The following is a 55,654-nucleotide window of genomic DNA, read 5'->3' as shown; positions in this document are numbered from 1 at the left end:
CGGTCGGCAGCTTGTCCCCGGACAGGATCTCGCCGGAGACAATCTGTGACCGCAGGGACGCGGCCACGTGCTCGGAGAGCTTCGGCTTGCGTTCAATCCTGGTGGTGACGGTAAGATCAGCGGGCATGTCTCGTCCTACTTGAAGACGCCGGGCAACCACAGGGAGATCGCCGGCACATAGGTGACGAGGCCCAGGACTGCAATTCCAGCGAAGTAGAAGGGCCAGATGGAGCGCATTGCCTCCCACACGGTGATCTTCCCGACAGCGCACGCCACGAACTGAACGGCTCCCACCGGCGGTGTGTTGAGACCGAGGCCGAAGTTGAGGATCATGATGACGCCGAAATGCACCGGATCGACCCCATAGGCCTGCGCGACCGGCAGGAAGATCGGGGTGCATATGATGATTGTCGGTCCCATGTCCATGAATGTGCCGAGGAACAGCATCATCACGTTGAGGAGCAGCAGGATGATCAGCGGGTTATCGGAGATAGTGTTCATCCAGGCGATCAATGTCGCCGGCACCCGGAGGAAGGCCATCAGCCAGGAGAAGGCGGCGGCCATGCCGATGATGAGCAAGACCATGGCCGTGGTCCGCACGGCCCCCTTCGTGGCGTGGACGAACCCTTCCCAGGTCATCTGCCGATAGACAAAGACCGTGATCAGCAGGGCATAGATGACGGCGATGCAGGAGCTCTCCGTGGCCGTGAAGATGCCCGAGCGAACGCCGCCGAAGATGATCGCAATCAGCAGCAGCCCCGGAATGGCGACGACCGCCAGGTGCAGCACCATCTGGAAACCGGGGAAGGTTTCGACGGGGTAGCCGCGGCTGCGGGCGACGAAATATGCGGTGATCATCAAGGCCAGTGCGAGAAGCATGCCCGGAATGACACCGGCGGTGAAGAGGTCCGCGATGGAGATCTGGCCACCGGCGGAGATGGAATAGATGATCATGTTGTGCGACGGCGGCAGAAGCAGCGCGATCAGCGCGGCCATCGAGGTGACATTGACCGCGTAGTCCGTGCCGTAACCCCTCTGCTTCATCTGCGGGATCATCAGGCCGCCAACGGCTGCTGCCTCGGCGACGGCCGAGCCGGAAATACCGCCGAAAAGCGTTGCCGTCACGATGTTGACCTGGCCCAGGCCGCCGCGGACGTGGCCGACAAGGGAGGCAGCGAAGGCAACGATCCTCTGGGCAATCCCGCCGCGTACCATCAGGTCGCCGGCATAGATGAAGAACGGAATGGCGAGCATCGAGAAGACGCTCATGCCGGAATTCAGTCGCTGGAAAACGATTAGGGGCGGCAGGCCGATGTAAGCGGCTGTGGCAAAGCTGGCGATGCCCAGGCAGAAGGCGATCGGCGTGCCGATCAGCATCAGAAGCGTGAAGACGCCAAACAGTATCCAGTATTCCATCAGCTTCAGGCCTTCCCGCTCGCAATGTCGAGTTCCGCCGCGACTTCCGCAGGCGGCATCTCATCCAGGATTTCGTCGATGGGAGCGCCCGCCGCCCGAAGGACGATGCGCTCGAGGGTGAACAGAACGATCAGTATGCCGCCGCCGACGAGCGGCACGTAATCCCACGCGCCGGAGATGCCGAGCGATGGCAGGATGGTATCCCAGGTCAGCACAACCAGTTGCCAGCCGTACCAGATCATCCCCACGCCGAAGGCGCAGACGACGAAGTCGGTGATCATCCGTAGCCACTTCTTGCCGCTGTCCGGCAGGACGTAGAGCAGCACGTCGAAACCGAGATGGTAATTCTCGCGAACGCCGACTGCCGATCCGAGGAAGATGAACCAGCTCATCAGCATGACGGCGCCAGGCTCGGTCCAGCTGGGTGAATCGTTGAGAATGTAGCGGCAAAAGACCTGCCAGGCCACGAACCCCGTCATCAGCACGAGGCCGATGCCGGCGCTCCAGAGCGCAAGCGTATTGATGCGGCCAAGAAAGCTGGCGGCAGCCTTGAGAGGTTCGGACATGGTGCACACTTGTTTGCGGGTTCACCGAAGAACGGCTGGTTCGCAGGTTGATCCTGTCGAGAAGAAAAGGGGCGGCCGAAGATCGCCGCCCCTAACTGAAGCTACTGAACGGCCTTCACGTCTTCGACCATCTTGATCAGGACGGGGTCGGTCACATGCTTTGCGTAGACCGGCGCCATGGCATCGATGAAGCCCTGCTTGTCCGGATTGGTGATCTCCACGCCGGCAGCTTCCACTGTTTTGCGGGACTCGCTCACCTTCGCAGCCCACAGCTCGCGCTGCTTGGCGACGCTCTCGGTGGCCGCTTCCTTGAAGATGGCCTGATCCTCTGGGGTCAGCTTGTCGAAGGCCGCCTTGTTCATCACGAACACCTCCGGAAGGATGGTGTGCTCGTCGAGCGACAGGTATTTGGCCACCTCGTAGTGCTTGGCAGTGTCGTAGCTGGGAAAGTTGTTCTCGGCACCGTCGATGACGCCGGTTTCGATAGAGGAGTAAACTTCGCCGTAAGGCATCGGCGTTGCGTTGGCACCGAGAGCGGCCACCATGTCGACGAAAATGTCCGACTGGATGACGCGGAACTTCATGCCCTTCATGTCTTCGACGGAATTGATCGGCTTCTGCCTGTTGTAGAAGGAGCGCGAACCGGCATCGTAGAAGGCCAGGACGACGAGCCCGGCGCCCTCGAATGCTTTCTTGATCTGGTCACCGACGGCGCCGTCCATGACCTTGTGCATGTGCTCTTCGGACCGGAAGATATAGGGGAGCGCCGGGACGATGGATTCCTTCACGGTGCCGTTGAACGGCGCCATCGAAATCCGGTTCAGTTCCAGAACGCCTGAGCGGACCTGCTCGATGGTGTCCTTTTCCTCGCCCAGCTGCGCCGAGTGATAGACCTCGACGTCATACCGGCCGTCTGTGCGCTCCTTTAGGAGCTCGCCGAAGTATTTGACACCTTCCACGGTCGGATAACCGTCCGGGTGGGTGTCGGACGACCGCAGCACCGTCTGTGCCATGGCTGTCCCTGCCATCAATGATGCTGCGACCGTAAAGGCGGCAGCGAGTTTTCCATAATGCAACATGATTTCTCCTCCCATTTGCACCGGCGCACTACGCGCCACTCAAAGCCGATACGCCTCCTTAGCCAACGTATAGGCAAGCTCCCTTGCCAGGCTGAAGGCTTCCTCCTCCTGCAACCTGTGTTCGGCAACCAGACGCGCCAGGAAGGCGCAGTCCACTCGCCGGGATATGTCATGGCGCGCCGGGATCGAAGGGAAGGCGCGCGTATCGTCGTTGAAGCCGACGGTGTTGTAGAAGCCGGCGGTCTCCGTCGTCATTTCCCGGAAGCGCCGCATGCCCTCGGGGCTGTCATGGAACCACCAGGCGGGCCCGAGACGCAGCGCGGGGTAGACACCGGCCAGCGGTGCGAGCTCGCGGGCGTAGGACGTCTCGTCCAGCGTGAAGAGCACGACCGTGAGGTTCGGCTCCAGCCCGACGGCATCGAGCAGTGGCTTCAGCGCCTTGACGTAGTCGGTGCGGGTCGGGATATCGAAGCCCATGTCGCGGCCATGGCGCGACATGATGGAAGGGGAGTGGCTGCGCCAGGAGCCGGGGTGAATCTGCAGGACCAATCCGTCGTCAAGGCTCATCTTGGCCATCTCGGTCAGCATCTGGCCTCGGAAAAGGCGGCTGTCGTCAGCGTCCGCCTTACCGCTTCTGACCTTGTCGAACAGCGCGGCAGCTTCCGAAGACGACAAGTTGGCCGTGTCCGCCGTGGCATGGCCATGGTCGGAGGAGGTGGCGCCGAAGGTCTTGAAATAGGCGCGGCGGTTTCGATGGGCCGCGAGATAGCCGGACCATGATCCCGTGTCTTCGCCGGAGATATCGCCCAGTTTGTCCAGATTGGCGGAAAACCCTTCGAAATCCGGATCGACGACGGCATCCGGCCGATAGGCGGTCACGACACGCCCGTCCCAATCGCTGTCGCGGATCATCTTGTGCCAGCGCAGATCGTCCAGCGCGCCTTCCGTCGTCGCAATGACTTCGATGTTGAAGCGCTTGAAGAGGGTGCGCGGACGGTATTCCGGCTGGCGCAGCTTTTCGGCAATCTGGTCGTAGCTGCTGTCGGCGGTCTTGGCGTCCAGCGGCTCGTCGATATCGAACAGGTTGGACAGGACGTAGTCCATCCAAAGCCTCGTCGGGGTGCCGCGGAAGAGGTGGTAGTTCTCGGAAAACCGTTTCCAGATGCGACGGCCATCCATCTCCACTGCAGAACCATCAAGCCGGCGCACACCCAGATCCTCGAGCGCAACGCCCTGGCTGAACAGCATGCGGAAGATGTAGTGGTCGGGGACGATCAGCAACTGGGCGGGATCGGGAAAGGGCTCATCCAGAGCATACCAGCGGGGATCCGTGTGACCATGCGGACTGACGATCGGAAGGTCGGCGACCGACTTGTAGAGGGCACGGGCGATCGAGCGCACGCCGGGCTCGGGCGGAAACAGGACGTCTGGATGTACAAGTGATTTCATGCTGGTCGCCGCTCCTCCTTCGGCCCACAATCGCTAACACGTGGCGAAGGTAAGTCAACATACAAAAATCAAATGTTGTATGACAAATGTTGTGGGGCGGGCTTCTCTGCGCTATCACGGGGCGGAGTGAGGAGAAGTGAATGCGTATTGCCATCATTGGCCTTGGCATGGCATCGGCGCCGCATGCGCAGAGCCTGATCGACCTGCAGGAACGCCTTGAGGTTGCCTGCGCCTACAGTCCGACAGCATCAAGACGCGCCGCGTTTGTGGAGACATGGAAACTTCCGGTGACGGACGATCTTGACGGTCTTTTCGAAGACCCGGCGATCGATGCGGTTCTGATCCTCACCCCGCCCAACAGCCACCTCGAACTCGTCCAGCGTGCGGCCGAGGCAGGTAAACATATCCTTCTCGAGAAGCCACTCGACATTTCCATGGAGCGTGCGACAGCTCTGGTCGAGATTGCCGAGGCCAAGGGCGTCAAACTTGGCACCGTGCTGCAACACCGGTTCCGGCCCATCAGTCTCGCGCTGCTGCAGCTTGTTGCAGATGGACGGCTTGGAGAACTCGTCGGTGCCTCCGCCAAGCTCTCCAACTGGCGGCCGCAGAGCTATTATGACCAGCCGGGACGGGGAACCAGGGCGCGCGACGGCGGCGGCGTGCTACTGACGCAAGGCATCCATACCCTCGATCTGCTGATCTCAGTCGCCGGGCTGCCTGTGGAAGCGATGGCTTACGCAACGACGACCCCGGTTCACCGAATGGAAACCGAGGATCTGGTTGCCGGCGCGGTTCGATTCGCCAACGGGGCACTCGGCACGGTCAGTGCGACAACCTGCGCCTATCCGGGCATTCCCGATACAATCGAAATCATCGGCACCAAAGGTACCGCGAGGATCGAGGGCGCCCGATTGTTCGCAAACCTTCACGACAGCACCACGATCGAACTGGACGACGGGCAGCTGGGCGGCGGCGCCGGTGCGGACCCGATGGCCTTCTCGCATGCGCACCATCGCGCGGTCATCGAGGATTTTGTCGATGCGGTGGAGCAGGACCGGGAGCCCAGGGTCAGCGGACGCGAGGCTCTCAAGGTTCACCGGCTGATCGAGGCCCTGCTGCGCTCCGCGGAAACAGGGCACCGGGTAACCGTCTGAGGAGAACCTCAGGCCGGGCCACTGAACGTTTGCAGGAACTGCTCCCGGAACAGGTCCATCCGCATCGGCGGCAAGGACGATGCGGGCACCAGCCCTTCGCTCCATTCCCAGGACGAGAGCTGCTCGATCATCTCTGGGCTGCCGACGATGTGAACGGGAACGTCCCGCGAGGCTTCCTCGCCGGTGATGACGGAGGCCGGCTGGTGGTCGCCCAGGATCACGAAGAGCGTGTTGTCACCATAGCGCGAAACGTAGGAGCCGAGCGTCTCCAGTGCGTAGTCGATCGAGGCCAGATATTGCTCTCGGATCCGCGCCGGATCCGACCAGACCACCGACGGCGGATCGCCCGAGACGGCCTGTTCATCAAAGATCCGGCCATCGCCAATCTTGTCCCAGTCCACCAGCGTGGGGATCGGCGTCCAGGGCGCATGACTCGAAATCAGGGCGACCTCCGCCATGACCGGTTTGTCGGCGTTCTCACGATCCATCTTCTGGAAGGCGGAGAGGGTGTACTGGTCGGGCATCGTGACCCAGTTGAACGGTTTGCCGCGGTAGCCGAGCCCGCTTGCGTCCCTCACCCTGTCGTAGCCGAAGTAGCCGCTTTCGGGCCAGTCCATGGTAATGGCCGGCATGATGGCGGTCGTATGCCATCCGGCTTGCCGGAACAGCGCATTGAGCGTCGGACGCTCGCTGGCGATCATGCGGTCGTAGCGCGCCTGGCTATCGGTCCAGAGGCCGGAGAGCAGCGCCCCATGCGCCAACCAACTGAGGCCGCCGACTGTTGGCGCCGTCAGCCAGCCGCTGCGGGCCTCCAATCCGGCCTCGGCGATCGCCTGCGCGACGCCGCTCAGTCTTGTCGTGATGCGGGGTGCATACTGCGCATCCTCGATCGCGCTTCGTCCATAGGACTCCACGAAGATGAAGACCACATCCGTGCCTGTCAGGCGAGAGAGCCGTTGGTCTGGCGGAATGGACGCGGCGGGATCGGATTTGAGCTCCGTCTCGAAGGCCGCGAGGTCCGCGACCGACTGCCGGATCATGGCGATGCGGTTCGTCAGATAGGAAGCTGTATCGGCCGAGACCGGGACAGGCCGCATATCCATCGACAATGTCGCGGTACCCGCCAGGAGCAGCAGTGCAGCGGCAGCGGCAAGGCTGCGCGCAGCCCGCCTGTGCAAGGATCTGAAGCCGCCCAGGGACCAGAAGAAGAGGGCGGAGAGGGCGAGCAACAGAATGATTGCGCCGCTAACAAAGGCCGCCGCTTCGGCGCGACCGATGGACCCGCTCAGCAGGTTCCAGCCGTCGGTCATGATCTTCAGATCGAGATAGGGATTGAACGGACGCTGGAAGGCACTGCCGGTTCCAAGATCCGCCAGCTTCAGGAACAGGATGGCGGCAAACAGCGCCGTCGCGAATGCGCGCAGCACCAGAAAACCGCGCCTTGGGAGCAGTAAGGCGGCCACCGCAAGGCCGAGGATCTCCAACGGCAGGTTCGGCGGGAAGGCATGGGTCAGAGCGGCCGGATTGGAGGGAAGTGCAAGTACGGCAAATGCCAGGACAAGCGCCGTCGCCATGCGCAGCCAGCCGATTGCATTTGCCCGCGGTGCGGAGCTGTGGCTTAAGCTTTCTCCATGAGTCCTCGCAAGCCGCCCCTTCATCCTGTCTCCCTTCACTGTCAATGCCGCGCCCAGGGATGGGCCGCATGAGAGGCATAGGATATCTCGGGCCGATCGTCGGTTTTGCAATCCTGGCAGGCGTTCTCTATGCGCTCGATACGGGGCAGATCGGGAGAAGTCTCACCTCCATACCGCCTGCGTATGCAATCGCAGGACTTGTTCTGGTGCAGCTGCAGATCGTGCTGTCGGCATGTCGATGGCAGTTTACCGCAGGACGGCTGGGAATGGTCCTGCCTGTCGGCCATGCGATCCGCGACTATTATCTCAGCACTTTCCTCAATCAGGTCCTTCCCGGCGGTGTCGCAGGCGATGCGGTGCGCGCCGTGCGCCATCGTACCGAAGAGACGGGAGGATGGAAGGCACCAGCGCTCGGAGTGTTTCTGGAACGGGTTGCGGGGCAGGGCGTGTTCTTTGTTCTTGCCGGACTGGGGCTTGTGATCTGGCCCTTCGCCGACGCCGGCGAACTTCCTCCCACCCTGTCGCGGATCCTTCTGATCCTCGCCATCGTGGTGGTCTGCGCGCTTGTTGTCGGCTTCGTGATCCTGCGCCTTCCCCCTGCGTTTCTTGCCGAGCGGCTGAAGGCCGGCAAAGCCGCACTCGGCCAGGTTTTCATCGCGGGCGGCGCCTGGAAAATCCAGTCCCTGCTGAGCCTGCTGATCGTCGCGAGCTATGCCGGTATGTTCATGCTCGCCTCGGCGGCCGTCGGGGCGCCTTTGCCCTTCTTGGCTGCGGTGACGGCTGTGCCGATCTGTCTGCTGATGATGCTCATTCCGCTCACGGTCGCCGGCTGGGGTGCGCGAGAGGCGGCGGCGGCGTTGCTGTGGCCGCTGTTCGGCTACGCCGCATCGGACGGCGTGGCGGCGAGCATCTTCTACGGCGTCCTTTCCCTGGTCGGAGCCGCGCCCGGGCTTGTCGTGGCCGTCCTGGCGCTGGTTCGAAGGAAGAAGGCTGGCCGAGCCGATCACTGATCGTACAGCCGGGCGTAGATATCCCCGGAGGGCGACGCGACATCGAGGCTCGAAAGTTCCGCGAGCAACGCGTCGTGCGAAATCCAGTCTTCATGCAGAAAACGGTGCCGTTCACCGCTGACGCGGTTGAAGCGATAGTGGCCGAGACGCTTGAGCTCCATCATCGCTTCTCGGGCGACACCCATGGCTGCGGGGATGTACTCGAAAATGATCAGGGGAAGCGGTGCGTTCAGCCCGCGCAGAATATCGGCTTCCGCCCCTTCGACATCGATCTTGCACAGAGATGGGCGCCCATAGGCCGCCACCATCTGGTCGAGGGTCGTCATCTCGACCCGTTCGACGCGGTCCCAGGCGACGTTCTGGAAGCCGGAGCTTTCCTTGACGGTCGACATCCAGGACTGCGAGGTGCTGGTGACGGTGGGGTGCCTGCTGGAAATGTGCAGGTCGATGGCTCCTTCCTCGCGGCCGATGGCCTTGCGCAGAAGCGTCAGCTTCGGGTGCCGCAGGGTCCGGGTGATGAAATCGGCGAAATCAGGTTGCGGCTCGACGGCCACCACCGTTGCGCCGAGGCCAAGCAGGGTTCTCGACCGGCTCCCGACATGAGCCCCGATGTCGAACACCAGATCGCCCGGCTGCACGAGTTTCCCGTAAAACTGCCGCAGTGCCCGCCGCCGCCATGGCTGGCCATAGTAGATGAGCAGCGACCGGCCGAAACCCAGCGCGCGTGACAGGTCAAGCGACACGTCTGTCTCCATTCGCCTTCATCAAAAGATAGGCGACATCGACGGCAAAGGAGTACACCAGCGACAACAGGGCCATCGCCAGAACCACTTGCGCTACCAGCGGATCGACGATCGGAGCCATTGCGATGCAAAGCGCCACACCCTGCACGACGCAGACGACCTTGCGCCGCATGGATTCAGGGAGCTCGCCGGCGAGCCGTGAATACGCCATTCTGGCCGCCAGGAAGCCGTAGCGCATCAGCCCGATCAACAGGACCCAGATCCCCGCTTTTCCGAGGAGAAGAGCGGCCGTTGCCAGCAGCAGGATCAGCAGCGCGTCGACCTCCATGTCGAAGCGGGCACCAAACCGTGATGATGTGCCGCTTCGGCGCGCCAGGTATCCATCCAAACCGTCGAGAGCCAGGGCAGCCGCTGCACTGCAGGTGACGAACCAGAGCATGGGTGCGCCGGTGACTTGCTCAGCCGCCAGGATAATGCCGCCGATCATTGCTGTCGCTGCTGCACGCAACGTGGTGACGATATTGGCGGGGCCAAAGCGGCTGTGGGGGTAGGTCGGCAGCTTGATGAGAGCCAGGAACGAGATGACGATATAAATGACCAGGCTTACCGACAGCGCTTTACTCCCGACATCGAGGTCGGTGCCCAAGGTGCGAAGGACCAGCACGATCGCGGCCGCCCCTACCAGCATGGAGCTCAAAGCCTGCGCGTAGACCAAAGGCGGCGTCCTGGGGTGGGGGGGTGCCCGCTCCGAAAGCGTCAGACCCGCCCATCCGGCATGATCAGCCATCGGAGAGCTCCGCGGCGGCCCGGGTGAGCAGGTCGATGTCGAGAGCATGGCCGGCCCGCAATGTCTTCGTGCGAAGATACTCCAGATTGTCCGGCGTGATCCGGCCGGTCACAGCGGTACGCCCGTTCACCGCGATGCCGCCAGCCAGCAGGGCTGAAACCTTCGTAGGGTTGTTGGTGAGCAGGTTGACCGCGCTGATGCCAAGGCCGCCGAGCATGGCGACAGCTGCGTCGTATCGACGTTCGTCAGGCCCGAAGCCCAGCTCGGCGTCGGCATCGATCGTGTCGAGTCCTTCGTGCTGGTAGCCATAGGCGCGCATCTTGGCGCCGATGCCGGTGCCGCGGCCTTCTTGGTCGAGGTACAGGAGAACGCCGCCTCCCTGTTCTTTCAGGCTCGACAGGCCATTGCGCAGCTGGTCGCCGCAGTCGCATTTCAGCGAGCCGCAGAGGTCACCGGTAAGGCATGAAGAGTGGATCCGCACCGGCACAGGCCCAGAGGTGTCCGGCTGACCAACAACAATCGCCACCTGATCCTTCTGCGCGACACCGCCACGAAACACGACAAATTCGCAATCGCCGAGGCCGCGAAGAGGCACGGGCGTGCGGACGACCACCTCGAAGCTCCTCGCCATACGGCGGCTCTTGGGCAGATCCAGATGATCGACCTCGGCGCAGGCCGCGAACGTGCGGGCGCGCCTTGGAACCTCCACGCACATCATCGCCGGCAGCAAAAGCGCAAGTCCCGCAACCTCTCCGGCCGTCTGCATCAGCGCAGTCGCGGGTTTCCAATCGGTCGGGGCACCTGCATGGCGAGCGTAGGCCAGCGCTGACGCTGATGCGAAGTCCATGTCTCTTGCGGCAATTGCTACGCCGCTTACTGCATCCAGACCCAGTCGTGACGCTCTATGGCGGGACAGGTAAAGGGTGTGTTGGCCGTCGGCTGCGCGCGCAAACCTGGCGAAATCAGCCGGGGATGCAGCGTCAAGCGCAAGGGCCGCGATCGAGCCATCCGGGCCATTCAAAATGATCGGACGACCGTAACGGAATTCCGAGACTGCCCGCTCCAGGCGCATCGCCGAATCGTCAATCTGATAGTCGGCACTTTTGTTCGGCGCCCAAAGGTTCGGTGATACATTCATGACAGTCTCCTCGACAGCTGTACATGGGGCACATAACGGGTCTGGGCAGGCGACGGATCTGTAAGGATCGTCAAATAAACGTGATATTCCCGTAGCAGGCTAAGGAAAGTCCATTCCCTTGCCGCAACCGTAGATGCCTCTAAGTTAGCGATACGCCTGAGCAGAAATGGGGCAATTGTGACAGTGAAACAAGAGGTCCATGCAATGCCGGGCGAAACTGGAGACGCAACAGCGCTTTGGTTTGAGGCGAAAGCCCGCTGCGCCCTGCGGACTGCAGCGCTGCTGCCGCGTCAGGAGGGGGAGCTCACCGTTCGCGCCTTGTTCAGCGGCATCAGCCGCGGAACCGAAGCACTGGTCTTCAACGGGCAGGTGCCGGAGAGCGAATTTGAACGCATGCGCGCGCCATACCAGGACGGCGACATGCCATTTCCGGTGAAATACGGCTATGCAGCTGTCGGGATTGTCGAGGACGGTCCGGCCGAGATTCTCGGTCGAGCCGTCTTTGCCCTGCATCCTCACCAGGACAAGTTTCGTATCAGGACTGACGATGCCCGTCTGTTGCCGGAGCGACTGCCTGCAGAACGCGCCGTTCTGGCCGCCAACGTGGAGACCGCGCTCAACATCGTCTGGGACGCCGGGATCATGCCGGGCGACCGCGTGGCAGTCTACGGAGCAGGCGTCGTCGGGTTGCTGACGGCTTACATTGCGTCACGCATCGCAGCGACGGATACGGTGGTCTGCGACACGTCACCTGCGCGGCGTCCGGTGGCGGAGGCGCTGGGGTTGAGCTTCTGCGCGCCCGCCGATGTCCCGCAGAACTGCGATGTCCTGATCAACGCGTCGGCCTCGCCTGCTGCCCTCGAAAGCGCTCTCGATCATGCAGGCTTCGAAGCGCGCATCGTGGAAGCGAGCTGGTACGGGCAAAAGCGGGCGGAGATCCCGCTGGGACGGGCGTTTCATGCGCGGCGTCTGTCGATCATCAGCTCGCAGGTCGGCGCAATCGCCGCCAATCGCCGCGCCCGGTGGGATTACGCGCGGCGCATGAGCAAGGCTCTCGAGCTTCTTTGCGACGACCGGCTGGATGCCCTGATCTCCGGCGAAACTTCATTTAATTCCATCGCAGATGCCTATTCGGGCGTTCTCGCGTCTCCCGACACGCTGTGTCACCGCATTCGATACTGAAAAGGAATTGCCATGTTTGCCGTTGAAGTCCGCGACCACATCATGATCGCTCACAGCCTCCCGAGGCCCGTCTTCGGGCCAGCCCAGGGGATGCATGGTGCAACCTTCGTGGTCGATGCCGCCTTTTTCACAGCTGATCTCGACGAGGACGGGCTTGCCGTCGATATCGGTCTTGCGATGCAGGTGCTGGGAGAGGTGCTGAAGCCGCTGAACTACCAGAACCTCGACGAGGTCGAGGCGTTTGCCGGCAAGGTCACCACGACCGAATTTCTGGCGAAATTCATCTTCGACCAGTTGGCGAAGGCGATCGCAGGCGGGCGGCTCGGCGAAGGCAGCGGCCGCATCCGCCGGCTGAAGGTAATGCTGCACGAGTCGCATACCGCACGTGGCTGGTACGAGGCGGACCTTTGAGCCGCACGCTCCATTTTGCCTATCCGGGAGAGCTGCAGACCAGGACCGGCGGCTATGGCTACGACCGGCGGGTGATCGAGGCGCTGGGGGATCTTGGGTGGCATGTGAAACTCGTGCCGCTTGGCGCGGGGTTTCCAGCCAATCCGGATCTCGCGAAGGCCGACAGCGTGCTTGCTGCCGTTCCCGACGACAGCATCCTGATGGTCGATGGCCTAGCCTTCGGGGTCCTTGACGAGGTGGCGGAGACGCTTGGCCGAAGGGTAAGGCTGTTTGCGCTCGTGCATCATCCGCTGGCGCTGGAAACCGGTCTCTCGGACCAGGCGAAGGCGGAGCTTGCGACGCGGGAGCGGGCGGCCTTGGCCTGCACGCGCGGCGTCGTCGTCACGTCCGCCGCGACCGCCCGAGAACTGGTCGCAAATTTCGGTGTTGCGAGCGCGGACATCGTCACGGCGCTACCCGGCACGGATCCCGTGCCGGGCGCGACCGGGAGTGGCGATGTTCCTTGCATCCTCAGTGTCGGCTCACTGACGCGGCGCAAGGGGCACGACGTGCTGATTGCCGCGCTCGCGACGCTGCGCGATCTTTCGTGGACATGCCGCATCGTCGGCAGCCGTGATCTGGACCCCGACGTGGCCGACGCGCTGGAAAGACTGATCCAGACGCTTCAGCTTCAGGATCGGGTGACCCTTGTGGGCGAGGTCGAGGATGTGCAGGCGGAATACGCGCGCGCCGACATCTTCGCCTTGGCAAGCCGCTACGAAGGCTACGGGATGGTGTTTGCCGAAGCGCTGGCCCACGGCCTGCCGATCGTCGGCTGTGCGGCTGGTGCCGTGCCGGAGGTTGTTCCCGCGGCTGCAGGTTTCCTGGTTGCACCGGACAGTCCCGAAGAATTTGCCGCTGCCTTGCGGCGGTTGCTGGACGAGCCGCCGATGCGGAAGGCGATGGCCGATGGCGCGACCCGGGCCGGCGCTGCACTGCCATCCTGGCGCGACACCGCGGCGACCATAGCCCATTTCCTGGAGAGCAGAGCATGAGCGGTTTCGACAAGGAATGGCTGGCGCTGCGCGAGCCTGTCGATCGGAGGTCGCGGGATCGGGGGCTGCTGGAACGCGCTGTGGGTATCGTCGGCGAAGGCGGGCGTATCCTGGATATTGGCTGCGGCACCGGATCGACCTACCGCACGCTGTCTAACGGGCTTTCACCGGCTACCACATGGACGCTGTTCGACTACGACGAGCGGCTGCTGGCGGAGGCAAAACAACGCCATCCGGATCAGGGCATCACGTTCCTCCAGGGGGACCTCAACGACATCGCATCCCTGCCGCTCGAAGGCACGGCGGTGGTGACGGCATCGGCACTGTTCGACCTCTGCTCGCCGGCCTTCATCGATCGCTTCGTGGCCCGGCTCCGGGAGAAAAATGTCGGGCTCTATGCGGCGCTGAATTACGACGGCGAGATGCCCTGGTCTGTCGCCCATCCCCTCGACGAAGCGGTGACGGAGGTCTTCAACGATCACCAGAGAACGGACAAAGGTTTTGGGACGTCCGCTGGACCAGAAGCATGGCAGGTTCTGGCCGAGCGGCTCGAGGCCGAGGGATTTTCGGTGAGCACCGCCTCGAGCCCCTGGATCATGGGTGGCGAGGATGCTGACCTTCAGCGCATGTTCCTGGAAGGCGTCGCCCAGGCCGTCCGGGAGGCGGCGCATCTGCCAGAGGACGCGGTTGCACAATGGCTGGCGTTCCGGCGTGCCTCGATTGAGGCTACCGATAGCTCATGCCGTGTCGGTCATCAGGACGTGCTCGCTCTCCCGTGACACTGCCTGCCGGCTGCGGTTGCGAAAATCGCAGTCGAACACGATGTCCGTGCCGATGTTGTAGACGGTGACATCGGGACGGCGCGCCTCCGCCAGGCGGTCGACCGGTGCGAGCGTGATGCCCATCGGGCCGGACCCGATGATGATCGGCGACACGGAGACGTGAAGCCGATCGACGAGATCGGCGTCCAGGAAGCGCGCAATGGTGTTGGCGCCACCCTCGACGAGCACCGTCGTCAGGCCGCGTTTCGCCAGGCAGTCCAGGATGTCCTGCGGATGCAGGCCTTCGCCGCGGCGGGGCAGGCAGACAACTTCCTGGCTCAGATCCCGCAGCGGCACATCGTCCGCCTGGATGATCAGCACAGGCGTGCCGCCGTCACTCAGCATCTTGGCGCCTGCGGGAATGCGGCCATTGCAGTCGATCACGACGCGCACAGGGCTTTTCCCGGGCACGGAACGGACGGACAGGCTTGGGTTGTCGGCAACCACGGTGCCGACGCCGACGATCACCGCATCCACCAGCGCGCGGCAGCGGTGCAGGTGCGAAATGCCGTCGCAGCCGGAGACATCCTGCGCGTCACCCGTCGGCGTGGCGACCCGGCCGTCGAGCGACTGCCCGACCTGCGCCAGCACGAAAGGGCCGGTGGATCTTGCGACCGGCTCGTAGAGGGGGAAGCAGGTAGACTGAAATCCCGGCCGACGCGCCTGGACCGTACCGTCTTCGCGAAGACTACGAAGATAGTGCCAGGCCTCATCCGTCATCGTCTGTGATTGCATGCGCCTCCACCCCTTCACTCAACAACCCTAGAATGCCGCCATCGGCGGGATGTTCCTGTGGTTGACGATCACATCAATGTGCCGGCCCTGCCGGATGCTATCCGATTTTACGGTGGAGAGGCGCGTGCGGATCATCTGCTCGGTGGACGAGATCCCGACCTCAGCCCAGGTCGGTGAGATAGGTGTTTTCCGAGCGGGAGGCGTGGAAGGCCGCGGCGTCGACCTCGGCGATGAGCAGCGCTTCACCCTCTGCTGGAGCTTCCGCAAGAAGGCTTCCGTCCGGTGCCGCAATGCGCGACAGGCCGGCGTAGGCGAAGCGGTCGTCCGTGCCGCAGTGGTTGACGTAGGCGACGAACACCTGGTTCTCGAAGGCCCGCACGCGGATCATGTGCTCGGCGATGAAGGCGCCGGACCAGCCTGAGGGCAGTGCCGTCGGTACGACCACCAGATCGGCGCCTGCCTGGGCGAGCCGGCGGACGTTTTCCGGAAATTCCACGTCGTAACAGATCAGCATCCCCAGCCGGATGCCGTCGACGGTTGCCAGGATGGAAGAGGGCGTCTCCGGCCGGAACCATTGCCGCTCGTAGGGGCCGTAGAGATGCGACTTGCGATAGGTCGCCGTCTGCCCTTCGCCATCCGTCAGGAAGGCGCTGTTGTAGACATTTTCTCCGGACTTCTCGGCAAAGCCCGCGACGATAGTCAGGCCATGGCGGCGGGCGATCTGCGACAGTTGCTCTGTCTGAGGGCCCTCTGCCGGTGAGGCAAGGGCGGGAAAGCGGTCAGCAGCGCCATAGCCGGTCAAGGCGAGCTCGGGAGCGATCAGCAGCCGAACGCCCTGGCTCGCGGCCTTGCCGGCCGCAGCGTCGATCTTTGCAAGGTTCGCCTCGACGTCGCCGCGGATCGCCTGCATCTGGAAGCCGGCGATCTTCATCGGTCGTCCGCCATGGCGCCCAGCAGTTTCGGCAGGTCGCCGAAGCGGGCAATCAGCCCGAAGACCAGCGCGGCGATGGCCAGGAACAGCACCGTAACCGAGGCCATGATCGGCGTGTAGCCATAGCGCAAGGCGTTGAAGATCTTGATCGGCAGGGTCTCCATCGTGAAGCCCACCGTCATGTAGGCGACGATGTATTCGTTGAGCGACAGCACGAAGGCAAAGGCATAGCCGGAGACGAGATAAGGCAGGATCAGCGGCAGCACGACGGTGCGGAAGATCACCCGGTCGTTGGCGCCCATGGTAGCGGCCGCCTCCACCAGCGATCGGTCGATGGCGGAAAAGCCGAGCGACAGCGTCACCAGCGGCAGCGTGACGAAGAAGATCGCGTGGCTGACGACGGCCGTCCAGGGCTGGCCGTAGAAGCCGGTGGTGGCCCAGAAGGTGAGAAGACCGAGCGCTGTGATCACCGGCGGCAGGGTGAAGGGGGCGACGCCCAGCAACTGGAAGATACTGGCCCAGGGCGCCACCCTGCGCCACAGGAACCAGGCAAGCGGCAGAGCGACGAGAAGCGCCAGCGCCGCCGACAGGGCAGCCAGCGTCAGCGACGCAAAAAGGGCGTTGCGCCAGCCGTCGTCGGTGAAGATCTCGCCGTACCAGGAGAGCGAGAAGCCCTGCGGCGGAAAGGCGAGCGTCTGCTTCTCGTTGATCGACACGCCCACCATCACGATCAGCGGCAGGGCCATGAAGAGCGCGACGGCGAAGAAGAAGAGGCGGCTGAGGAACGTCGTCATACGGCCTCCCTCCGGCGTCCGGCGTAGACGGCAAGCCCGACGAGCGCCAGCGAGACCAGCACCAGGAAGACGGCCATGGCCGCGGCAAAGGGCATGTTCGACTGGTAGATCGCCTGGTCGGTGATCAGCACCGACAGCGTCCAGTGCTGCGGACGGCCGAGAAGCTGCGGCAGCAGGTAGGAGCCGAGCGCGAAGATGAAGACCATGATCAGCGTTGCCAAGACGGTGTTGCGCAGGGCCGGGACGACCACCGTGAAGAAGGCGCGCATCGGCGAGGCGCCGAGCGTTCGGGCGGCCTCCGTCAGCGTCGGATCGAGCCGCACCAGAGCGGGGTAGAGCACCAGAACGGTATAGGGCAGGGCCTGATAGGTCATGGCCGTCATGACCGCGCCGAAGCTTGGTGTCAGCGCCTGCGGTCCCTCCATCAGCCCGAAGTAGGCGAAGAGATTGGTAATCCCCGCCGTGCGCGAAAACAGGGTCGACCACGCAAAGCCGATCATCACTTCGGAGAGAGAGAGGATCGAGAGCAGCACCACCAGCCAGAGGATCTGGACGTTTCGCGCCGACCGCGAGAGGAGGTAGGTGAAGGGAACGCCGATCGCCACGCAGGCAGCGGCGACGGCCATGGCCAGAAAAAGCGAGAAGCCCAGCACCTTGCCGAAGAAGAGGCTGATGAAGCGGGCATAGTTGTCCCAGATGAAGGCTGGCTGATAGAACCCGCCCTGCTCTCGCTCGAAGAAGGAGACGGCGATCATCGTCGCGAAGGGAATGACGAAGAAGACGATCAGCATGCCGGCCGGGAAGACCAGCGGTCCGTAATCGGCTAGGCGCTGCGGCGCTTCGCGTCTCATGACGCCAGCACCACGCTGGTTTGCGGATCGAGGCGAATACCGACGTCCTGTCCCACGGTGACCACGGGCCGGTCGCGGGGGGAGGAGACGGCGACGATCTGCTGACCGGCGGCTTCCACGAAGGTTTCCACCGTGCCGCCGAGGTCGCGGATGAAGGTCACCGTGCCGGTGATGGGCTCGCCGCCGGGCGCGGTCAGTTGCACGTCTTCCGGGCGCACGGAGATCGTGCCGGTCTTGGCGGTGCCGAGCTGCAACCCATCAACCGAAGCACCCAGAAGGGTGGCACGGCCACTGGCTTCCGCGGCGAAGGGAATGAGATTGGTGGAGCCGATGAAGTCGGCCACGAAGGAATCGGCCGGGCGGCGGTAGATGTCGACGGGTGCTGCCGCCTGGCGGATCTGGCCACCATTCATGACGACGACGGTATCGGCCATGGTCATGGCTTCGCGCTGGTCATGGGTGACGACGATGGTGGTGATGCCGAGGCGCTGCTGCAACTGGCGCAGCTCCACCTGCATGGCTTCGCGCAGCTTGGCGTCGAGCGCCGAGAGCGGTTCGTCCAGCAGGAACAGTTTCGGGGAGATCGCCAAGGCGCGTGCGATTGCGACGCGCTGGCGCTGGCCGCCCGAAAGCTTGCTGACGGAGCGGTCGGAGAAACCCGACAGGTGGATCATCGCCAGAAGCTCGTCGACGCGCTTCTTCTGGTCGGCCTTGTCGACGCCGCGGATGCGCAGCGCATAGGCGATGTTTTCGCCGACGGTCAGATGCGGGAAGAGGGCGAGCGACTGGAAGACCATGCCGAGGTTACGCCTGTGCGTCGGAACCTCGGTGATGTCCTCGCCGCCCAGCGTGACCGATCCGGCACTGGGAAGGTCCAGACCGGCGATCATGCGCATCAGCGTAGTCTTGCCGCAACCGGAGGGGCCAAGCAGACACACGAAGGTGCCATCGGGAACCGACAGGTTCACCTCGTCGACCGCGGTGAAATTGCCGAACCGCTTCGTCACATTGTTGAGGATCAGTCCGGACATTCGCTCTCCGCTCGTTTTGTCGGGGCGTCGATTAGCGCATTTGAAACGGGACAACCACCCCCACCGCAAAGGGTGAGGGTGGGTAGAGAAGGCCGGATCAGCCGGCGATCATCTCGGTCCACTTCTGGTTCAGGAAGTCGGACTTCTGCTGGTACATGTCGTAGCGCGGAACGATCGGGTCGATGTCGGAAGACACGGCCGCGAACTCCTCGGCGGTGAGGTCCAGCAGATCGCGCTTGACGGTCGGCGAGGTGCCGACCTTGCGCGACAGGATCGCCTGGATTTCCGGCTGGCACATGTAGTTGATGAAGACATGAGCTTCTTCGAGCTTCTCCGAAGCACGCGATACCGCCCAGCTGCCGGAATCGAGGATGCCGCCTTCCTTGGGGAAGGTCGAGCGGACCGGGTTGCCATCCGCAGCCGCCAGACCGGTGACGTCGTGGTAGTACTGACCCATCGGGATCTCGCCGGACTTCAGGGCCTGTTCGAACTGCGCCTCGTCGCGGTACCAGAGCCGGACGTTTGGCTTCACTTCAGCAAGCTTGTCGAAGACCTTCAGGATGCCTTCTTCCGTGTCCAGCACCTCGGTTCCGCCGAAGTGGGTCTTGGCGGTGACTTCCAGCAGGAAGGAGTTGGACACCAGCGCCAGCAGGCCGAGCTTGTCAGCATTGGCCGGATCCCAGAGCGCTGCCCAGGAGGTTGGCGCTTCCGGATAGCTATCGGTGTTGGTGACCAGCGTGATGTACCAGGACACGGCGCCAATGCCGGCGACGCGGCCGTCCGGATACTTGTTGATGAAGGTCTCGATCAGGCCGGAGGCGTTCTCGATCTTTGCCATGTCGAGGGGAGCCCAGAGATCCGTCGACTGGCCCTTCAGCAGGGCAACCTGGGACATCATGGAGACGTCGGCAGGAGCCTGGCCCGCGCGTGCGGCCTGCTCCAGTTGCACCAGCCAGGCTTCACCCGTCGGCTCGGCGACCGACTGGATGGCGATGCCGGTTGCCTTGGTGAATTCCGGGAAGATGTTGTTGTCGAAGGAATCCTTGAAGTAGCCGCCGTAGACGCCGACCGTCAGGGACTTGTCCTGCGCGCGCAGGATCGACGGCATGGCCAGCAAGGATGCTCCGGCGAGGCCGGCACCCAGCACCGCACGGCGGCTGGCTGTGGTTTTCATGATGTCACGCATATTGTTCTCCTTTGTTTGCCGGCAGGTTCTATTGCCTGCGCAGCGCGTTCCCGCTCTTGTCGCTATCTTACGTCAGTCGTTGCCCTTCAAGGAAGGGCTGAAGACCATCATGCTGAGGATTTCAAAGAGCATTTGTGCACCGGCCTGGGCGGTATTGGTCGTCGTGTCGTATTGCGGTGCCACTTCCACCACGTCGCCGCCGACGAGGTTGATGCCCTTGAGGCCGCGGATCAGTTCTAGCACCTCGCGCGTCGTCAGGCCACCGATCTCCGGCGTTCCGGTGCCGGGGGCAAAGCTCGGATCGAGGCTGTCGATGTCGAAGGACAGATAGGTGGGACCATCGCCGACGATGGCTTTTGCCTTCTCGATGATCGCGGGCATGCCCATGCCGGATACGTCTTCCGCGTGGATGACCGTCATGCCGGAGGCGTAGGAAAACTCCCAGATGTATTCGGCCGCACCGCGGATGCCGATCTGGATCGTGCGCGTCGGGTCGAGGACGCCATCCAACACGGCGTTGCGGAAGGGGCCGGCATGGTGGAACTTGCTGTGGTCGAAGGGGCCGCTCGTGTCGCAATGGGCGTCGATATGGATCATGCCGACCGGTGCCTTTTTGCCGACGGCCTTCAGGATCGACTGGCTGATGGAATGGTCGCCGCCGACGGCGAGCGGCAGGACACCGGCATCCACGATCTGGTTGAAGCGCTTCTCGATGTCCTCATGGCACATTTCGAGATTGTAGCGGCTGCGCAGCGGCACATCGCCGATGTCGGCGACGCGGATGTCGAAGACCGGTGCGGTCTTCAGTACATGGTTGTAGGGCCCGATCCGCTCGACTGTGCGCAAGGCTCGCGGTCCGAAACGGGATCCCGGCCGGTTGGTGACGCCGAGGTCCATCGGCACGCCGGTGATTGCCACCTGCAGGTTGCCGAAGTCCGGATCTTCCGCATCAACAGGCATATGAGGCGCCGAGACGAAGGTGGGTACGCCGGCATAGGGGGCAAGTCGGGTGCCGCTCGCCGAGAAGATCTTGTCGGCCACCTTCCGGAATTCAGGATCGTAGAGGTCGCCGCCGTGACCCGAGCCGTATTTATCCCGAAGTTCGCGCAGCTTTGCTTCGTCCAATGCCATGATGTCCGACCGTTTCCTCGCCTGTGCCTAAATTTAATTCTCAAGGCGTTGCCGCCTGCCTTTTGAGCATTATCGGCAAAGTCCGGCTGGAAATGCAACTGACAATGTTCTAGCAGTCGCCGTGAGAAAAATTCACATGCGAGACATTCCGTGACAACTCGTCTGCCTCCGCTCAATCCGCTTCGCGCCTTCGAGGCGACGGCCCGCCATGCTTCCGTGTCGGCGGCGGCACGGGAGCTGCGGGTGACGCATGGAGCCGTCAGCCACCAGATCCGGGCGCTGGAGGAATCGCTGGACATCGTGCTTTTCGAACGTGGCGGACGGCGCCTGAAGCTGACGGCCGCGGGTGCGTTGCTGCTGCCGGCCGTCACGCAGGCGTTCAGCGGTATCGCCGCTGCGACGGCGCAGATGCGGCGGCCGGCGACGACCGGCACTCTCACCATCACCTGCGTGCCGGCCCTTCTTTCGTTCTGGATCGTGCCGCGTCTGGCGTCCTTCACCGAGCAGTACCCCGACGTGACGCTGAACCTCGCCGCTTCCAACGACCCCGCCCAGCTTTATTCCCAGGACGTGGACGTCTGCGTTCTCTACGGCGACGGAAACTGGCCGGACGCCTGGACACGGCTCTGGAGCAACCTGCAGCTCTTTCCCGTCGCAAGCCCGACCTTGCTCAACAGCCGGCCGCTGCGCTCGATGCGCGATCTGCAGGATCACGTCCTGTTGCATGGGGATCGTGACGGGCGGGAGTGGAATACCTGGCTCGCGGCGGCCGAGGGGGCCGACTTCCCTCGCCGCAGACAGCACTTCATGGGAGACGCCCGCTTTTCGACCGAGGCTGCGCTGCACGGCCAGGGCGTCGCCCTGGGTGATACGATCACCGCTGCCAAGCTGATTGCGCAGGGGGAACTGCTCGTGCCGTTTGATCTCAGTGTACCCGCCAATGACGCCTTCTACGTCGCCTGCCGGCACGAGATGCGCTCCGCTCCGATCGTGCGCGTCTTCATCGACTGGCTCTTTGCCTCTCTGGAGGCGGATCGCCTGCCGGAGCCCGCAAGTCTCGCCCGGACGGTTTTGCGGGGCCGCCTGGGGAAGTAAACGGATAAACAGGGCGGCATCCGAATGGATGCCGCCCTGTCCGTTGTCGACTGTAAAGCGCTTTGGTCAGACCTTCGCGGTCTCACCGGCTTCGCGGAGGCTCGCAAAGCGGAGGGTGACGGTCCGGAGGTTTTCATCAATCCACTGGGCCATCTGCTCCTCTTCCTTAAGATTGGCCTGGAGCGGGGAGGTGGCAAACGAGAAGCCGCCCAGTTCTGCCAGTGTCAGAAGCGACTTGTAGGACGCGATCTCGAAGTGCTCAAAGGCGTAGTTGGCAAACGAGTTCTTGAGGATCTCGTCACCGGCGACCGTATGGCCCATGGCGGCCATGCCACCCGTAAACGACAGCGCCATGTCCTTCAGGGACGAATGGCTTTCATCCAGCTGCTGGAGCAGTTCGTCGATGCGGGTCATCTGACCTTCCGTTTCACGGACATGCTGTTCGAGGCGGGCAGCGACTTCTGGGTAGTTCTCGATCCGCGAAACCTGCGGCTTCATGATCGACAGGGCCTGGTTTTCCATTGCGTGAGCGTTCTTGAGGCCAGTCACGAAGATTTCGCGGATTGCGCTGGTATCAGCCATAGTGGTTCTCCATCCAAGGGGTTGAGGTCATTGCTCAAACCGCAGGACGTTGTAAATGTTCCGGAACTCGGATCAGCAGCAGCGGGGTCGGATGGCTTTTTGCAAGTCTTCGTACTATCCAGAGATCAAGGCGGGAGAGTTGCGGCACCGGGCTGCAGGAACTGCCGCAGGGGACGGCATTGGACTGGCTGGCGCTGAGCGAGGAGGAATGGACTGCAGTGAGGCTCAGCCTGAAGGTGGCGAGCGTCGCGATGATCTGCAGTCTGCCCTTCGGCATCGTCATCGCCTATGTCCTCGCCCGAGGCCGGTTCTGGGGCAAATCGCTCCTCAACGGGCTGGTACACCTGCCGCTGATCCTGCCGCCGGTGGTGACCGGCTTCCTGCTGCTCGTCAGCTTCGGCCGGCGCGGTCCGATCGGCGCATTCCTCTACGAATGGTTCGGCATCAGCTTCTCGTTCCGCTGGACCGGAGCGGCACTCGCCTGCGCCATCATGGGCTTTCCGCTCATGGTCCGGTCGATCCGCCTGTCGATCGAAGCCATCGACCGAAAGCTGGAGGAGGCGGCCGGGACGCTGGGGGCAAGTCCTGCCTGGGTCTTCGTTTCCGTGACGCTGCCGCTTGCGCTGCCGGGCATCCTTGCCGGCATGATCCTCTCCTTTGCCAAGGCTATGGGCGAGTTCGGCGCGACGATCACCTTCGTCTCGAACATCCCCGGCGAAACGCAGACGCTTTCGGCGGCCATCTATACCTTCACTCAGGTTCCCGGCGGTGACGTGGGAGCGATGCGCCTGACGCTCGTCGCGATCGCGATCTCCTTCGGGGCGCTGCTGGCCTCGGAAGCGCTCGCCCAGATGATCGGACGGCGAGGGCGGCAGTCATGACGCTGACCGTCGAAGCTCGACATCGCCGGGGCGCCTTCTGCCTGGACGCCGGCTTCTCCGCCGAGCGGGGGGTGACGGCGCTCTTCGGGCGATCGGGATCCGGAAAAACGTCGCTGATGCGCATCATCGCCGGCCTCTCGCGTCCGGAAGAAGGGCGGGTTGTGCTGGACGGTGATGTGTTTCTCGACACCGAACGGAACATCTTCGTCCGTCCCTATCGCCGCCGGTTCGGCTACGTATTTCAGGAGGCGCGGCTGTTTCCGCATCTCAGCGTGCGGCGCAATCTCGCCTATGGGGAGTGGTTCTCGGGCGACCGGTCACGACGGGACGAGTTCGACCGGGTCGTGGAGATGCTCGGCATCGCAGCGCTCCTCGACCGGCAGCCCCACGCGCTGTCGGGAGGAGAGCAGCAAAGGGTGGCCATCGGTCGGGCCCTCCTGAGCGCGCCGCGTCTGCTGCTGATGGACGAGCCGCTCGCCGCACTCGACGATGAGCGCAAGGCGGAGATCCTGCCGTATCTGGAACGGCTGCGGGATGAGGCGGGCATCCCGATCGTCTACGTCAGCCATTCGGTTGCCGAAGTCGCGCGGCTTGCCGACCAGGTGGTGCTGATGCAGGAGGGCCGGGTGGCCGCGGTCGGGGATCCCGGGCAGGTGCTTGCCGGCCGCCGTGGCTCAGCGCTCGACCGACGTGAGGCGGGGAGCATCCTCTCCGGTCGCGTCGAAAGCGTGGACGCGGTCAACGGGCTCGCGAGCGTGCGACTGAAGGACCTGTGCCTCCTCGTGCCGGACGCCGGATTGACGCAAGGCGCCGCCGTGCGCCTGCAGATCCCGGAACGCGACGTCATCATAGCCACAACCGAGCCGGTGGGGCTGAGCGCCCTCAACATCCTGCCTGGAACCATCGATGCCATCGAGACGGATGGCGACGGTGCCGTTCTCGTGAGCCTGGCGTGCGGCGGAAATATCATCGCGTCCCGCATCACCTCGTTTTCCGCCGCGAGGCTGAAGCTCCACGTCGGCCAGGCCGCCTTCGCCGTCATCAAGTCCGTGGCGCTGCAACGGTAGCCTCCGAGAGGCTTCAAGAGGCTGGCGCACGGCAATCGCCTGTGCGACATCTGGAAGCGCGGTCGATGAGGGATGGGAGGAGCATCGCTCTGCCTTCACTGCCGCGGCAAGAGTGATCAGTCCGGATGGAGCAGACGCCATGCCTCCGTCCGCAGTCGGGAGGAACAACATGGCAATCAGCATCGCATTCATCGGTCTCGGCAACATGGGCGGCCCGATGGCGGCCAACCTCGTGAAGGCGGGTTATGGCGTCAAGGGGTTCGACCTGTCGCCGGACTCCCGCGAGACCGCCGCGGCGACCGGCATTACCGTCGCGTCCAGCGCGGCCGAGGCCGTTGCGGAGGCGGATGTGGTCGTCACCATGCTGCCGGCGGGGCGGCATGTGCTGGCGGTCTGGCAGGAGCTGACCGCTGCGGTAAAGCCCGGGACACTGCTGATCGACTGCTCGACAATCGACGTCGACAGCGCGCGGCAGGCCCATGTCCTGGCGAAGGCGGCAAGCTGCCTTTCGCTCGATGCGCCGGTCTCGGGCGGGACGGTGGGGGCCGCGGGTGCAACGCTGACCTTCATGGTGGGGGGCGACGAAATTGCCTTTGCGCGCGGGGAGCCAATCCTGCAGGCCATGGGCAAGCGGATCGTTCATTGCGGCGATGCCGGTGCCGGACAGGCCGCCAAGATCTGCAACAACATGATCCTCGGCATCACCATGGCCGGCGTCTGCGAGGCCTTCGTGCTCGGCGAAAAGCTCGGGCTCTCGCATCAGGCGCTGTTCGATGTCGCGTCCACCTCGTCCGGGCAGTGCTGGTCGCTGACCACCTACTGCCCGGTGCCGGGCCCCGTGCCGACCTCGCCCGCCAACAACGACTACAAGCCGGGCTTTGCCGCCGCGCTGATGCTGAAGGACCTGAAGCTCTCGCAGGAGGCAGCCGGTGCGGCGGGCGCGACGACGGAGATGGGCGCGCATGCCGCCAAGCTCTACGAGAGATTTGCCGAAGGCGGCCATGGCGGCGAGGATTTCTCCGGGCTGATCAACTTCCTGCGTGAGAACGCCTGAGCCAAGGACGCCAGGGGTCGCCTCAATCCTCCGAGTAGCGCTCCTCGGCCCAGGGGTCGCCGCGCATGTGATAGCCGTTGTTTTCCCAGAAGCCGGCGCTGTCGGCGGACAGGAAGTCGATCCGCTTCAGCCATTTGGCACTCTTCCAGAAGTAGAGGTGCGGCACGACCAGCCGCACTGGTCCGCCGTGTTCGGCCGTCAGCGGCTCGCCTTGCCAGCGATGCACCATGACCGCGTCCTCGGCGGCGAAATCGGAGAGCAGGAGATTGGTGGTGTAGCCGTCGTAGCTGGTCAGCATCACCGCCGTCGCCTCGGGCTTCGGATCGACGGCATCGAGGAAATCGCGCGTCGAGACGCCGGTCCAGTCGTTGTCGTAGCGGGACCAGGTGGTGACGCAGTGGATGTCGGAGCGAAGCTCCGCCTGCGGCAGGGCGAGGAAGCCGTTCCAGTCGAGGGACAGCGGATTGTTGACGAGGCCGCGCACGTCGAGCCGCCACTGCGCCGTCGACACCTCCGGCTGCTGACCGAGATCGAGCACCGGCCAGTTCTTCACCAGATGCTGACCGGGCGGCAGCCTGTCCTCGGGCCCCGGGCGGGAAATCCGTCCGGTGAGAAAACGCCCTTCCTCCGCCCATTTGCGCTTGGTGCGGGTGAGTTTCGTGTCTTCGGTCTGCATGGGCTCGTCGGCCATGTGCTGTCCTTCCGTTACAATCCCATCCCTTGCCAGTTTCGATAATCTGGTAAATGAGTGGGCAAATCAATCGCTCCCCTGCCGTCTCCGGCCATCGATCCCTGGAATGCCCATGCCCGCGTTCAATCCGCTCGTCGAGAAACTTGCGCCGCCTCCGGTGCCTTCCGTCTTTGCCTGGGGACGCGCCTATGACGGGTCCCGCGGCCCGCTGATCGATCTGTCGCAGGCCGTGCCGGGTTATCCGCCGCATCCCGACATGCTGACGTTGCTTGGCGAAATGGCCGGCTCCACCACCTATTGCGGCTATGGACCGATCGAGGGCGAGACGGTGCTTCGCGAGGCCTATGCGGAGCACGTGAGCCAGGTCTACGGCGCCGCGATCGACAGCCGCAACATCCACGTGACGTCGGGATGCAACGAGGCCTTCGTCAGCGCCGCCATGGCGGTGGCGGGGCCCGGCCAGACGGTGCTGATGACCAACCCGTTCTACTTCAACCACGAGACGACGCTGGCAATGATGGGCGTGAAGATCCGCACCGTCGCCTGCGCGGCGGAAGACGGCTTCGTGCCGCAGGTCGCGGCGCTGGCGGCTGCCATCACGCCGGACGTGCGGGCGCTGGCGCTTGTCTCGCCCAACAATCCGACCGGCGCGATCTACCCCGCTGATCTGCTGCGCGAGGTCTTCGAGCTTTGCCGCAGCCGGGACATCTGGCTGATCCTCGACGAGACCTACCGGGATTTCCTTCCGGAGGCCGGTCGCGCGCCGCATGACCTCTTTGCGCAGGACGGTTGGGAGGACCGGCTGATCGGTCTCTACAGCTTCTCGAAATCCTTCTGCATTCCCGGCCATCGGCTCGGCGCCATCACCGCCGGTGCCAAGGCCGTGGAGCAGATCGCCAAGATCATGGACAATCTGCAGATCTGCGCGCCGCGGGCGGCGCAGGCGGCGGTCGCCAGGGCGCTCCCCGTGCTCGCCGACTGGCGGGAGGAAAACCGGCAGGAGATCGGCCGGCGCGCCGAGGCGCTGAAGGCGGCGCTGGCACAGGTGCCGGACTGGCGGATCGATGCGATCGGCGCCTATTTCGCCTTCGTGCGCCACCCGTTCCCATCCCTCGATTCCGCAGCTGTTGCCGAACGGCTGGCGAAGCAGGCGGGTGTCGTCTGCATTCCCGGCATGTATTTCGGCGAGGACCAGGAGCACTACCTGCGGTTCGCCTTCGCCAATGCCGACGTGCCGACCATCGCTCTTCTGGAAGCGCGGCTGAAGAATTTCACCACCGGCTGAGAGCGGGGCCGTGCCTTGTTGCAGGCGGGCTGCTATATGAGTCCGATCTGAAACATCGGCGGAAACCATGGCACAACGAGCAGGCAGCGCAGATCTTCCGCTTCACGGCGGCCGCGTCCCCGCCTGGCTCGGACAGCGGATGACGCGGCTTGGCATGCTGATCACAGAGGCCATCGTCCAGCATTATGGCCGGGACGAATTCCTGCGGCGGCTGGCGCATCCCTTCTGGTTCCAGTCCTTCGGCTCCGTCATGGGCATGGACTGGCACTCCTCGGGCATCACCACCAGCGTCATAGGCGCCTTGAAACGCGGCCTGACACCACTGTCGGGCGAACTCGGCATCCATGTCTGCGGCGGGCGTGGCCGCCATTCTCGCAAGACCCCGGACGAGCTTCTGGCGATCGGCAATCGCGTCGGGCTGGATGGCATCCGGCTCGGGACCGCCAGCCGGCTGGTCGCCAAGGTCGACAGCGCGGCCCTGCAGGATGGCTTCGATCTCTACCTGCATGGTTTCATCGTCACCGACGACGGCAAGTGGGTCGTGGTGCAGCAGGGCATGAACGGCGACCGTCGTCAGGCGCGGCGCTACCACTGGCTCTCGGAGGGACTGGAGAGCTTCGTGGATTCCCCGCATGCGGCCATCGAGGGCAGAGGGCAGGGAGAGATCGTCAATCTGGCGGACCGCAGGGCCGAAGCCTCGCGGCGGGGGCAGCTCGACCTCCTTGCTTCGTTTGGCCCTGACAAGGTCATTGCGGAGGTGATCGCACTGGAGGGACGGCGGCAGCCGGAGCCGGCGCAGCCCATGCTGCCGCATCTCATCATGCCGGGGCATCACGACGTCCGGGAAGGCGACGTCAACATGAAGCGCCTGCACGCCACGCTATCGGCGGCGGCGGACCGAGGGCCGGAGGATTTTCCGCAGTTGCTGCTGACGCCCGGCGTCGGCGCCCGCACGGTCAAGGCGCTTGCGATGGTGGCGGAGGTGGTGCATGGCGCGCCGTGCCGCTTCTCCGATCCCGCCCGCTTTTCCCTGGCCCATGGCGGCAAGGATCGCCATCCCTTTCCTGTGCCGCTGAAGGTCTATGACGAGACGATCAAGGTCATGAAGTCCGCCGTCAGCAAGGGGCGGTTGGGGCGCGAGGAGGAGTTGCAGGCGCTGAAACGGCTGGACGACCAGGCGCGGCGGCTCGAGCACTACGCCACCGGCCCCGATCTGAAGGAGATCGTCGCCGGGGAGTATCGTGATTCAGCCCAGCTGGGCGGGCGCAGCATCTTCGGCTGGGAGGAAGAGCTTTCCGCGACGAAGGCCCGCGAAGGCTGACGCGGAGGCCACCACAAGCACAGTTTGCGCTCGTGGTGGAAGCGATTGCGGACAACCGCTCTCGGATCTCAAGCGGTGGCGCGCTGCGCAGAAGGCGACACCAGGCGGGCGGCGAGGCTGGCGATCCGCTGCATCGCGGTGACCACGACGTCGTCGGGCACAGTCAGCGAGATCCGCAGGAAGCCGGCGGCCTGCGCGCCGAAGGAGGCGCCCGGCATGACGGCCACCTTTTCCTGGCGCAGCAGCTCCCAGGCAAAATCCGTCCCCGACAGTCCCGTTGCCGACACGTCGATCAGGATGAACATGCCGCCTTCCGGCAGCATCGGCTTGACGAGGTTGGTGCCGGCAAGCGCCTTCTCCGCGATCAGCGCGCGGCGGCTGAAGTTTGCGCGCATCGTCGGGGCCATCGGGAAATCCTGCGAAAGGGCCATGGCCGTCATGTCGGCGATGAAGGGCTGGACCCCGAACAGCATGGTTTCCGACACGGGAAGCAGCTTGGCGCAGAACTCTGCAGGACCGGCAGCCCAGCCGCTGCGGAAACCCGGTGCGGCGTGGGACTTTGAAATTGAAGACACGACGATCGTCCGTTCTGCAAGCTCCGGCATGTCGAAGGGCGAGGCGAACTCCGTGGTGTCGAAGACGAGCTGTTCGTAGACCTCGTCGCAGAGGATCCAGAGGTCGTGCTTGCGGCAGACCTCGCCGATCGCGCGGATTTCATCCGCGGTCAGCACCGCCCCGGTCGGGTTGTGCGGCGTGTTCAGCATGACGACGCGGCATTCCGGCGTGATCGCCCGCTCCAGGTCTTGCGCCTGCATGTGGAAGCGGTTTTCCGGCCGCAGCGGCACGAAGACAGGGTGCGCACCGGTGGAGGCGATCACGCCTTCATAGGTGGCGTAGAGGGGATCGCCGACCAGCACGCCATCGCCGGTCTCCACGAGGCCTGCCATGACGGTGAAGAGGGCCGTCTGCGTGCCGGGAAAGCACAGGAAGTTCTCCGCCGTGACGTCGGCGCGGCGCCTGGAATATTTGTCCACCAGTGTCTTCAGGACGGAGGGTTCCCCGCGGCCGTTGGAATAGCGGGTGCGCCCGGCGTACATGGCGCGGGCGGCTTCATCGAGCAGCGCCTTGTCCGGCGCCACATCCGGTTCACCGATGGTCAGCTCGATGATCTCTTCGCCTGCCGCCTTTATGCGGCGGGCCTCGGCATGGACGGCCCAGCGGCCGGAGCCGAGATCGGCGAGACGGTCGGTGATGGAGGCATAGCGCATGGTCATTCCTTTGTTGTCTTCGGCCTCAGGACAGTTCACCCGGCGCAAGCCGCAACATGGCCTCCACCGAAATGATCGCCGTCTCGGCAATTTCCTGGTCCTTGAACAGATCCGGAGCGAGCGTTCCCTCAAGCCAGAGACCGTCGATCAACCCGTTCAGGGCGATGGCGTAGGTGCGGATTTCAGCGGCGGTGACGTGCCGGTTGCGTTCGGCGAAGAAGGCAGACAGCAGAGCCTCCAGCTCGGCGAGAAAGAGCATATAGCTTTCCCGATGAATGGCCGCGAAGGCAGGATCCAGCGGGATATGGCTGATGAAGGCCGCCCAGAGCGAGAGGGTCCGGCTGTCCGTCACCGGCGGCGTGACGTTCGCCACGATGAAGCGCCTCAGTCGCGTGCAGGCACTGTCGCCCTCGGCTGCCGCCTTGGTGATCTCGGTGATGCCGCTCATCAGCTGGCGGTAGGCCGCCTGCAGCATCTGGTCCTTGGTGGAAAAGTAGTGGCGGATCAGGCCGCCGGTGACACCGGCACGAGCGGCGATCTGGCGGACGGTCGCCCCCTGGATTCCCACCTCGGCAATACAGTCAAGTGTCGCCGCAATCAGGTCTTCGCGCCTTTCGGCCTCGCTGGCCCGATGATAGGATCTGCGGGCGATCATCAAAGAACGCGCAACACGGTACTGTTGACAGACATGAATCTCCTCATCGATGAGCGGGCGGCATGGTGGCACTGCGTGTTGTTATACAGGCGCATAATAACATGCAAGCCTATGGTGATCCCGACATTGGCTCTGCCGGCACCATTCAACCCCGATAATGTGACTAAGTATCGATATTTTCGTTTTCCAGGGGATGTTTTTAACCGTTCCTACACCGCCAGCTTACAAACTCTCTCGAGGCACCGAAGCGGAGGTTGTTGGGCATATGGCGATGGACGACGATCAGGGGCTGCAGAAGCGGCTCAAGTTTATCGGTCTCGATGAAGAGGCGAAAGAGGCTATCCGCGCCTTGGCTCCCGTTCTCCAGGCTGCATTGCCAGAGGCAGTCAACCAGATCCACGACAAGGTAAAAACCACACCCGAAGCTGCGCGGTCCTTTCCCGACGCCGCTCATCTCGACGCGGCCAGGGCCAATCAGCTCCAGCACTGGAAGATGGTCGCAGGCGCCAATCTGGACGAACGTTACATCGATGGCGCCCGGGCCATCGGCGCCGGCCACGCGCAGGCGAGCCTTCAGCCGCAGTCTTATGTGGGCAGCTATGCCCTCATGATCGAGAAGCTCATTCATGCGGTTGTCGAAAAGCGCCCGCAATCGCGCTTTGGCAGAAACAATTCCGCCAGCCTCGCCAAGGACATCAGCGCCGTGGTCAAGGCGGCGATGCTGGACATGGATCTAACCTTGTCCGCCTATCTTGAAGTGAAAGATGCGGAGCGGCTTCGGGCCGAGGAGGCGCGCCTTGCCGTGGAGAGACAGCAGGAGGCGGCGCTCGAGGCGCTCGACCAGGTGCTGGGCGGTCTCGCCAAGGGTGACCTCGAAACGAGGCTGCCGTCGGATATGCCGAAGACTTTCGCCCGGATGGCAAACGACTACAACGACAGCGTCGAGACGCTGCGGACCACACTTGCCACCGTACGTCACGCCGGCGAGGAAATCCTGACCAGTTCGGGTGCGATCTCGCAGGCGACCAAGGATCTCGCCAGACGGACCGAAGAGCAGGCGACGGGGGTAGAAGCCAGCTCGGCGACGCTTCACGAGCTGACCAACAGCGTGGCGGAAACCGCCGAGGGCGCCAGCAAGGCCTCTTCCGCCGTCGACGTGGCGCTGTCGGAGGCGCGCGCATCCGGGCCGGTGGTCAAGCAGGCTGTTTCGGCCATGGGCGCCATCGAGAAATCATCTGCCGAGATCTCCAAGATCATCGGCGTCATCGACGAGATCGCGTTCCAGACCAATCTGCTGGCGCTCAACGCCGGTGTGGAGGCTGCCCGTGCGGGCGAGGCGGGGCGCGGTTTTGCGGTGGTGGCGCAGGAGGTGCGGGCGCTCTCGCAACGATGCGCGGACGCCGCAAGGGAAATTAAGGATCTGATCTCCGGGAGCAGCCGCCAGGTCCAGACGGGCGTCGACCTCGTCAACAGCGCCGGCGATGCGCTGAACCAGATCACGCTTCGCATCGACGACATCAATACGATCGTCAAATCCATCGCCGCCGCTGCCGGTACACAGTCCCAGGGCCTTCGCGAGGTGAACGGCTCGCTCAGCCGGATGGACGCCATCACCCAGGAAAATTCGTCGATGGTGCGGGAGACGTCGACACAGACATCCGACCTCAGGGATGCGGTCGAACGTCTCGTGACGGCTTTGCGCGGCTTCAAGACCCGCAGCGCCGAGCGCCTTGCCCGCGATCGTGTCGATCCGGTTGCAAAGGCTCCCGTCGTTCCCCGGAGCAGGGTCGCCTAAGGGCTACCGACGGCCATTGGCAAGCCGCTCCGCTTCCGGGCAGCGCCTCAGCATCAGCATGGCGGCGGCGCCCACGAAGGGGCCGATGGCGAGGATCGAGAAGGTCCACTGCCAGCCACCCAGCCACGCGGCGAGATGCGGCATCAGCCAGATCATCAGGATGGTCAGCCCAAAGCCCATGCCCATCTGCAGCGACAAGGCGGTGCCGATGTAGCTTCGGTCCGCGAGCTCCGTGACCGCCGCGGAGAATTGCGCGGAATCGCCGATGATGGTGATCCCCCAGACGATCACGACCAGCACGAGAAGCCACTGCGGTCCGTCGAAGACGAAGCCCATCAGCAGCGCACAGGTGCCGGAGGCGATCATCATGCCGGCCGTCGTTGCCGTGCGGCCGAAACGATCGGACAGTACGCCGCCGGCAAAGCAACCGACGACGCCGGCGGCAACGGCGGCGAAGGTCAAGAGCGATGCGTCGGTCGAGGTTCCGACCGCGTTCCGTTCATAGGCTGCGCTGAGATAGGCCAGGAGCCACGCCCACATGGCGTAGAGTTCCCACATGTGTCCGAGATAGCCGAGATTGACGAGAGCGACGTTGCGATCCCGCAGCACCCTGCCAATCTGGCGCGGGTCGAAGAGTGCCTTCCCGAAGGGATAGGGCCCCTCGCGCGCAAACCACAGAAAGCCTGCCATGCTGACAAGAGCGGCCAGGCTGGAAAGGGTGACCACCGTCTGCCAATGAATGCCCGAAACGGCGCCGCGAAACAGATGGGGGAGGGAGGAGCCGGCGGTAATGGCGCCGATGACGGCCGCGAAGGCGAGCCCGCGACCGGTGACGAACCAGGTGGAGACGAGCTTCAATGCCGGCGGATAGACGCCGGCGAGGGCAAAGCCGGTGGCGATCCGGCAGAGCGTGGCCCCGACCGGGCCGGGTTCCAGCAGCAGGGCGGCGTTGGAGACCGCAGCAAGCCCGGCGGATGCCGCCATCAGGCGGTTCATGCGCACCAGGTCCGGCAGGTTGAAGAGGCTCGCCAGCAGCGCGCCGATGACGAAGCCGATCTGAACCCCGTTGGTGAGCCAGCCGGCAGCCGTCGGCGAGAGCGCCCAGGCTCGGCTGACTTCCGGGGCGATCGCATTGGCCGAGAACCAGGTGGAGAAGGACAGCACCACTGCGCCGCAGAGGATGGCGAGCATCCGCCACCGCCCGGCGTTCCCAGAAGCCGTCACAGCCGCCGTCATCCGGCCGCCTCCGAAACGGGCAGCTCGAGGCGGTGGAAGGAGCGGCCGAAGTAGATCAGCGCATCGCTCTCGGCACGGGTGTGTGCCGCAGAGACCTTACAGAAGAAGACCGAATGGGTGCCGACTTCCGAGATGTCGGTGATCCGGCACTCGATCGTTGCAGCCGCACCCTGCAGGGCAGGGCAGCCGTTGTCACCTGCGGACCATGCGCCGGACGCAAAGCGCTGGCCGGCCGAGAGGTTCGGGTCGGAGAAGCGACGCGCGAGGTCCTCCTGGTTTGCCGCCAGAACGTTGACGCAGAGCGTGCCATTGGCGCGGAAGGCTACGTTGTTGCGGCTCGACCGGTTGAGGCAGATCAACAGCGTCGGCGGATCGTCGGTGACGCTGCAGACGGCGGTCGCGGTGCAGCCCGCCTGGCCCGCCTCGCCGTCCGAGGTGATGATGCAGACGGCTGCGCCGAGCCGGGCCATGGCATCGCGGAATTCCTGCTTTTCCATGCTCGCTTCCAACTCCATCAGACCGTTCTTGCAACCCGGTGACGACCGCCGATATGCCGCTCCGGCAACCGCGGCGCCCCGAACAGCTTCTGCCTCAGCGGGCCCTCATCATAGCCTGTCTTGTAGAGCCCGCGCTCCTGCAGAATGGGGATCACCAGCTCGATGATGTCGTCGAAGCATTCCGGCACCACCGTACGGGAAAGGTTGAAGCCGTCGACGCCGGCCTCTGCACTCCAGGTCGCCAGTTCATCGGCGATCTTGTCGGCGGCGCCGACCATCGGCGGCTGGCGGCTGCCCAGCACCATCTGTTCCAGGAGCTTGCGCCGCGTCCATTGTGGGCCGGCGCTGCGAGTCATGGCCTCGATGTTGGAGACGATGGCGGCGCTCTTGCCGGTCTCGATCGGCTCATCGAGATCGTATCTGGCAAAATCAATGCCCATGGAGCCTGCCGCATGCACCAGTGCTGCCTCGGAGCTGACATAGGCGCGGTAGTCCTCGAACTTCTCCTGCGCCTCCTTGTCCGTCCGGCCGGTAACGATCGTCGCACCCATGAAGACCCTGATGTCGTCGGCCGAGCGGCCGTAGTCCACGGCGCGGGCGCGGATATCGTCGATGATCGATTTCACGCCGTCGATCTTCTGGCCGTTGACGAAAACGCATTCCGCATGGGTTGCGGCAAACTGGCGACCGCGCGTGGAGGAGCCGGCCTGATAGAGGACCGGGCTGCGTTGCGGCGACGGTTCGCAGAGGTGGATGGCATCGATGTTGTACTGCGGCCCTTCATGGCGGACCTTGTGGACCTTGGAGGGGTCGGCATAGAGGTGGCGTGCCGCATCATTGACGACAGCATCGTCCTCCCAGCTGCCCTCCCAGAGGCGGTAGACCACTTCCATATATTCGTCGGCGAGATCGTAGCGGTCGTCATGGGCTGCCTGGGCGTGAAGGCCGATCGCCTTGGCGGCGCTGTCGAGGTAGCCGGTGACGATATTCCAGCCGATCCGTCCGCCGGTCAGATGGTCGAGCGTCGACATGCGGCGGGCAAAGAGAAAGGGCGTCTCATAGGTCAGGTTGGCGGTGATGCCGAAGGCCAGATGCTTTGTCACCGCCGCCATGGCGGGCACCAGCAGCATGGGGTCGTTGACCGGCACCTGCACCGCGCCGCGCAGGGCCGCGGCATTGCTGGCGCCATAGACGTCGTTGACGCCGACGACATCGGCGAGGAAAATGCCGTCGAACAGCCCGGCCTCGAGCCTGCGGGCATAGTCCGTCCAGTAGGCGAGTTCGGCATAGCGGCGCGACTGGTCGCGCGGATGCGCCCAGAGCCCCTGCTGGATGTGGCCGACGCAGTTCATGTCGAAGGCATTGAACAAGATCTTCTTTGTCACGTCAGTCCCCTTTGCCTCGTTGCCGACGAGGTCTGTCTCATATAGGATTTCGTCGTCCACTATAGAAGACGATTGACGGAAGGCAAGACGGTGCAGGACATCCAGGTAGATCCGGTTCAGGCGATCGCCTCGCGGCTGAAGGTCGAGCGGGAGGCGCGCGGCTGGTCGTTGGCAGAGCTTGCCGAACGTTCCGGCGTCTCAAAGGCGATGATCAGCAAGATCGAGCGCTCGGAGGCAAGCCCGACCGCCACGGTGCTCGGGCGACTTTCCGGCGCATTCGGGCTGCCGCTCTCGGTGCTGTTGGCCCTGGCGGAACGCAAGCCGGAACGGCTCAGTGCCCATGAAGGGCAGCCGGTGTGGCAGGATCCGGAGACGGGCTATACAAGGCGCGCCATCTCGCCTGCCAACAGTTTGGTCGAACTCATCGAGGTCGCGCTTCCGGCGGGCGTGCGGGTTCCTTATCCCGCGTCCGCCTTCGCTTTTCAGCAGCAGCAGATCTGGGTGCTCGAGGGCGAGCTGGAGTTTCGGGAAGGCGATGTTGTCCATCATCTGAAGCAGGGCGACTGCCTGCTCTTGGGGCCGCCATCAGACTGCATCTTCTACAATCCCGGAAAGAGCCCTGCGCACTACGCCATCGCGCTCGTGCGCCGGTAGCGGCCCTGACGTCCTGGAACATGCTGCGGGACGGACAGTTGGAGCGGCGATGACACCATTGCCGTCCCAAGGAGAAGATCATGGCCCTGACCGCTCTCGCTCTCAACGCAACGCTGAAATCGAGCGGCGGGGAGCCCTCGTCGACCGATCGCATGCTCGGCCTGATCGATGCTGCCATGAAGCCGATGGGGGTGACGACAACCATCCTCCGGCTCGCCGACTACAACATCAAGCCGGGCGTCAGCTCCGATGAAGGCGATGGCGATGAGTGGCCCAAAATCCGCCAGATGATCCTCGATGCCGATATCCTGATCATGGGCACGCCGATCTGGATGGGGCAGCCCTCCAGCGTCGCCAAGCGGGCGCTGGAACGGATGGACGCCTTTCTCAGCGAGACGGACGATGAGGGACGGATGGTCTCCTACGGTCGCGTTGCGGCCGTTGCCGTGGTTGGCAATGAAGACGGGGCGCATCACGTCTCTGCGGAGTTCTACCAGGCTTTGAGCGACGTCGGTTTTACCATTCCCGCCAATGCGGTGGCCTACTGGGTGGGCGAGGCGATGCAGAGCACCAACTTCACGGATCTGGAGCAGATCCCCGAGAAGGTGACGAGCACAGTGGCGATGCTGGCGCGCAATACGGTCCACCTCGCCAAGCTTCTGAAGGCCAACCAGTACCCAGGCGAAGCGTGATCAGACGCCGAGCCAGAACTTGATCGCGAGGCCGACGATGGTGATGGTCACCACGCCCGCCAGCCACAGGCCGACGAACCAGAGCAGGCGCTTGCCGGTGCCTGGCTCGGCCATCAGTGGTAGCCCTCTTCCGGATCGACCTTCCCCCTGAAGACCCAATAGGCATAGGCCGTATAGCCGAGGATCATCGGCACGAGGACAACGGCGCCCACAAGCAGGAAGGCAAGGCTCGAATCCGGCGCGGCCGCGTCCCAGATGGTGACCGAAGGGGGTACGATATAGGGATAGAAGCTGATGCCTATGCCGGCGAAGCCGAGAACGAAGAGGCCAAGTGCCGCGACGAAGGGGCGGGTGTCGTGGTGGGTGCGAAGACCGTGAAGCATCAGCAGAAAGCACCCGCCGACCAGCAGTGGCACGATGACGCTGAAGGCGGCGGTCGGCCAGCTGAACCAGCGTTCCAGATAAAGCGGCTCGAGGAAGGGAGTCCACAGGCTGACGACACCCATCGAAACGAGCGTCCCGACGGCGGTCAGATAGGCATAGCGGCGGGCCTTCTCGGCAAGCTCCCCGGTGGTCTTCATCACCAGCCAGGTGGCGCCTAAAAGGGCGTAGCCGATCAGAACGGCAAACCCCGTGGCGATCGAGAAGGGCGTCAGCCAGTCCCACCAGCCGCCGGCATAGGCACGGTCGACGACCGGTATGCCCTGAACGAGGGCGCCGAGAGCAACCCCTTGGGAAAAGGCGGCAACCACCGACCCGCCGGTGAAGGCCCAGTTCCACAGATGTTCCGCACGATGGGTCCTCCAGCGATATTCGAAGGCGACGCCGCGGAAGATCAGACCCAGCAGCATGGCAATGATCGGCGCGTAGAGCGCCGGCAGGATGGTCGCATAGGCGAGTGGGAAGACGGCCAGCAGGCCGCCGCCACCCAGCACCAGCCAGGTCTCGTTGCCGTCCCAGACGGGAGCGACGCTGTTCATCATCACGTCCTTGTCGCGCTTCTCGGAAAAGAAGGGGAACAGGATGCCGACTCCCAGATCGAAACCGTCGAGGATCACGTAAGCGAGAACGGCAAAGGCGATGATACCCGCCCAGATGAACGCAAGATCAATGTCCATGGTGATCGAACTCCTGCTTCCGGGCAAGGTGTGGCGCAGGCGTGATGCCGGCGGTGCGGATCGGGCCTTCGTCGAGATCGTCCATCGGATCGCGGGGCAGGCGCGACATCAGTCGAAGGATGTAGAAGGTGCCGGCGCCGAAGACGAGGAAGTAGACGATGATGAATGCTATCAGCGACGATGCGACGGCCGGTGCCGAGATCGGCGAGATCGAGTCTGCCGTCAGCAGGTGACCATAGACCGTGTAGGGCTGTCGGCCGACCTCCGTCGTGATCCAGCCGGCCAGCACGGCGACGAAGCCTGCCGGGCCCATTACCAGCGCCGCACGGTGGAGCCAGTCGTTCTGGTAGAGGGTGCCCCGCCAGCGACAGTAGAGGCTCCAGACGCCGAGCCCGAGCATCGCAAAGCCGAGCATGATCATCACGCGGAACGACCAGAAAACGATGGCAACCGGCGGATGCAGCTCTTCCGGCACGGTATCCAGGCCATCGAGAGGCGCATTGAGGTCGTGCTTCAGGATCAGACTGGACAGCTTCGGGATCTCGATGGCGTAATCGATCCGCTTTTCGTCCGGATTGGGTATGCCGAACAGGATCAGCGGCGCACCGTTCGGATGACTCTCGTAATGGCCCTCCATGGCCATGACCTTAGTCGGCTGATATTCCAGCGTATTGAGGCCGTGCATGTCGCCGGCCAGGATTTGCAGGGGGGCGACGATCGTCAGCATCCACATGGCCATCGAGAACATCTTGCCGGCACGAAGCGGCGAGGTGCGCCGGATAAGGTGCAAGGCGCCAACCGCTCCCACGACGAGCGCGGTCGTCAGGTAGGCGGCAAGCACCATGTGGACCAGGCGGTAAGGGAAGGACGGATTAAAGACGATCGCCCACCAGTCGAGCGGGATGAACTGGCCGACGTCGTTCATGCCGAAGCCCTGCGGCGTCTGCATCCAGGAGTTCACCGACAAGATCCAGGTGGCGGACATCAGAGTGCCGAATGCCACCATCAGCGTGGCAAAGAAGTGCAGCTTGGGACCGACCCGGTGGCGTCCAAACAGCATGACGCCCAGGAAGCCTGCTTCCAGGAAGAAGGCCGAGAGGACCTCGTAGCCCATAAGCGGGCCGATGACCGGCCCAGCCTTGTCGGAGAAGACGCTCCAGTTGGTGCCGAATTGATAGGACATGACGATGCCGGAGACGACGCCCATGCCGAAGGCGAGTGCGAAAATGGTCTTCCAGAAGTCGAAGAGCTCGAGATAAACCTCGTTCTTCGTCCACAGCCATAGCCCCTGCAGCACAGCGAGATAGCTGGCCAGCCCGATCGAGAAGGCCGGGAATATGATGTGGAAGGAGACCGTGAAGGCGAATTGGAATCGAGCCAGCACGATGGCGTCGAAATTCTCGAACATGAGCCTGAGACCTTTTCTAACCGGTCCACAACGTGGGTTTCCGTTCCCCTAAGATGCGGCCATAGGGCCAAAGGTCAATACGGGCGGATCGCCGCAGCGAGGCGGTTTGCCGCAGAGCAAGAAAAATGGCGCTTCCAGAGGAAGCGCCAGGTGGGGAGGGTACTTAGACACTGGCGGGAGCCCTGTCGGCTCCGGCAGCCCTACAACACGTCATTTTTTGAGATGTTCCCTCCACCGGTCGCACCTTTTTCTGGGGGAACAATCATGTCTGCGGCCCGGTTTGACATTTGAACCACTCAAAGGAGGCAGGCATGAGCAAATCCGTTCAGACGACAGATCACAAGGAAATCCGAAGCTGGATCGAAGCGCGCGGGGGCCATCCTGCGCGAGTGAAGACCTCCGGTGAGGGAGGCATCCTGCGGGTCGACTTTGGCGAGCCGGAAGAGTCGCTCGAGCAGATCGGCTGGGACGACTTCTTTTCCATCTTTGACGAGAACGAGCTCTGCTTCCTCTATCAGGAGGAGACCTCGAGCGGCGGGACCAGCCGGTTCAACAAGTTCGTCTCCCGCACCAACGACTGAGAACTACAGAGCAGAAAGGAGATCGTGATGACAAGTTCCAAGCACTTCAAGACCGATCGGCCGAGCGACGCGGATCTCAAGGGCAATCCCGGGATCGGAACCTCCAGAGGAAGGCACGGCCAAGTGGTCGAAGGCGTTATCGAAGGAGAGAACACGGAGGAGGGCGACGTGATGAACGACACGCTGCCCTCCGGTGGTATCGACCCGGACCAGCGTGGCCGGGCCAACAGATAGGGAAAGCGAGAAGTGACATGCAGGGCAACAAGACACACCAGCAGCAGCGCAACATTATCGAGAAGCGCGAGAATACGTCAAACGCGGACAAGGATTTTGACGCCCGGGCCGACCTTGAGCGCAGCGATGCTGCCCGAGACGCATTCCGCAAAGGCGACAATCTCAGCATGCGGACGGCAGAGCTCTCCCTGAACGAGGACGATCCGTCGATCGTCCGCGGCGTCAACCAGGAGAGCGAGCACCACAAGGGTACTGGAGGCGAGTAGCCGAAGAAGGCAGAAGGCGCGGCATGATTGCGCCTTCTGCGCCATTTCAAATCCGGACAGTCGCCATCAGCGGCAAATGGTCTGATGCCCTGCGGGTGAGTGGATCCGCAATCACCTGTGCATCGAGAACCTCTATGTCATCCGACACCATGATGTGATCGAGACGCATGAGGGGGAAACGTGACGGAAACGTCGCGCACGCTTTGGCGCCGGTTTGCAGCTGAACGTCCCTCAAGCATCGCGCGGCCTGCTTGTAAGCCGTCGAATGGCCGATAGAGTTCAAGTCGCCGATCAAAATCTGCGGCGTTTTCCTGTTTTCCAGGTTGCCAATCCACGAAGGACCCAGCAGCGTAGTCATCTGCTGAATTCGGTCCCGCCTGGAGAGCCCAAGGTGTGTATTGAAGACCTGAACCTGTCTGTCGCCAACGGTGACTTTGACCCAAAGCGCGCCTCTCTGCTCGCCCCGGGACGGCAGCATGCCGCCCTTCACGTATTTCATCGGCAGCGTCGTCAGGATGGCGTCTCCATATCGTTCCTCGGCAACATGGAGGGCCGCATGGAAGTGGAACTTCATCTCAAGCAGCGCGGCGATGATCTCCGCCTGATCGGCGCCACCCGTGCGCCGGCGACCAACGTCCAGCTCCTGCAGTCCGATGATGTCCGGAGAAAGCCGCGCAATGACCTCCGCCACCCGTGCCGGATCAAGTCGCCGATCGGTACCGATGCAACTGTGGACGTTGTAGCTGAGAATCTTGAGAACGCGCCGGGAAGGATCAGTCTGCTGCTGCGTGGATGCCATGACGATGGGAACCCGTTTGACGTGCTTTCGTTCCCTGATTGCGGGCAGGGGAAGGGCGAGAGATGATCACACGACGACGGATTTTCAAGTTGCTGGTCGTCATGGCGGTCATCGTCGCTGCGGTGATCGTCTACAGGAGCCTCGGACGATATACCTGGGAAGAGGTTCGGTTGTCCGTCCAGTCGATCCCGCTCAGCAATCTTCTGTCCGCATTCGGCTTCGTCATCGCGTCCTATATATGCCTCAGCGGCTTCGACTGGCTCGCCGTGCGCTATGCCGGCAAGCCGCTGTCCTTCCCCCGGACGCTGCTCGCGTCCTTCACCGCCCTGTCCATCGGCCACAACGTCGGAATGGCAGCGCTCAGCAGCGGTGCCGTGCGCTATCGCTTCTATTCGCGCTGGGGAATGTCGCCGGAGCAGGTGGCAAAGGTGATCGTATTCTGTGGATTTACGGTTGCAATCGGCCTCGAGATGCTGGCTGGCATCGCTCTCCTCTCGTCACCGAACGGGCGGGGCGACATGCTGGGTCTCTCGGCCACGGCGTCCGTCGTTCTGGCGCTCGTCATCCTGTCGCTCCCCGGATCCTATCTGATCATCTGCTGGCGGGTGCGGCGTTCGCTGGTCATCGGACGCTGGAGCTTCGACCCGCCGCCGCTGCGGCTCGCTCTTGGCCAGGTCGTGATTGGCACTCTCAATTTCGCCTGCGTCGCCGGTGCGATCCATCAGTTGCTTCTGGCCGTCTCGGAGGTGCGTTTTCTGGAGGTCGCGACTGCCTATGTGACGTCGAACATTGCTTCACTGATCAGCCATGTGCCTGGCGGGTTGGGGGTCCTAGAGGCGACCATGTTGGGGCTGCTGCCTGCAAGCGGCACGATCGGCGCGCTGGTGGCGTTCCGCGTCCTCTACTTCTTCGTGCCGCTTCTCATCGGGGTGCCGACCCTGATTGCCAGCGAAGCCTACTTCCGCCGCCAGCCGCCGCTAGCCGAACAGACGGCGGCTTAGGCGGACCAGGGAGCGCCGGGCAAGGCTTGCCATTGGTCGAATCGGCCAGAAAGGCTGCTTCGGGTCGAAAATGCCGGTTCCGACCAGCGAGTCCGTATCTCCCTGCTGCGCGTCCACATCGAAAGGCCTGAGGCCCCTCGGATTGACGTTCAGACGGTCGAAGGCCGCAAAAAGCGAGCCCGTCTCTTTCAAAACCTGTGCGACGTCCGACGGTGAGGCCCCAAGATGTTCGGCCAGAAGATCATTGCGGACATTCTCGATGGCAAGTCGCCCCTCTGGCGTGGCTGTTTCCACGGCCATGTCGCACTCTGTATCGAGGCCTTCGGAGCGATTGTTGAGGTTGGAAGAGCCGACCCGGATGAACCGGTCGTCGACGATGATGACCTTGGAATGGACGATCACTTCCTTCTCGCCGCCCTTGCCGTCCGGCGTAACGGCGTAACAGACCCTCAGGCGGCCGTGGCGATCCACTCGCTTCAGACGGCGGATCAAACGGTTTCTGTTCTGTCCCATCATCGCCTGCTCCAGGAAGCCATGGGATTCCCGGGTGACGATCACGATGATCTCCGGTCCCCTGCTTGCTTTCAGGCGCCTTGCCAGCGTGCGGGCGACCCCGAAGGACGCGAGGTATTGTGACTCGATATAGAGATGATGCTCCGCTGCACGCAGGGCCGCATGCGTCAGCCGGATGGCTTCGCGGTGACCCCGTCGGCCCTTCCATCTCCAGGCTTCCGTCAGCGCCAGGGCGGTATTGCAGTTCGTCAGGGCCGGCTGGAGATCCTCAGGCCATGGGTTATCGCCGGATGTGGCCGCAACCGGCTGCAGAGTTTCCTTCGTCAGCCGCTTCCATCGAGCGCGGGCGACGTCGCCCACGAGGAGTGCGGGCGGACCCGCGACGATTGCCTGAACGTCGTGAACCGCTCCGTACGAGGTACCATCCGGTGCCACGCGAAGCGGATTTTCAGCAAGATGCTCCCGGTCGTCCCACCGTCGCGCCGTGAGGTCCATGCCGCCGACGAAAGCAGTCCGGTCGTCCACGCATACGATCTTCTGATGATGGCTGGCCCGCAGCGGGTGTTCGAAATCCAGCTTCAGCGAGATGCGCGGATGATTGCTCCATTCCATCTTTCCGAACATCTTGAGGCTCTTGCCGGAATACACCGGACCCATGCCCCAGACCAGGAGGCGAACCTCAAGCTCTGGCTTGGTCTCGACGAGATGACGCAGCAGTTCGCCAAGCGTCCCGCAGCCGGGGTCGGCCGGGCAAAGCTTGATGTCGGGATTGAAGTCCCAGCCAACGATGAAGATCGACCTCTGCGCCTGCCGCAGGACCTGATCCAGCCGCCGGAAGTATTCCGCGCCGTCGATCAGGAAAGAAACTTTCTCCGCTCGCGCACTTCGCCAAGCATTGCGGCCGGGCTTGATGATCGGGTCGAACTTCTGAATTTGCTGTGAGTTTTCTGTCGCCGTCACGTCCACCTATACGCCCCCGCATGCAATATTTCACGAGAACGTATTTTGTTCCAGCTTGTTCCATCGACAACGCAAAGCGCGCAGTCCGACGGTTATCTGCGAGATCGCCGCCGTGGCATCACGTCAGGCGTAGGCGGGCGGGTTGTTTTCGTCCGGGTTCGGGTTCGGAGTCTCGTCGGGCAGACGGTCGGGCTCCGGCTCTTCGATCGGCGGCTCGGGCCGGCCATCCGGCGTAGGCAAGGGTGGCGTCTCAAGAGGTTCGCGAGGATCAGTCATCAATGGCTCCCATTGCGATTGTGTCATCCAACCCGGTGCGCCTCCTTTGGTTCCAAGATCACTCCCTTCCTCGGACTTCTTCTGACATAGTCGGCGTGGACGTCATTGGTCGAGCGGAACCGGCGGCTCCTGCCGGCCGTTCGTTTACGGAATTACGGATTGACGTGGAAGGAGGATAGGGTGGCGCATACGCAGGATCATTTCGCAAATTGGCTTCGGGACGCCCACGCCATGGAGGAGCAGGCGGTGACCATGCTTGCGGCGCAAGCAAAGAGGATCGAGAACTATCCGCTTCTCAAAGCGCGGATCGAACAGCACCTTGCCGAGACGAAACAGCAGGTCGTGGCGCTGCAGAAACTGCTCGACAAACTGCCGAACCGCCGCATGTCGATGCTGAAGGACGTCACCGGGCGACTGACCGCAACCCTGCAGGTGCTGGGCGGGGCGCTGACCCAGGATGAAGTCGTCAAAGGGGCCATGGCTGCCTATGCCTTCGAACATGTCGAAATCGCCACATACCGCGTGCTGATCGCGGCAGCCGACGAACTGGGGGAGACGGAGGCTCAGGCGGTCTTCGAAGGAATCCTGGAGGAAGAGATGGCAATGGCGTCCTGGTTGCAGGACAACCTGGACGATACGACGCGGCTCTTTCTCATGCGTGACGAACGGGAACTCCAGGCCAAGCGGTAACCACCGGCGCTGCTCGCGGCGAGACACGAATCCAGACGAGGTGGTGCAGACATCTCCCGCGCGATAAACGCGGGAGACTGAGGGAACCGGTAGGAACCCTTATTCGTCGTCAAGATGGTTGGCTTCGTGATCCTGAAACTGCTCCGTCTGCACGGCTTTGCTGTCGAGGCCACGTTCACGCGAGTGCTGCGCCTTGTCACGGTTTGAAAGGACCATGTTCTCCGGCAGGACCGATTTGTCGATGTCGGACATTGCGCCCGTCCCGCTCTGCTTTCCCTGAGCGCCGGATCCGAAATGCTTCGAACTTGCATTGGCCATGTCATTCTCCTTGCGTGTCCGTCACGCGTAGCGGCGAACCGTTTGCGATCTACACGAGCCCAACTGCTGCTCGAGAAAATGGATCCAGGAAAATCGTATGGCCGGGTGTTGGACGTGGCACAGCAATGTTACCGTCCAGCGGTAGCCCGTGGCAGATGAGACGGGCCAGCTTTCGCCGCTTGCCGCGCAGCCTGCGGCTTTGCGAAAACCTGCAGCCAGAGTTGCGTCGACAGGATCCCGACGAAGGCAGCGTTATCGCGAAATCCGCTGACCGGTCGGGTCTGGCATTTCTGGTGAAGCCGAGTGACCGCCTTCGGATCGAAGAGACCACCCGCCTCCAGAGCTTGGCTGCCGAGAACATCGCGGACGTATCCTGGCTCTGGAGAAAAGAAGGAACTGCTGTCCGGGGCTCGATAGGGCTGCTTCGGACGCCGCACCACTGTCTCGGGCAGCAGAGTTTTTGCGATCCGACGCAGGATGTCCTTCTCGCTCAGCCCCTTCAGCTTGGAGTCTGGGTGGAGCCGGTTGGCAAATTCCACCAACCGATGGTCCAGGAAGGGGAAGCGGCCTTCGATCCCATGCGCCATGGCCATGCGATCGCCCTGGCTGGACAGGATGTAGCCCGGCAGGAGAAAGCGGGCCTCCAGATACTGCGCCTGGTGAAGGGGGTGCCAGCGGGAAAATTCTGTCGGCAGTCGGGATGCGAGATCCTCTGCTGCGTCATATCCCTGAAGCGTCGATCGCAGTTCGTCCGAGTAGAAGATCTTCGCTGCGGCGGTGCTGCGGAAGCGCGGTCGATGCGAGAACAGCGGATCGTCGGGCGCATCCTTGTTGGCACTGAAGAAGGCCGCCAGATATTCGGTCGACTGCTGCTTCAGGCCGGGCAGGTAAGGATAGAGCTTGCGAAAGAGATGCGGGCGGATGCGCGAGCCGGGCTGGCGCGCACAGAAACGCCGGACCCTTGCCTCGCGAAAGATGTCGTAGCCGGCAAAGACCTCGTCGGCACCTTCGCCGGTCAGCACCACCTTCATGCCGGATTGCCGCACGAGTCCAGAGAGCTGGTAGAGGGGTGCGGGCGCCGTGCGCAGCACCGGGCGCTCGGTGAAGCGGATGACGTCCGGGAAGCTGTCGGCAATGTCTTCGGGTCGACATGCTATTGACCGGTGATGGGTGCCGAGGATTTCCGCGACCTGTCGCTGGAATGTGCTCTCGTCGTGCTCGGCACTGTCGAAGGTAACGGAAAACGTGTTGAGGCCACCGGGAGCCATGGGCGCCGCGAGCGCAGCAATCAGCGAGGAATCCAGGCCGCCGGAGAGGTAGGAGCCGACGGGGACGTCGGCACGCATCCGTAGCCGCGTCGCATCCAGCAACAGCGCCCGCAGTTCCTCCTCGGCTTCGCCCTCGTCTCGATCCGGTCGCAGGTCGGCGAGATCGGGATAGGCAAGGCGCCAGTAGGGTGCGACCCTGGCGTGACCGTTTTCAATGACCAGGGAAGTGCCGGGCTCCAGCTCGCAAATATTCTTGAAGGCGGTGCGCGGCGCGATCGGCGCCCAGAGCGTGAAGATCTGGTCCAGGGCAAATGGATCCAGTTCCGCCTCTATGCCGGGCACAGCAATCAGCGCCTTTACCTCGGAGGCGAAGTAGATGACGCCGCGCCTTTCCGTGTAGAATAGCGGACGCACGCCCATACGGTCACGGGCCAACAGCATGCGAGCGCGCCGGCGGTCCCAGATCGCGAAGGCGAAATCACCGTTCAGGCGTGAAAGGCAGTCGTCGCCGTAGTGGGCATAGAGCTGGAGCAGGACCTCCGTATCGCCGCCGGTGCGGAAGCGGCAGCCGCGGGCGATCAGGTCCTCGCGCAGCTCCACGTAGTTGAAGATCTCGCCGTTGAAGGCGATGACGAGGTCTCCGTCCTCGCTTGCCATCGGCTGATGGCTGTCGCCGAGGCCGACGATCGACAGGCGGACGTGGGCAAGGCCGATCCCCGGCGCCGAGAACGTTCCTCGGCCATCGGGACCGCGGTGGGCAATGGCCTGCGCCATGGATTGCAGCAGAGGCTCCGGCCCATCCGGAACATCAACCTCTCCAAAAAAGCCCGCAAATCCGCACATGTTCTTCCGATCCGACCTGTAGTCCCTCAAGCTTAAACGCAGAGAGTGCAGCAGCGGTTAACCCGCACTGCGCCGAAACGGCGGAGGCAGAGGCGGTAAACGGGCGGTCAAACCGGCTCCATCGCCTGGATGACGGTCGGCCACAGTTCCGAGACGGTTGGATGGATCGGTACGGCCCAGCGCAGCTGATCGGCGGTGGTCCCGGCGTTCATCATGTCGAGCACGCCGTGGATGGCCTCGTCGCCGCCGGTGCCGAGGATGGCTGCGCCCAGGATCCGGCGGCTGTCCGCATCAACGATGATCTTCATGAAGCCCTGGGTCTCGCCCTTTTCGATGGCGCGTCCGACGCGGCTCATCGGGCGGGTCCCGACCAGCACCTTGTGCCCCGCGTCCTTTGCCTGCGCCTCCGTCATCCCCACGCGCCCGAGTGGGGGGTCGATGTACAGCGCGTAGCCGAGCAGGCGGTCGGAGACCTTGCGGTTCTCGCCATCCACCAGATTGGCGGCGACGATCTCGAAGTCGTTGTAGGCCGTGTGGGTGAAGGCGCCCTTGCCGTTGCAGTCGCCGAGCGCCCAGATGCCGTCGACAGTGGTGGAGAGGCCGTCGTCGACCTTGATGTAGCCCCGCTCGTCCAGTTCGACGCCTGCCGTCTCCAGCCCGAGATCGTCGGTGTTCGGGCGCCTGCCGGTGGCGAGGAGAACGTCCGAGCCAACAATCTCCGGCTCGCCTTCGCTGCACTCGAGGCCGACGGCGACACCCTCGTCGTGGCGGCGGAAGCGGATGCATTCGGCGCCGGTGCGAATCGCTAAGCCTTCGTTCTCCAGGATCTCGCGGATGGCCTGGGAGACGCCCGGATCTTCGCGACGGATCAGCCGGTCGCCCTGCTCGACAATGGTGACCTCGGCCCCGAAGCGGCGGTACATCTGGGCAAACTCCAGGCCGATATAGCTGCCGCCGACAATCACCAGATGGCGCGGGACACGATCGAGCATGACGATGCTGCTGTTGGTGAGGTAGTCGATGTCCTCGATCCCCGGAAGATCGGGCACCACCGCCCGCCCTCCGACATTGATGAAGATCTGCGGGGCCTGCAGCAGTTCGTGGCCGACCCTCACGCTGTCGGGCCCCTCGAAGCGCGCGTGGCCGCGGATCAGCGTGCAATTCTCCATGCCGCCCAGCCAGTTCTCGTTGTTGGTGCGGGCATCGAGCGTCACCTGATGCGAGCGCTGCATCACCTTTGCCATCTGGACCCGCAGAGGACCTTCAAAGGAGAGGCCATAATTCTCGACGCGGCGGGCCAGGTGCGCCGCATAGGCGCTCGCCACCAGCGCCTTCGTCGGCATGCAGCCGGTGTTGACGCAGGTGCCGCCGACATGCTGGCGTTCGATGATGGCAACCGTCTTGCCCGCGGCTGCCAGTCGCCCGGCGAGCGGAGGGCCCGCCTGGCCGGTGCCGATGATGATCGCGTCGAAGGTCTTCACGACAGTGCCGCCATGGGCACGGCACTGATGATGAGCCAGGCACCGATGATGGCGACCGCATCCTCGATGAAGGCCGCCGGCGTATCGCGCCCTAGCGCTTTCGCCAGCGCCGACCGGAAAGCTGCTCCGCCCAGAGTGCCGATCACGGCGCCGATCGCACCGGCTGCCAATCCGCCGGCCCACATCCCAAACCCGGCGCCGATGGCCGCGCCGGACAGGCCGCCCATCACCACGCGCGTCGCAAACTGCGGTGGAACCTTGCGGCTCGGTGTCGACGGCAGCTGGTCGGTGACCAGTTCGGCCACGGCGAGAATGGTGAGGATAATCACAGCCCAGATGGAGCCCAGGAAGGACAGCCAGGTGCCCGTCAGGGAGAGAACGCCCAGGTAGGCGGCCCAGCTGACTGCCGCGGGGGCGGTCATGGCGCGAAGTCCCGCAACGATGCCTATCAGAAGTGCGAGGAGGTAGACCATGGCGAGCCCTTTTCCGGCCGTGAGGAAGCATGCTGTACCTGATCCAATCACGCTGCAGACAGGAGTCAAGTGAAGCTTGTCCGACTGTGCTGGAGCGGTCGTCGATCGGCAACAATCTGTAGCAAATGGCGCAGGCTGCCCCTATGATCAGGGCATCTTGCTGGGAGGAGCCGGATTGACTTGCCCCATCGTGTCCTGATCGCGTCGATCGTCTGTGTTGCCGTCGTGCTGTCCGTCGTCTTCGGCGGCGGAAGCATTGCATCCCGCAGCTATCTCGAGGAAACCGCCGCGCAGGCGCGCACCACCTTGCGGCTTGCCGTCTCGGCGCTGGAAGGACATCTCAAGCGCTACGAGGCGCTGCCGGCCCTGATCGCCGACCAGGAGAACATCGAGGAACTCGTGCAGCGGCCGGACGACGAGCAGTTGAGGGCGGTCGCCAACGCCTATCTGAAGGACATCAACGGACTGCTGACATCGTCCGACATCTACGTCATGACCATGGACGGTGATACGGTTGCTGCCAGCAACTACGATGGACCCCTGAGCTTCGTTGGCGAGAACTTCAGCTATCGTCCCTATTTCCAGGAGGCCGCCCAGGGCCGGCAATCGCGGTTCTATGCGCTCGGGACGACGTCGCTGAAGCGGGGCTATTATTTCGGCGCGCCCATTCGCGTCGATGGCCAGATCCTCGGGGTGATCGTCTTCAAGGTCGATATCGACGCCATCGAGCGTTCCTGGAGCGGTGGCGACAGCCGCATCTTCGTCTCCGATCCGGAAGGCATCATCTTCATGACCGGCTCCCCGGAATGGCTTTATTCCGCCATCGAGCCGCTGACGCCGGAGCGCCTGGCCCGCACCGAGACATCCCGCCGCTATGCGGACGCGTGGTTGCGCGAGCTGCCGGTCAAACGCGGCACCTATGCCGGGCACGACAGCATGACGATCTCGGACGGGACGACGGACCGGGAATATCTGGTCGCCTCGGCGCAGATGGCCGATGCCGGCTGGACCGTCAACGTGCTGATCGATACCGGCACCGTGCGCGCGCAAGCGAAGACCACGATCGTCGCCATCCTGTTGTTCCTGTGCCTGGCGGGCCTTTTCCTGGCGATCATCCTGCAGCGCCGTGCCAGTCTCAACGAGCGAATGCAGATGCAGGCGGAGGCCAAGGAAGAGCTGGAACGACGGGTGGAAGAGCGCACCGCCGATCTCGCCCGGGTCAACAGCCGGATCGAGAAGGAGATCGCCGAACGCCGGATGACCGAGAAACGCCTGCGACAGACGCAGGCGGATCTGATCCAGGCGGGCAAGCTTGCGGGCCTGGGGCAGATGTCGGCGGCGCTTTCGCATGAGTTCAACCAGCCGCTGGCAGCGGCCAAGACTTACGCGGAAAGTGCCGCGGTCCTGATCACGCGCGGACGCATCGACGAGGCGAGCGACAATGTGCGGCGGATCTCCGCCTTGATCGACAGGATGGCGTCGATCAGCCGCCATTTGCGCAATTTCGCCCGCAAGCCGAAGGAGAAGCTCGGTGCCGTCTCCCTGGACGAGGTGGTGCGGGACACGCTGGAAATCGTCGATGCCCGGCTGAAGGCGGCCGATGCGGAACTGACGGTGATGCTCGGACCGGAGCTTCCGCAGGTCAGGGCAGGGGCGGTGCGGCTGCAACAGGTGCTGGTCAACATCATCACCAATGCCGCTGATGCGGTGGAGGGGCTGGAGAACCGGCAGATCAGCCTCACGGCCACGGTCGATTCCGGCAAGGTCGTCGTCCTGGTTCGCGACCACGGCCCGGGCGTTGCCGCCGCGATACGCGAGAGGATCTTCGATCCATTCTTCACCACGAAGGGCGTCGGGAAGGGGCTCGGCCTGGGACTTTCCATTTCCTACAACATCGTCAAGGATTTTGGCGGCAGCCTGACGGTCACCGATGCTGCCGAGGGCGGCGCTGTGTTCCGGATCGAACTGGAAGCCGCCAGCGAAAATGCGCTCGAGGCGGCGGATTGATGGACCAGAGGGTTCTGCTGGTCGATGACGAAGAGGAATTGCGCCGGTCGACGGCGCAGGCGCTCGAGCTGTTCGGACTGTCGGTGCAGACATTTTCCACCGCCGACCCGGTGCTGGAGCTGACCGGCTTCAGCTTCGACGGCGTCGTCGTGACCGACATCCGCATGCCGGGCGTCGACGGCATGACGCTCATGCATCGCATCCGCGAGCTTGATCCTGAAATCCCGGTGATCCTGGTGACCGGGCACGGCGACGTGCAGCTGGCCGTCAAGGCAATGCGCGAAGGCGCCTATGATTTCCTGGAGAAGCCGTTCACGCCACAGCATCTGGCCGGCGTCATCCGCCGGGCGCTCGACCGCCGTGGCCTGGTTCTCGAGAACCGCCGGCTGCGCGCGGTTGCCGGCAAGCGCGACGATCTGGAGGCGCGGCTGCCGGGCAGGACGCAGATCATGGTCGACCTGCGCTACCGGATCCGTGCCATCGGGGCGACGGACGCGGATACGCTGATCATCGGCGACACGGGTGCGGGCAAGGAGGTGGTGGCACGCGCGCTCCACGACATCAGTCCCCGCGCCAGCCGTCCGTTCATCGCGATCAACTGCGCAGCGCTTCCCGAAAACCTGATCGAGAGCGAGCTGTTCGGCCACGAGGCGGGCGCCTTCCCTGGGGCAATCCGGGCGCGGTTCGGCAAGTTCGAGCACGGTCGCGGCGGCACGATCCTCCTCGACGAGATCGGCTCGCTGCCCTTCGACCTGCAGGCCAAATTCCTGCGGGTGCTGCAGGAGAGGGTGATCACCCGGCTCGGCTCCAACGAACTGGTGCCGCTCGATGTCCGCTTCATCGCCACCAGCAAGGTGGATCTCGAGGCGGAGGTGGCAGCAGGGCGCTTCCGCGCCGACCTGCTCTACCGGCTGAATGTCGCGACCATTCATGTTCCGTCGCTCGACCAGCGCCGCGCCGACGTTCCGCTCCTCTTCCTCCACCTGGTGCGGGAGGCTGCCGCACGCTTTGGTCGCGACGATATGGAGGTGCCGCCGGACGTGATCTCCTCCGTTGCGCAGAGGGACTGGCCAGGCAATGTCCGGGAGATGCGCAATGCCGCGGACCGGCTGGTACTCGGGCTTGAAGCCGCGACCGTCGACGCGGGTGCCGGTCGCGACGTCAGCGGCCGCCTGTCCGAAAAGGTCGCCGCATTCGAAAAGAACATCCTCGCCAGCGCAATAGCGGCGCATGGCGGCGCGCTGCGACCGGTCTATGAAGCGCTCGGCATCTCCCGCAAGACGCTCTACGAGAAGATGCAGAAGTATGGGTTGGATCGGCGCAACCACGGGCCCGATCAGGTCTCCGACGACGACCGCGATCTCTAGCTTTCCTACGGTTTCCAGCCGCGATGGGTGGATTTCCACCCATTGAACGGCCCGGTTGTTTCCTTTTCCACCCATGTTGCAGAGCGGCAGACGATAATAGGGTCTTCAGCAGCGGGTGGGCGATTGCGACTCTCGAAATTCGGGCATCAATCTTCCGGCAGGCTGGCGCTGGAGGAGCTTGCGCCGGCTCGAAGAGATTTTCATCCTGGAGGAGTTCCATGAAAACCCTGAACGCCATCATTGGCGCCACCGCGCTTGCGGCTGCCTCTCTCATGTCCGTCGCTGCCGGTGCGCAGACCTACCCGGACCGCACGATCACTATGGTCGTGCCGTTCGCAGCCGGCGGCCCGACCGACACGGTTGCCCGCCTGGTCGCCGAAGCCATGTCCAAGGACCTCGGCCAGCAGGTCATCATCGAGAACGTCGGCGGTGCCGGCGGTACGCTCGGCGCCGCCCGCGTGGCCAATGCGGAAGCTGATGGCTATACCCTGCTTCTGCACCATATCGGCATGGCGACCAGCGCCACGCTCTACCGCAAGCTGCCCTACGACACGCTGAACGCCTTCGAATATGTAGGCCTCGTCACTGAAGTTCCGATGACCATCGTCGCGCGCAAGGATCTCGAGCCGACCGACCTGCAGGGCCTTATCGAGTACGCCAAGGCCAACAAGGATACCGTTACCGTTGCCAACGCCGGCATCGGCGCTGCCTCGCATCTGTGCGGCATGCTGTTCATGAGCGCTCTCGAGACACCGCTCGTCACGGTCCCCTACAAGGGAACCGGCCCGGCCATGACCGATCTTCTCGGCGGCCAGGTCGATATCATGTGCGACCAGACGACGAACACCACCAAGCAGATCCAGGGCGGCACGATCAAGGCCTACGCCGTAACATCGCCTGAGCGCCTGGACGTTCTCAAGGATGTTCCGACGGCTGCCGAAGGTGGCCTGTCCGACTTCCAGGTCGGCATCTGGCACGGCATCTATGCTCCGAAGGGCACGCCGGCAGAAGCCGTCACCCGCCTGTCGGACTCGCTGAAGCTGGCGCTCGTCGATCCGAATGTGGCTGCCCGCTTTGCCGAACTCGGCACGGAGCCGTCGCCAGAGACTGACGCCACTCCGGAGGCCCTCAAGGCGAAGCTCGAAGGCGAGATCGCCCGCTGGAAGCCTGTCATCGAGGCTGCCGGCGAATACGCCGACTAAGCGCCGCTGCGCTGTTGAAGATCCTCTCCCTGACCTGCAGGGGGAGGATTTTTCCTTGGCGCGCCCGCTGCGCCCCTCCAAGTTCCGGAGCGACCATGAGATCCTCGAAATTCGACACCACAAATCTTCTTTGCGGCCTGCTGTTCATCGGCCTTGGCCTGTTCTTTGCACTTCAGTCCCTGACGCTGGACCTCGGCACGGCATTCCGAATGGGCCCCGGCTATTTCCCCCTGATCCTTGCCTGCGCGCTCATCCTGTTCGGCGGCATCATTCTCGTGCAGTCGCTGCGCAGCGAAGGGGAAGCGATCGGCCACATCGCCTGGCGCGGCATGCTTCTCATTCTGCCGGCTCCGATCTTCTTTGGGCTGACCGTTCGCGGACTGGGATTCGTGCCGGCAATTTTCCTGGCGGCGCTCATCGCGTCATTCGCGTCATCGAAGATGAAGCCGCTCACCGCAATGGTTCTTTCGTTCTGCCTGACGATTTTTTCAGTCCTCGTGTTCAGCTACGGGCTCGGCCTGCCGTTCCGCCGTTTCGGACCCTGGCTCGGCTTCTAGGAGGGGCAGATGGATTTTTTCAGCAATCTCGCTTTGGGTTTCGCGACGGCTTCGTCGATCGAGAACCTGTTCTTCTGCCTCGTCGGCGTGCTTCTGGGTACGCTGATCGGCGTTCTGCCCGGCATCGGCGCCACCGCCACGATCGCCATGCTGCTGCCGATCACCTTCCAGCTGGAGCCGGTGTCTTCGCTGATCATGCTGTCCGGCATCTATTACGGTGCCCAGTATGGCGGCTCGACGACGGCCATTCTCATCAACATGCCCGGTGAATCCTCGTCCGCGGTCACGGCCATCGACGGCTACCAGATGGCCCGGCAGGGGAGGGCGGGGGCAGCGCTGTCGATTGCAGCACTGGGGTCCTTCTTCGCCGGCACGGTCGCGACCTTCCTGGTGGCGATCTTCGCACCGCCACTGACCGCCATCGCCCTGCAGTTCGGCGCGGCTGAGTACTTTTCGCTGATGGTCGTCGGCCTGGTCTCGTCGATCGCGCTGGCGCATGGTTCGATCATCAAGGCGCTGGCGATGGTGTCGCTGGGGCTGCTGCTGGGGCTTGTCGGCACGGACATCTATACCGGCACGCCACGCTTCACGCTGGGCATCCGCGAGTATTCCGACGGTCTGAATTTCGTCGCCGTGGCCGTCGGCGTCTTCGGCATCGCGGAGATCCTTCGCAACCTGGAGAGCGAGAAGACGCGGTCGCTGCTGATGGCGAAGGTGAGCGGCCTGTTGCCGACGAAGGACGACTTCAGGCAGATGATCGCCCCGGTGCTTCGCGGAACGGTCATCGGATCCGCGCTCGGCATCCTGCCCGGTGGCGGCGCGATCCTTGCCTCCTTCGCGTCCTACACCGTCGAAAAGCGGATGTCGAAGAACCCGGAACAGTTCGGCCACGGTGCGATCGCCGGCGTGGCAGGTCCTGAGTCGGCCAACAATGCCGGCGCGCAGACCTCGTTCATCCCGCTCCTGACCCTCGGCATTCCGGCAAACCCCGTGATGGCGCTGATGATCGGCGCGATGATCATCCAGGGCATCGTTCCGGGTCCAAACGTGG

General features: G+C 63.7%; 57 protein-coding genes (2 of these 57 cut by a window edge). 25 read left to right on the top strand and 32 right to left on the bottom strand.

Features of this window, described 5'->3' with window-relative positions:
- The 5 genes from M1E10_RS22750 to uxaC form a co-directional block, all read right to left on the bottom strand.
- Nucleotides 1–127 carry the 5' portion of a FadR/GntR family transcriptional regulator gene (locus M1E10_RS22750; protein WP_499175061.1) on the bottom strand. Its footprint begins 644 nt before the window's first position, so the window shows 127 of its 771 coding nt (coding positions 1–127); its start codon is at nt 125–127; its stop codon lies off the left edge, out of view.
- Nucleotides 128–135: 8 nt separating this feature from the next.
- Nucleotides 136–1,416, bottom strand: a complete 1,281-nt coding sequence (locus M1E10_RS22745; RefSeq protein ID WP_499175060.1) for a TRAP transporter large permease — start codon at nt 1,414–1,416, stop codon at nt 136–138.
- 5 nt (nt 1,417–1,421) lie between these two features.
- Nucleotides 1,422–1,982, bottom strand: a complete 561-nt coding sequence (locus M1E10_RS22740; RefSeq protein WP_499175059.1) for a TRAP transporter small permease — start codon at nt 1,980–1,982, stop codon at nt 1,422–1,424.
- A gap of 101 nt (nt 1,983–2,083) precedes the next feature.
- Nucleotides 2,084–3,061 (bottom strand): TRAP transporter substrate-binding protein, encoded by a 978-nt coding sequence (locus M1E10_RS22735; protein ID WP_499175058.1) that lies wholly within the window; start codon nt 3,059–3,061, stop codon nt 2,084–2,086.
- A gap of 39 nt (nt 3,062–3,100) precedes the next feature.
- The gene (gene uxaC / locus M1E10_RS22730) at nt 3,101–4,510 is read right to left on the bottom strand and encodes a glucuronate isomerase (protein WP_499175057.1); all 1,410 of its coding nucleotides are present in this window, start codon (nt 4,508–4,510) and stop codon (nt 3,101–3,103) included.
- A gap of 140 nt (nt 4,511–4,650) precedes the next feature.
- Between uxaC and M1E10_RS22725 the strand changes: the two genes are divergently transcribed.
- Nucleotides 4,651–5,664, top strand: a complete 1,014-nt coding sequence (locus M1E10_RS22725; protein WP_499175056.1) for a Gfo/Idh/MocA family protein — start codon at nt 4,651–4,653, stop codon at nt 5,662–5,664.
- 8 nt (nt 5,665–5,672) lie between these two features.
- On the opposite strand, the gene M1E10_RS22720 is transcribed toward M1E10_RS22725, so the two are convergent.
- Complete coding sequence (locus tag M1E10_RS22720) at nt 5,673–7,238, bottom strand: alkaline phosphatase family protein (RefSeq protein ID WP_499175055.1); 1,566 nt, start codon at nt 7,236–7,238, stop codon at nt 5,673–5,675.
- A 128-nt stretch (nt 7,239–7,366) separates the two neighbouring features.
- On the opposite strand from M1E10_RS22720, the gene M1E10_RS22715 reads away from it, so the two are divergent.
- On the top strand, nt 7,367–8,308 hold the full coding sequence (locus M1E10_RS22715; protein ID WP_499175054.1) for a lysylphosphatidylglycerol synthase transmembrane domain-containing protein: 942 nt from the start codon (nt 7,367–7,369) through the stop codon (nt 8,306–8,308).
- Here the strand turns inward: M1E10_RS22715 and M1E10_RS22710 are convergent.
- The 3 genes from M1E10_RS22710 to ribA all read right to left on the bottom strand — a co-directional run bounded on the left by M1E10_RS22710 (nt 8,302) and on the right by ribA (nt 10,976).
- Nucleotides 8,302–9,051, bottom strand: a complete 750-nt coding sequence (locus tag M1E10_RS22710) for a class I SAM-dependent methyltransferase (protein ID WP_499175053.1) — start codon at nt 9,049–9,051, stop codon at nt 8,302–8,304. The two genes, M1E10_RS22715 and M1E10_RS22710, sit on opposite strands and share 7 nt — an antisense overlap.
- Nucleotides 9,041–9,766, bottom strand: coding sequence for a CDP-alcohol phosphatidyltransferase family protein (locus M1E10_RS22705; protein ID WP_499175052.1), 726 nt, complete (start codon nt 9,764–9,766; stop codon nt 9,041–9,043). The genes M1E10_RS22710 and M1E10_RS22705 overlap by 11 nt, the downstream gene beginning before the upstream one ends.
- Nucleotides 9,767–9,830: 64 nt before the next feature.
- Nucleotides 9,831–10,976, bottom strand: a complete 1,146-nt coding sequence (gene ribA, locus M1E10_RS22700) for a GTP cyclohydrolase II RibA (RefSeq protein ID WP_499175051.1) — start codon at nt 10,974–10,976, stop codon at nt 9,831–9,833.
- Nucleotides 10,977–11,180: 204 nt separating this feature from the next.
- On the opposite strand from ribA, the gene M1E10_RS22695 reads away from it, so the two are divergent.
- From M1E10_RS22695 to M1E10_RS22680, 4 genes are read left to right on the top strand one after another with little or no spacing between them, the layout of a single operon-like run.
- Entirely contained in the window at nt 11,181–12,158 is a 978-nt protein-coding gene (locus M1E10_RS22695) for a zinc-dependent alcohol dehydrogenase (RefSeq protein WP_499175050.1), read from the top strand.
- A 12-nt stretch (nt 12,159–12,170) separates the two neighbouring features.
- Complete coding sequence (locus tag M1E10_RS22690; RefSeq protein WP_499175049.1) at nt 12,171–12,569, top strand: 6-pyruvoyl trahydropterin synthase family protein; 399 nt, start codon at nt 12,171–12,173, stop codon at nt 12,567–12,569.
- Nucleotides 12,566–13,603, top strand: a complete 1,038-nt coding sequence (locus M1E10_RS22685) for a glycosyltransferase family 4 protein (RefSeq protein WP_499175048.1) — start codon at nt 12,566–12,568, stop codon at nt 13,601–13,603. The genes M1E10_RS22690 and M1E10_RS22685 overlap by 4 nt, the downstream gene beginning before the upstream one ends.
- A complete protein-coding gene (locus M1E10_RS22680; RefSeq protein ID WP_499175047.1) occupies nt 13,600–14,382 on the top strand; it encodes a class I SAM-dependent methyltransferase in 783 nt (260 codons plus the stop codon). The genes M1E10_RS22685 and M1E10_RS22680 overlap by 4 nt, the downstream gene beginning before the upstream one ends.
- Here M1E10_RS22680 and M1E10_RS22675 read toward each other — a convergent pair.
- The 7 genes from M1E10_RS22675 to speB form a co-directional block, all read right to left on the bottom strand.
- Complete coding sequence (locus M1E10_RS22675; RefSeq protein ID WP_499175046.1) at nt 14,341–15,159, bottom strand: RibD family protein; 819 nt, start codon at nt 15,157–15,159, stop codon at nt 14,341–14,343. The two genes, M1E10_RS22680 and M1E10_RS22675, sit on opposite strands and share 42 nt — an antisense overlap.
- 160 nt (nt 15,160–15,319) lie before the next feature.
- Nucleotides 15,320–16,090, bottom strand: a complete 771-nt coding sequence (locus M1E10_RS22670; protein ID WP_499175045.1) for a carbon-nitrogen hydrolase family protein — start codon at nt 16,088–16,090, stop codon at nt 15,320–15,322.
- Nucleotides 16,087–16,884, bottom strand: a complete 798-nt coding sequence (locus M1E10_RS22665; RefSeq protein WP_499175044.1) for an ABC transporter permease — start codon at nt 16,882–16,884, stop codon at nt 16,087–16,089. Before M1E10_RS22665 ends, M1E10_RS22670 begins: the two co-directional genes overlap by 4 nt.
- Nucleotides 16,881–17,735 (bottom strand): ABC transporter permease, encoded by an 855-nt coding sequence (locus M1E10_RS22660; RefSeq protein WP_499175043.1) that lies wholly within the window; start codon nt 17,733–17,735, stop codon nt 16,881–16,883. The genes M1E10_RS22665 and M1E10_RS22660 overlap by 4 nt, the downstream gene beginning before the upstream one ends.
- A complete protein-coding gene (locus M1E10_RS22655; protein WP_499175042.1) occupies nt 17,732–18,766 on the bottom strand; it encodes an ABC transporter ATP-binding protein in 1,035 nt (344 codons plus the stop codon). The genes M1E10_RS22660 and M1E10_RS22655 overlap by 4 nt, the downstream gene beginning before the upstream one ends.
- A gap of 97 nt (nt 18,767–18,863) precedes the next feature.
- Nucleotides 18,864–19,952, bottom strand: coding sequence for an ABC transporter substrate-binding protein (locus M1E10_RS22650; protein WP_499175041.1), 1,089 nt, complete (start codon nt 19,950–19,952; stop codon nt 18,864–18,866).
- A gap of 72 nt (nt 19,953–20,024) precedes the next feature.
- Nucleotides 20,025–21,083 carry an agmatinase gene (gene speB / locus M1E10_RS22645; RefSeq protein WP_499175040.1) on the bottom strand — a complete coding sequence of 353 codons (1,059 nt, stop codon included), beginning with the start codon at nt 21,081–21,083 and terminating at the stop codon, nt 20,025–20,027.
- 150 nt (nt 21,084–21,233) lie between these two features.
- Here speB and gcvA point away from each other — a divergent pair, with 150 nt between their 5' ends.
- A complete protein-coding gene (gene gcvA, locus M1E10_RS22640) occupies nt 21,234–22,178 on the top strand; it encodes a LysR family transcriptional regulator (protein WP_499175039.1) in 945 nt (314 codons plus the stop codon).
- A 66-nt stretch (nt 22,179–22,244) separates the two neighbouring features.
- Here the strand turns inward: gcvA and M1E10_RS22635 are convergent, their stop codons facing one another.
- Nucleotides 22,245–22,760 carry a ferritin-like domain-containing protein gene (locus M1E10_RS22635; RefSeq protein WP_499175038.1) on the bottom strand — a complete coding sequence of 172 codons (516 nt, stop codon included), beginning with the start codon at nt 22,758–22,760 and terminating at the stop codon, nt 22,245–22,247.
- A 179-nt stretch (nt 22,761–22,939) separates the two neighbouring features.
- On the opposite strand from M1E10_RS22635, the gene modB reads away from it, so the two are divergent.
- From modB to mmsB, 3 genes are all read left to right on the top strand, one after another.
- A complete protein-coding gene (gene modB, locus M1E10_RS22630; protein WP_499175037.1) occupies nt 22,940–23,641 on the top strand; it encodes a molybdate ABC transporter permease in 702 nt (233 codons plus the stop codon).
- Nucleotides 23,638–24,708 carry a molybdenum ABC transporter ATP-binding protein gene (modC, locus tag M1E10_RS22625; RefSeq protein WP_499175036.1) on the top strand — a complete coding sequence of 357 codons (1,071 nt, stop codon included), beginning with the start codon at nt 23,638–23,640 and terminating at the stop codon, nt 24,706–24,708. The genes modB and modC overlap by 4 nt, the downstream gene beginning before the upstream one ends.
- 169 nt (nt 24,709–24,877) lie before the next feature.
- Nucleotides 24,878–25,762, top strand: a complete 885-nt coding sequence (gene mmsB / locus M1E10_RS22620) for an HIBADH family dehydrogenase (protein ID WP_499175035.1) — start codon at nt 24,878–24,880, stop codon at nt 25,760–25,762.
- A gap of 22 nt (nt 25,763–25,784) precedes the next feature.
- On the opposite strand, the gene M1E10_RS22615 is transcribed toward mmsB, so the two are convergent.
- Nucleotides 25,785–26,453 carry a sulfite oxidase-like oxidoreductase gene (locus M1E10_RS22615; RefSeq protein ID WP_499175034.1) on the bottom strand — a complete coding sequence of 223 codons (669 nt, stop codon included), beginning with the start codon at nt 26,451–26,453 and terminating at the stop codon, nt 25,785–25,787.
- 112 nt (nt 26,454–26,565) lie between these two features.
- Between M1E10_RS22615 and M1E10_RS22610 the strand changes: the two genes are divergently transcribed.
- Together M1E10_RS22610 and M1E10_RS22605 are read left to right on the top strand one after the other, a co-directional pair.
- The gene (locus M1E10_RS22610; RefSeq protein WP_499175033.1) at nt 26,566–27,738 is read left to right on the top strand and encodes a pyridoxal phosphate-dependent aminotransferase; all 1,173 of its coding nucleotides are present in this window, start codon (nt 26,566–26,568) and stop codon (nt 27,736–27,738) included.
- Nucleotides 27,739–27,805: 67 nt separating this feature from the next.
- Nucleotides 27,806–29,059 carry a DUF763 domain-containing protein gene (locus M1E10_RS22605; protein WP_499175032.1) on the top strand — a complete coding sequence of 418 codons (1,254 nt, stop codon included), beginning with the start codon at nt 27,806–27,808 and terminating at the stop codon, nt 29,057–29,059.
- Between the two features lie 68 nt (nt 29,060–29,127).
- Here M1E10_RS22605 and M1E10_RS22600 read toward each other — a convergent pair whose 3' ends face one another.
- Both M1E10_RS22600 and M1E10_RS22595 read right to left on the bottom strand, forming a co-directional pair.
- Nucleotides 29,128–30,327 carry a pyridoxal phosphate-dependent aminotransferase gene (locus tag M1E10_RS22600; RefSeq protein WP_499177276.1) on the bottom strand — a complete coding sequence of 400 codons (1,200 nt, stop codon included), beginning with the start codon at nt 30,325–30,327 and terminating at the stop codon, nt 29,128–29,130.
- 25 nt (nt 30,328–30,352) lie between these two features.
- Nucleotides 30,353–30,979, bottom strand: coding sequence for a TetR family transcriptional regulator C-terminal domain-containing protein (locus M1E10_RS22595; RefSeq protein ID WP_499177275.1), 627 nt, complete (start codon nt 30,977–30,979; stop codon nt 30,353–30,355).
- 268 nt (nt 30,980–31,247) lie between these two features.
- On the opposite strand from M1E10_RS22595, the gene M1E10_RS22590 reads away from it, so the two are divergent.
- Entirely contained in the window at nt 31,248–32,777 is a 1,530-nt protein-coding gene (locus tag M1E10_RS22590) for a methyl-accepting chemotaxis protein (RefSeq protein WP_499175031.1), read from the top strand.
- Between the two features lie 3 nt (nt 32,778–32,780).
- Here M1E10_RS22590 and M1E10_RS22585 read toward each other — a convergent pair whose 3' ends face one another.
- From M1E10_RS22585 to M1E10_RS22575, 3 genes are read right to left on the bottom strand one after another with little or no spacing between them, the layout of a single operon-like run.
- On the bottom strand, nt 32,781–34,013 hold the full coding sequence (locus M1E10_RS22585; RefSeq protein WP_499175030.1) for an MFS transporter: 1,233 nt from the start codon (nt 34,011–34,013) through the stop codon (nt 32,781–32,783).
- Nucleotides 34,010–34,510, bottom strand: a complete 501-nt coding sequence (locus tag M1E10_RS22580; RefSeq protein ID WP_499175029.1) for a PNPOx family protein — start codon at nt 34,508–34,510, stop codon at nt 34,010–34,012. Before M1E10_RS22580 ends, M1E10_RS22585 begins: the two co-directional genes overlap by 4 nt.
- Before the next feature lie 17 nt (nt 34,511–34,527).
- On the bottom strand, nt 34,528–35,862 hold the full coding sequence (locus M1E10_RS22575; protein ID WP_499177274.1) for an LLM class flavin-dependent oxidoreductase: 1,335 nt from the start codon (nt 35,860–35,862) through the stop codon (nt 34,528–34,530).
- 105 nt (nt 35,863–35,967) lie between these two features.
- On the opposite strand from M1E10_RS22575, the gene M1E10_RS22570 reads away from it, so the two are divergent.
- Together M1E10_RS22570 and M1E10_RS22565 are read left to right on the top strand one after the other, a co-directional pair.
- Nucleotides 35,968–36,549 (top strand): helix-turn-helix domain-containing protein, encoded by a 582-nt coding sequence (locus M1E10_RS22570; RefSeq protein WP_499175028.1) that lies wholly within the window; start codon nt 35,968–35,970, stop codon nt 36,547–36,549.
- A gap of 80 nt (nt 36,550–36,629) precedes the next feature.
- Nucleotides 36,630–37,241 carry a flavodoxin family protein gene (locus M1E10_RS22565; protein WP_499175027.1) on the top strand — a complete coding sequence of 204 codons (612 nt, stop codon included), beginning with the start codon at nt 36,630–36,632 and terminating at the stop codon, nt 37,239–37,241.
- Between the two features lie 113 nt (nt 37,242–37,354).
- On the opposite strand, the gene cydB is transcribed toward M1E10_RS22565, so the two are convergent.
- Nucleotides 37,355–38,359, bottom strand: coding sequence for a cytochrome d ubiquinol oxidase subunit II (gene cydB, locus M1E10_RS22560; protein ID WP_499175026.1), 1,005 nt, complete (start codon nt 38,357–38,359; stop codon nt 37,355–37,357).
- Nucleotides 38,349–39,767 (bottom strand): cytochrome ubiquinol oxidase subunit I, encoded by a 1,419-nt coding sequence (locus M1E10_RS22555; protein WP_499175025.1) that lies wholly within the window; start codon nt 39,765–39,767, stop codon nt 38,349–38,351. Before M1E10_RS22555 ends, cydB begins: the two co-directional genes overlap by 11 nt.
- 311 nt (nt 39,768–40,078) lie before the next feature.
- Here M1E10_RS22555 and M1E10_RS22550 point away from each other — a divergent pair, with 311 nt between their 5' ends.
- From M1E10_RS22550 to M1E10_RS22540, 3 genes are read left to right on the top strand one after another with little or no spacing between them, the layout of a single operon-like run.
- Nucleotides 40,079–40,348, top strand: coding sequence for a hypothetical protein (locus M1E10_RS22550; RefSeq protein ID WP_499175024.1), 270 nt, complete (start codon nt 40,079–40,081; stop codon nt 40,346–40,348).
- Nucleotides 40,349–40,375: 27 nt separating this feature from the next.
- Entirely contained in the window at nt 40,376–40,582 is a 207-nt protein-coding gene (locus M1E10_RS22545) for a hypothetical protein (protein WP_499175023.1), read from the top strand.
- A gap of 17 nt (nt 40,583–40,599) precedes the next feature.
- Complete coding sequence (locus tag M1E10_RS22540) at nt 40,600–40,848, top strand: hypothetical protein (protein WP_499175022.1); 249 nt, start codon at nt 40,600–40,602, stop codon at nt 40,846–40,848.
- 46 nt (nt 40,849–40,894) lie between these two features.
- Here the strand turns inward: M1E10_RS22540 and M1E10_RS22535 are convergent, their stop codons facing one another.
- Complete coding sequence (locus M1E10_RS22535) at nt 40,895–41,647, bottom strand: endonuclease/exonuclease/phosphatase family protein (protein ID WP_499175021.1); 753 nt, start codon at nt 41,645–41,647, stop codon at nt 40,895–40,897.
- 62 nt (nt 41,648–41,709) lie between these two features.
- Between M1E10_RS22535 and M1E10_RS22530 the strand changes: the two genes are divergently transcribed.
- Nucleotides 41,710–42,648 carry a putative bifunctional lysylphosphatidylglycerol flippase/synthetase gene (locus M1E10_RS22530; protein ID WP_499175020.1) on the top strand — a complete coding sequence of 313 codons (939 nt, stop codon included), beginning with the start codon at nt 41,710–41,712 and terminating at the stop codon, nt 42,646–42,648.
- Here M1E10_RS22530 and M1E10_RS22525 read toward each other — a convergent pair.
- Nucleotides 42,625–44,121, bottom strand: a complete 1,497-nt coding sequence (locus M1E10_RS22525) for a phospholipase D-like domain-containing protein (protein ID WP_499175019.1) — start codon at nt 44,119–44,121, stop codon at nt 42,625–42,627. The genes M1E10_RS22530 and M1E10_RS22525 overlap by 24 nt on opposite strands.
- Before the next feature lie 123 nt (nt 44,122–44,244).
- Nucleotides 44,245–44,397 (bottom strand): hypothetical protein, encoded by a 153-nt coding sequence (locus tag M1E10_RS22520; RefSeq protein WP_499175018.1) that lies wholly within the window; start codon nt 44,395–44,397, stop codon nt 44,245–44,247.
- Nucleotides 44,398–44,577: 180 nt separating this feature from the next.
- Between M1E10_RS22520 and M1E10_RS22515 the strand changes: the two genes are divergently transcribed.
- Entirely contained in the window at nt 44,578–45,087 is a 510-nt protein-coding gene (locus M1E10_RS22515; protein ID WP_499175017.1) for a ferritin-like domain-containing protein, read from the top strand.
- Nucleotides 45,088–45,186: 99 nt separating this feature from the next.
- On the opposite strand, the gene M1E10_RS22510 is transcribed toward M1E10_RS22515, so the two are convergent.
- The 4 genes from M1E10_RS22510 to M1E10_RS22495 all read right to left on the bottom strand — a co-directional run bounded on the left by M1E10_RS22510 (nt 45,187) and on the right by M1E10_RS22495 (nt 49,470).
- Nucleotides 45,187–45,405: a hypothetical protein gene (locus M1E10_RS22510; protein WP_499175016.1), complete on the bottom strand. Its 219-nt coding sequence runs from the start codon at nt 45,403–45,405 to the stop codon at nt 45,187–45,189.
- A 128-nt stretch (nt 45,406–45,533) separates the two neighbouring features.
- A complete protein-coding gene (gene asnB / locus M1E10_RS22505; protein WP_499175015.1) occupies nt 45,534–47,516 on the bottom strand; it encodes an asparagine synthetase B family protein in 1,983 nt (660 codons plus the stop codon).
- Between the two features lie 107 nt (nt 47,517–47,623).
- Nucleotides 47,624–48,997 (bottom strand): mercuric reductase, encoded by a 1,374-nt coding sequence (locus tag M1E10_RS22500; RefSeq protein ID WP_499175014.1) that lies wholly within the window; start codon nt 48,995–48,997, stop codon nt 47,624–47,626.
- Complete coding sequence (locus M1E10_RS22495) at nt 48,994–49,470, bottom strand: DUF4126 family protein (protein WP_499175013.1); 477 nt, start codon at nt 49,468–49,470, stop codon at nt 48,994–48,996. The genes M1E10_RS22500 and M1E10_RS22495 overlap by 4 nt, the downstream gene beginning before the upstream one ends.
- 180 nt (nt 49,471–49,650) lie before the next feature.
- Between M1E10_RS22495 and M1E10_RS22490 the strand changes: the two genes are divergently transcribed.
- The 5 genes from M1E10_RS22490 to M1E10_RS22470 form a co-directional block, all read left to right on the top strand.
- Complete coding sequence (locus M1E10_RS22490; protein ID WP_499175011.1) at nt 49,651–51,477, top strand: sensor histidine kinase; 1,827 nt, start codon at nt 49,651–49,653, stop codon at nt 51,475–51,477.
- Nucleotides 51,477–52,844: a sigma-54-dependent transcriptional regulator gene (locus tag M1E10_RS22485; RefSeq protein WP_499175009.1), complete on the top strand. Its 1,368-nt coding sequence runs from the start codon at nt 51,477–51,479 to the stop codon at nt 52,842–52,844. Before M1E10_RS22490 ends, M1E10_RS22485 begins: the two co-directional genes overlap by 1 nt.
- Nucleotides 52,845–53,062: 218 nt before the next feature.
- Nucleotides 53,063–54,046, top strand: a complete 984-nt coding sequence (locus M1E10_RS22480; protein WP_499175007.1) for a type 2 periplasmic-binding domain-containing protein — start codon at nt 53,063–53,065, stop codon at nt 54,044–54,046.
- A gap of 95 nt (nt 54,047–54,141) precedes the next feature.
- On the top strand, nt 54,142–54,603 hold the full coding sequence (locus M1E10_RS22475; protein ID WP_499175006.1) for a tripartite tricarboxylate transporter TctB family protein: 462 nt from the start codon (nt 54,142–54,144) through the stop codon (nt 54,601–54,603).
- Between the two features lie 9 nt (nt 54,604–54,612).
- Nucleotides 54,613–55,654 carry the 5' portion of a tripartite tricarboxylate transporter permease gene (locus M1E10_RS22470; RefSeq protein ID WP_499175004.1) on the top strand. 464 nt of this gene lie beyond the right edge of the window, so the window shows 1,042 of its 1,506 coding nt (coding positions 1–1,042); it begins with the start codon at nt 54,613–54,615; its stop codon lies off the right edge, out of view.

This window comes from Rhizobium sp. PK7-22, from assembly GCF_056530405.1.
Note: the sequence above shows the minus strand (reverse complement) of the source record. Positions and strands in the feature narration are given on the sequence as shown.

Coding starts and splice junctions, on each gene's coding strand:
- M1E10_RS22520 (WP_499175018.1), bottom strand. CDS start 44,397: ATGACTGATCCTCGCGAACCTCTTGAGACGCCACCCTTGCCTACGCCG.
- asnB (WP_499175015.1), bottom strand. CDS start 47,516: ATGTGCGGATTTGCGGGCTTTTTTGGAGAGGTTGATGTTCCGGATGGG.
- cydB (WP_499175026.1), bottom strand. CDS start 38,359: ATGGACATTGATCTTGCGTTCATCTGGGCGGGTATCATCGCCTTTGCC.
- modC (WP_499175036.1), top strand. CDS start 23,638: ATGACGCTGACCGTCGAAGCTCGACATCGCCGGGGCGCCTTCTGCCTG.
- M1E10_RS22660 (WP_499175043.1), bottom strand. CDS start 17,735: ATGAGACGCGAAGCGCCGCAGCGCCTAGCCGATTACGGACCGCTGGTC.
- M1E10_RS22675 (WP_499175046.1), bottom strand. CDS start 15,159: ATGCAATCACAGACGATGACGGATGAGGCCTGGCACTATCTTCGTAGT.
- M1E10_RS22615 (WP_499175034.1), bottom strand. CDS start 26,453: ATGGCCGACGAGCCCATGCAGACCGAAGACACGAAACTCACCCGCACC.
- M1E10_RS22745 (WP_499175060.1), bottom strand. CDS start 1,416: ATGGAATACTGGATACTGTTTGGCGTCTTCACGCTTCTGATGCTGATC.
- M1E10_RS22545 (WP_499175023.1), top strand. CDS start 40,376: ATGACAAGTTCCAAGCACTTCAAGACCGATCGGCCGAGCGACGCGGAT.
- M1E10_RS22680 (WP_499175047.1), top strand. CDS start 13,600: ATGAGCGGTTTCGACAAGGAATGGCTGGCGCTGCGCGAGCCTGTCGAT.
- M1E10_RS22555 (WP_499175025.1), bottom strand. CDS start 39,767: ATGTTCGAGAATTTCGACGCCATCGTGCTGGCTCGATTCCAATTCGCC.
- M1E10_RS22610 (WP_499175033.1), top strand. CDS start 26,566: ATGCCCGCGTTCAATCCGCTCGTCGAGAAACTTGCGCCGCCTCCGGTG.
- M1E10_RS22690 (WP_499175049.1), top strand. CDS start 12,171: ATGTTTGCCGTTGAAGTCCGCGACCACATCATGATCGCTCACAGCCTC.
- M1E10_RS22475 (WP_499175006.1), top strand. CDS start 54,142: ATGAGATCCTCGAAATTCGACACCACAAATCTTCTTTGCGGCCTGCTG.
- speB (WP_499175040.1), bottom strand. CDS start 21,083: ATGGCATTGGACGAAGCAAAGCTGCGCGAACTTCGGGATAAATACGGC.
- M1E10_RS22565 (WP_499175027.1), top strand. CDS start 36,630: ATGGCCCTGACCGCTCTCGCTCTCAACGCAACGCTGAAATCGAGCGGC.
- M1E10_RS22670 (WP_499175045.1), bottom strand. CDS start 16,090: ATGAAGATCGCCGGCTTCCAGATGCAGGCGATCCGCGGCGACGTCGAG.
- M1E10_RS22695 (WP_499175050.1), top strand. CDS start 11,181: ATGCCGGGCGAAACTGGAGACGCAACAGCGCTTTGGTTTGAGGCGAAA.
- M1E10_RS22585 (WP_499175030.1), bottom strand. CDS start 34,013: ATGACGGCGGCTGTGACGGCTTCTGGGAACGCCGGGCGGTGGCGGATG.
- M1E10_RS22575 (WP_499177274.1), bottom strand. CDS start 35,862: ATGAACTGCGTCGGCCACATCCAGCAGGGGCTCTGGGCGCATCCGCGC.
- M1E10_RS22605 (WP_499175032.1), top strand. CDS start 27,806: ATGGCACAACGAGCAGGCAGCGCAGATCTTCCGCTTCACGGCGGCCGC.
- M1E10_RS22720 (WP_499175055.1), bottom strand. CDS start 7,238: ATGGCGACGGCGCTTGTCCTGGCATTTGCCGTACTTGCACTTCCCTCC.
- M1E10_RS22635 (WP_499175038.1), bottom strand. CDS start 22,760: ATGGCTGATACCAGCGCAATCCGCGAAATCTTCGTGACTGGCCTCAAG.
- M1E10_RS22550 (WP_499175024.1), top strand. CDS start 40,079: ATGAGCAAATCCGTTCAGACGACAGATCACAAGGAAATCCGAAGCTGG.
- M1E10_RS22540 (WP_499175022.1), top strand. CDS start 40,600: ATGCAGGGCAACAAGACACACCAGCAGCAGCGCAACATTATCGAGAAG.
- M1E10_RS22580 (WP_499175029.1), bottom strand. CDS start 34,510: ATGGAAAAGCAGGAATTCCGCGATGCCATGGCCCGGCTCGGCGCAGCC.
- M1E10_RS22600 (WP_499177276.1), bottom strand. CDS start 30,327: ATGCGCTATGCCTCCATCACCGACCGTCTCGCCGATCTCGGCTCCGGC.
- M1E10_RS22530 (WP_499175020.1), top strand. CDS start 41,710: ATGATCACACGACGACGGATTTTCAAGTTGCTGGTCGTCATGGCGGTC.
- mmsB (WP_499175035.1), top strand. CDS start 24,878: ATGGCAATCAGCATCGCATTCATCGGTCTCGGCAACATGGGCGGCCCG.
- M1E10_RS22495 (WP_499175013.1), bottom strand. CDS start 49,470: ATGGTCTACCTCCTCGCACTTCTGATAGGCATCGTTGCGGGACTTCGC.
- M1E10_RS22480 (WP_499175007.1), top strand. CDS start 53,063: ATGAAAACCCTGAACGCCATCATTGGCGCCACCGCGCTTGCGGCTGCC.
- M1E10_RS22485 (WP_499175009.1), top strand. CDS start 51,477: ATGGACCAGAGGGTTCTGCTGGTCGATGACGAAGAGGAATTGCGCCGG.
- M1E10_RS22715 (WP_499175054.1), top strand. CDS start 7,367: ATGAGAGGCATAGGATATCTCGGGCCGATCGTCGGTTTTGCAATCCTG.
- M1E10_RS22665 (WP_499175044.1), bottom strand. CDS start 16,884: ATGACGACGTTCCTCAGCCGCCTCTTCTTCTTCGCCGTCGCGCTCTTC.
- M1E10_RS22740 (WP_499175059.1), bottom strand. CDS start 1,982: ATGTCCGAACCTCTCAAGGCTGCCGCCAGCTTTCTTGGCCGCATCAAT.
- M1E10_RS22650 (WP_499175041.1), bottom strand. CDS start 19,952: ATGCGTGACATCATGAAAACCACAGCCAGCCGCCGTGCGGTGCTGGGT.
- M1E10_RS22655 (WP_499175042.1), bottom strand. CDS start 18,766: ATGTCCGGACTGATCCTCAACAATGTGACGAAGCGGTTCGGCAATTTC.
- M1E10_RS22735 (WP_499175058.1), bottom strand. CDS start 3,061: ATGTTGCATTATGGAAAACTCGCTGCCGCCTTTACGGTCGCAGCATCA.
- M1E10_RS22725 (WP_499175056.1), top strand. CDS start 4,651: ATGCGTATTGCCATCATTGGCCTTGGCATGGCATCGGCGCCGCATGCG.
- M1E10_RS22535 (WP_499175021.1), bottom strand. CDS start 41,647: ATGGCATCCACGCAGCAGCAGACTGATCCTTCCCGGCGCGTTCTCAAG.
- uxaC (WP_499175057.1), bottom strand. CDS start 4,510: ATGAAATCACTTGTACATCCAGACGTCCTGTTTCCGCCCGAGCCCGGC.
- M1E10_RS22510 (WP_499175016.1), bottom strand. CDS start 45,405: ATGGCCAATGCAAGTTCGAAGCATTTCGGATCCGGCGCTCAGGGAAAG.
- ribA (WP_499175051.1), bottom strand. CDS start 10,976: ATGAATGTATCACCGAACCTTTGGGCGCCGAACAAAAGTGCCGACTAT.
- M1E10_RS22590 (WP_499175031.1), top strand. CDS start 31,248: ATGGCGATGGACGACGATCAGGGGCTGCAGAAGCGGCTCAAGTTTATC.